General features: G+C 75.1%; 53 protein-coding genes and 1 pseudogene (2 of these 54 only partly in view). 22 read left to right on the top strand and 32 right to left on the bottom strand.

Going from position 1 to position 55114, the window contains the following annotated elements:
- Both AB0R04_RS24285 and AB0R04_RS24280 read right to left on the bottom strand, forming a co-directional pair.
- On the bottom strand, positions 1 to 353 hold the 5' portion of the coding sequence (locus tag AB0R04_RS24285; RefSeq protein WP_363374556.1) for a GNAT family N-acetyltransferase. It extends 199 nt beyond the left edge of the window; 353 of the gene's 552 nt are visible here — the first part of the coding sequence; the start codon lies at positions 351 to 353; its stop codon lies off the left edge, out of view.
- Between the two features lie 50 nt (positions 354 to 403).
- Positions 404 to 1441, bottom strand: coding sequence for an aldo/keto reductase (locus AB0R04_RS24280; protein ID WP_363374601.1), 1038 nt, complete (start codon positions 1439 to 1441; stop codon positions 404 to 406).
- A gap of 135 nt (positions 1442 to 1576) precedes the next feature.
- Here AB0R04_RS24280 and AB0R04_RS24275 point away from each other — a divergent pair, with 135 nt between their 5' ends.
- The gene (locus tag AB0R04_RS24275) at positions 1577 to 2257 is read left to right on the top strand and encodes a TetR/AcrR family transcriptional regulator (RefSeq protein WP_363374553.1); all 681 of its coding nucleotides are present in this window, start codon (positions 1577 to 1579) and stop codon (positions 2255 to 2257) included.
- 601 nt (positions 2258 to 2858) lie between these two features.
- Here the strand turns inward: AB0R04_RS24275 and AB0R04_RS24270 are convergent.
- Positions 2859 to 3410: pseudogene (locus AB0R04_RS24270) on the bottom strand (TerD family protein); the annotation flags it as partial.
- 208 nt (positions 3411 to 3618) lie between these two features.
- Between AB0R04_RS24270 and AB0R04_RS24265 the strand changes: the two are divergent.
- Positions 3619 to 4875: a pyroglutamyl peptidase gene (locus tag AB0R04_RS24265; protein WP_363374550.1), complete on the top strand. Its 1257-nt coding sequence runs from the start codon at positions 3619 to 3621 to the stop codon at positions 4873 to 4875.
- Between the two features lie 51 nt (positions 4876 to 4926).
- Here AB0R04_RS24265 and AB0R04_RS24260 read toward each other — a convergent pair whose 3' ends face one another.
- A complete protein-coding gene (locus AB0R04_RS24260) occupies positions 4927 to 5427 on the bottom strand; it encodes an inorganic diphosphatase (RefSeq protein WP_363374548.1) in 501 nt (166 codons plus the stop codon).
- A gap of 107 nt (positions 5428 to 5534) precedes the next feature.
- Between AB0R04_RS24260 and AB0R04_RS24255 the strand changes: the two genes are divergently transcribed.
- The 4 genes from AB0R04_RS24255 to AB0R04_RS24240 all read left to right on the top strand — a co-directional run bounded on the left by AB0R04_RS24255 (position 5535) and on the right by AB0R04_RS24240 (position 9366).
- On the top strand, positions 5535 to 6353 hold the full coding sequence (locus tag AB0R04_RS24255) for a hypothetical protein (protein ID WP_363374547.1): 819 nt from the start codon (positions 5535 to 5537) through the stop codon (positions 6351 to 6353).
- Positions 6354 to 6488: 135 nt separating this feature from the next.
- Positions 6489 to 6698 (top strand): ferredoxin, encoded by a 210-nt coding sequence (locus AB0R04_RS24250; protein WP_063350495.1) that lies wholly within the window; start codon positions 6489 to 6491, stop codon positions 6696 to 6698.
- Complete coding sequence (locus AB0R04_RS24245; RefSeq protein ID WP_363374544.1) at positions 6688 to 8055, top strand: FAD-dependent oxidoreductase; 1368 nt, start codon at positions 6688 to 6690, stop codon at positions 8053 to 8055. Before AB0R04_RS24250 ends, AB0R04_RS24245 begins: the two co-directional genes overlap by 11 nt.
- Positions 8056 to 8148: 93 nt before the next feature.
- Positions 8149 to 9366, top strand: a complete 1218-nt coding sequence (locus AB0R04_RS24240; protein ID WP_363374542.1) for a cytochrome P450 — start codon at positions 8149 to 8151, stop codon at positions 9364 to 9366.
- A gap of 57 nt (positions 9367 to 9423) precedes the next feature.
- Here AB0R04_RS24240 and AB0R04_RS24235 read toward each other — a convergent pair whose 3' ends face one another.
- From AB0R04_RS24235 to AB0R04_RS24220, 4 genes are all read right to left on the bottom strand, one after another.
- Complete coding sequence (locus tag AB0R04_RS24235; RefSeq protein WP_363374539.1) at positions 9424 to 11307, bottom strand: CocE/NonD family hydrolase; 1884 nt, start codon at positions 11305 to 11307, stop codon at positions 9424 to 9426.
- Positions 11304 to 11729: a cupin domain-containing protein gene (locus AB0R04_RS24230; protein WP_363374536.1), complete on the bottom strand. Its 426-nt coding sequence runs from the start codon at positions 11727 to 11729 to the stop codon at positions 11304 to 11306. Before AB0R04_RS24230 ends, AB0R04_RS24235 begins: the two co-directional genes overlap by 4 nt.
- A gap of 150 nt (positions 11730 to 11879) precedes the next feature.
- The gene (locus AB0R04_RS24225; RefSeq protein WP_363374534.1) at positions 11880 to 12614 is read right to left on the bottom strand and encodes a Mut7-C RNAse domain-containing protein; all 735 of its coding nucleotides are present in this window, start codon (positions 12612 to 12614) and stop codon (positions 11880 to 11882) included.
- 134 nt (positions 12615 to 12748) lie between these two features.
- Complete coding sequence (locus AB0R04_RS24220) at positions 12749 to 14014, bottom strand: MFS transporter (protein WP_363374533.1); 1266 nt, start codon at positions 14012 to 14014, stop codon at positions 12749 to 12751.
- 328 nt (positions 14015 to 14342) lie between these two features.
- Between AB0R04_RS24220 and AB0R04_RS24215 the strand changes: the two genes are divergently transcribed.
- Positions 14343 to 16706: a molybdopterin cofactor-binding domain-containing protein gene (locus tag AB0R04_RS24215; protein ID WP_363374530.1), complete on the top strand. Its 2364-nt coding sequence runs from the start codon at positions 14343 to 14345 to the stop codon at positions 16704 to 16706.
- Positions 16707 to 16735: 29 nt separating this feature from the next.
- Positions 16736 to 17200, top strand: a complete 465-nt coding sequence (locus AB0R04_RS24210; protein ID WP_063350491.1) for a (2Fe-2S)-binding protein — start codon at positions 16736 to 16738, stop codon at positions 17198 to 17200.
- Positions 17201 to 17253: 53 nt separating this feature from the next.
- Here AB0R04_RS24210 and AB0R04_RS24205 read toward each other — a convergent pair whose 3' ends face one another.
- Positions 17254 to 17646 carry a hypothetical protein gene (locus AB0R04_RS24205; protein ID WP_363374528.1) on the bottom strand — a complete coding sequence of 131 codons (393 nt, stop codon included), beginning with the start codon at positions 17644 to 17646 and terminating at the stop codon, positions 17254 to 17256.
- 264 nt (positions 17647 to 17910) lie between these two features.
- On the opposite strand from AB0R04_RS24205, the gene AB0R04_RS24200 reads away from it, so the two are divergent.
- Positions 17911 to 19185, top strand: coding sequence for a helix-turn-helix domain-containing protein (locus tag AB0R04_RS24200; protein ID WP_363374525.1), 1275 nt, complete (start codon positions 17911 to 17913; stop codon positions 19183 to 19185).
- A gap of 91 nt (positions 19186 to 19276) precedes the next feature.
- On the top strand, positions 19277 to 20425 hold the full coding sequence (locus AB0R04_RS24195; protein WP_363374523.1) for an alpha/beta hydrolase: 1149 nt from the start codon (positions 19277 to 19279) through the stop codon (positions 20423 to 20425).
- 28 nt (positions 20426 to 20453) lie between these two features.
- Here the strand turns inward: AB0R04_RS24195 and AB0R04_RS24190 are convergent, their stop codons facing one another.
- From AB0R04_RS24190 to AB0R04_RS24145, 10 genes are all read right to left on the bottom strand, one after another.
- Positions 20454 to 21500 (bottom strand): hypothetical protein, encoded by a 1047-nt coding sequence (locus AB0R04_RS24190; protein ID WP_363374520.1) that lies wholly within the window; start codon positions 21498 to 21500, stop codon positions 20454 to 20456.
- The gene (locus AB0R04_RS24185) at positions 21497 to 22435 is read right to left on the bottom strand and encodes an ABC transporter ATP-binding protein (RefSeq protein ID WP_363374518.1); all 939 of its coding nucleotides are present in this window, start codon (positions 22433 to 22435) and stop codon (positions 21497 to 21499) included. Before AB0R04_RS24185 ends, AB0R04_RS24190 begins: the two co-directional genes overlap by 4 nt.
- Before the next feature lie 31 nt (positions 22436 to 22466).
- On the bottom strand, positions 22467 to 22874 hold the full coding sequence (locus AB0R04_RS24180) for a GntR family transcriptional regulator (RefSeq protein WP_063350485.1): 408 nt from the start codon (positions 22872 to 22874) through the stop codon (positions 22467 to 22469).
- Between the two features lie 96 nt (positions 22875 to 22970).
- Complete coding sequence (locus tag AB0R04_RS24175; protein WP_363374515.1) at positions 22971 to 24353, bottom strand: DUF2079 domain-containing protein; 1383 nt, start codon at positions 24351 to 24353, stop codon at positions 22971 to 22973.
- Positions 24354 to 24532: 179 nt separating this feature from the next.
- Complete coding sequence (locus tag AB0R04_RS24170; RefSeq protein WP_363374513.1) at positions 24533 to 25135, bottom strand: TIGR03086 family metal-binding protein; 603 nt, start codon at positions 25133 to 25135, stop codon at positions 24533 to 24535.
- Positions 25136 to 25326: 191 nt separating this feature from the next.
- Entirely contained in the window at positions 25327 to 26076 is a 750-nt protein-coding gene (locus tag AB0R04_RS24165) for an SDR family oxidoreductase (RefSeq protein WP_363374599.1), read from the bottom strand.
- Positions 26077 to 26394: 318 nt separating this feature from the next.
- Positions 26395 to 27165, bottom strand: coding sequence for a transglycosylase family protein (locus tag AB0R04_RS24160; RefSeq protein ID WP_363374511.1), 771 nt, complete (start codon positions 27163 to 27165; stop codon positions 26395 to 26397).
- Between the two features lie 552 nt (positions 27166 to 27717).
- Positions 27718 to 28386 carry a response regulator transcription factor gene (locus AB0R04_RS24155; protein ID WP_363374509.1) on the bottom strand — a complete coding sequence of 223 codons (669 nt, stop codon included), beginning with the start codon at positions 28384 to 28386 and terminating at the stop codon, positions 27718 to 27720.
- Between the two features lie 149 nt (positions 28387 to 28535).
- Complete coding sequence (locus tag AB0R04_RS24150; RefSeq protein WP_363374596.1) at positions 28536 to 30185, bottom strand: histidine kinase; 1650 nt, start codon at positions 30183 to 30185, stop codon at positions 28536 to 28538.
- Between the two features lie 84 nt (positions 30186 to 30269).
- A complete protein-coding gene (locus tag AB0R04_RS24145) occupies positions 30270 to 32855 on the bottom strand; it encodes a SpoIIE family protein phosphatase (protein ID WP_363374507.1) in 2586 nt (861 codons plus the stop codon).
- A 93-nt stretch (positions 32856 to 32948) separates the two neighbouring features.
- Between AB0R04_RS24145 and AB0R04_RS24140 the strand changes: the two genes are divergently transcribed.
- Positions 32949 to 33278 carry a DUF4326 domain-containing protein gene (locus AB0R04_RS24140; protein WP_363374505.1) on the top strand — a complete coding sequence of 110 codons (330 nt, stop codon included), beginning with the start codon at positions 32949 to 32951 and terminating at the stop codon, positions 33276 to 33278.
- Between the two features lie 12 nt (positions 33279 to 33290).
- On the opposite strand, the gene AB0R04_RS24135 is transcribed toward AB0R04_RS24140, so the two are convergent.
- Positions 33291 to 33857, bottom strand: coding sequence for a Uma2 family endonuclease (locus AB0R04_RS24135; RefSeq protein ID WP_363374503.1), 567 nt, complete (start codon positions 33855 to 33857; stop codon positions 33291 to 33293).
- 150 nt (positions 33858 to 34007) lie between these two features.
- Here AB0R04_RS24135 and AB0R04_RS24130 point away from each other — a divergent pair, with 150 nt between their 5' ends.
- Positions 34008 to 35306: a PQQ-binding-like beta-propeller repeat protein gene (locus AB0R04_RS24130; protein WP_363374501.1), complete on the top strand. Its 1299-nt coding sequence runs from the start codon at positions 34008 to 34010 to the stop codon at positions 35304 to 35306.
- 42 nt (positions 35307 to 35348) lie between these two features.
- Positions 35349 to 35984 (top strand): uridine kinase, encoded by a 636-nt coding sequence (locus AB0R04_RS24125; RefSeq protein ID WP_363374498.1) that lies wholly within the window; start codon positions 35349 to 35351, stop codon positions 35982 to 35984.
- Here AB0R04_RS24125 and AB0R04_RS24120 read toward each other — a convergent pair.
- The 5 genes from AB0R04_RS24120 to AB0R04_RS24100 all read right to left on the bottom strand — a co-directional run bounded on the left by AB0R04_RS24120 (position 35932) and on the right by AB0R04_RS24100 (position 40275).
- Positions 35932 to 36789, bottom strand: a complete 858-nt coding sequence (locus tag AB0R04_RS24120) for a DNA-formamidopyrimidine glycosylase family protein (protein WP_363374496.1) — start codon at positions 36787 to 36789, stop codon at positions 35932 to 35934. The genes AB0R04_RS24125 and AB0R04_RS24120 overlap by 53 nt on opposite strands.
- 42 nt (positions 36790 to 36831) lie before the next feature.
- On the bottom strand, positions 36832 to 37287 hold the full coding sequence (locus tag AB0R04_RS24115) for a universal stress protein (RefSeq protein ID WP_063350474.1): 456 nt from the start codon (positions 37285 to 37287) through the stop codon (positions 36832 to 36834).
- A gap of 197 nt (positions 37288 to 37484) precedes the next feature.
- The gene (locus AB0R04_RS24110; protein WP_363374494.1) at positions 37485 to 38486 is read right to left on the bottom strand and encodes a zinc metalloprotease; all 1002 of its coding nucleotides are present in this window, start codon (positions 38484 to 38486) and stop codon (positions 37485 to 37487) included.
- Between the two features lie 77 nt (positions 38487 to 38563).
- Positions 38564 to 39229 (bottom strand): AAA family ATPase, encoded by a 666-nt coding sequence (locus AB0R04_RS24105; protein ID WP_363374492.1) that lies wholly within the window; start codon positions 39227 to 39229, stop codon positions 38564 to 38566.
- Positions 39230 to 39348: 119 nt separating this feature from the next.
- A complete protein-coding gene (locus AB0R04_RS24100) occupies positions 39349 to 40275 on the bottom strand; it encodes an LLM class F420-dependent oxidoreductase (RefSeq protein ID WP_063350471.1) in 927 nt (308 codons plus the stop codon).
- Between the two features lie 142 nt (positions 40276 to 40417).
- On the opposite strand from AB0R04_RS24100, the gene AB0R04_RS24095 reads away from it, so the two are divergent.
- Positions 40418 to 40771, top strand: coding sequence for a DUF6401 family natural product biosynthesis protein (locus AB0R04_RS24095; protein ID WP_363374491.1), 354 nt, complete (start codon positions 40418 to 40420; stop codon positions 40769 to 40771).
- A 38-nt stretch (positions 40772 to 40809) separates the two neighbouring features.
- Here AB0R04_RS24095 and AB0R04_RS24090 read toward each other — a convergent pair whose 3' ends face one another.
- Positions 40810 to 41631 (bottom strand): hypothetical protein, encoded by an 822-nt coding sequence (locus AB0R04_RS24090; RefSeq protein WP_063350469.1) that lies wholly within the window; start codon positions 41629 to 41631, stop codon positions 40810 to 40812.
- A gap of 200 nt (positions 41632 to 41831) precedes the next feature.
- On the opposite strand from AB0R04_RS24090, the gene AB0R04_RS24085 reads away from it, so the two are divergent.
- Complete coding sequence (locus AB0R04_RS24085) at positions 41832 to 42602, top strand: alpha/beta fold hydrolase (protein WP_363374488.1); 771 nt, start codon at positions 41832 to 41834, stop codon at positions 42600 to 42602.
- A 37-nt stretch (positions 42603 to 42639) separates the two neighbouring features.
- Here the strand turns inward: AB0R04_RS24085 and AB0R04_RS24080 are convergent, their stop codons facing one another.
- From AB0R04_RS24080 to AB0R04_RS24070, 3 genes are read right to left on the bottom strand one after another with little or no spacing between them, the layout of a single operon-like run.
- A complete protein-coding gene (locus AB0R04_RS24080; RefSeq protein WP_363374486.1) occupies positions 42640 to 43536 on the bottom strand; it encodes an ABC transporter permease in 897 nt (298 codons plus the stop codon).
- Positions 43496 to 44365: an ATP-binding cassette domain-containing protein gene (locus AB0R04_RS24075; RefSeq protein ID WP_363374483.1), complete on the bottom strand. Its 870-nt coding sequence runs from the start codon at positions 44363 to 44365 to the stop codon at positions 43496 to 43498. The genes AB0R04_RS24080 and AB0R04_RS24075 overlap by 41 nt, the downstream gene beginning before the upstream one ends.
- Positions 44362 to 44886 carry a MarR family transcriptional regulator gene (locus AB0R04_RS24070; RefSeq protein ID WP_079136105.1) on the bottom strand — a complete coding sequence of 175 codons (525 nt, stop codon included), beginning with the start codon at positions 44884 to 44886 and terminating at the stop codon, positions 44362 to 44364. The genes AB0R04_RS24075 and AB0R04_RS24070 overlap by 4 nt, the downstream gene beginning before the upstream one ends.
- A 145-nt stretch (positions 44887 to 45031) precedes the next feature.
- Here AB0R04_RS24070 and AB0R04_RS24065 point away from each other — a divergent pair, with 145 nt between their 5' ends.
- Positions 45032 to 46990 carry a cellulase family glycosylhydrolase gene (locus AB0R04_RS24065; RefSeq protein WP_363374480.1) on the top strand — a complete coding sequence of 653 codons (1959 nt, stop codon included), beginning with the start codon at positions 45032 to 45034 and terminating at the stop codon, positions 46988 to 46990.
- A 51-nt stretch (positions 46991 to 47041) separates the two neighbouring features.
- Here the strand turns inward: AB0R04_RS24065 and AB0R04_RS24060 are convergent, their stop codons facing one another.
- Positions 47042 to 47632, bottom strand: coding sequence for an isochorismatase family protein (locus AB0R04_RS24060; protein ID WP_363374478.1), 591 nt, complete (start codon positions 47630 to 47632; stop codon positions 47042 to 47044).
- Positions 47633 to 47798: 166 nt separating this feature from the next.
- Here AB0R04_RS24060 and AB0R04_RS24055 point away from each other — a divergent pair, with 166 nt between their 5' ends.
- Positions 47799 to 48821 (top strand): DJ-1/PfpI family protein, encoded by a 1023-nt coding sequence (locus AB0R04_RS24055; protein WP_363374475.1) that lies wholly within the window; start codon positions 47799 to 47801, stop codon positions 48819 to 48821.
- Here the strand turns inward: AB0R04_RS24055 and AB0R04_RS24050 are convergent.
- Both AB0R04_RS24050 and AB0R04_RS24045 read right to left on the bottom strand, forming a co-directional pair.
- Positions 48799 to 50271, bottom strand: a complete 1473-nt coding sequence (locus AB0R04_RS24050; RefSeq protein ID WP_363374595.1) for a HAMP domain-containing sensor histidine kinase — start codon at positions 50269 to 50271, stop codon at positions 48799 to 48801. The genes AB0R04_RS24055 and AB0R04_RS24050 overlap by 23 nt on opposite strands.
- 26 nt (positions 50272 to 50297) lie before the next feature.
- A complete protein-coding gene (locus AB0R04_RS24045; RefSeq protein ID WP_063350464.1) occupies positions 50298 to 51026 on the bottom strand; it encodes a response regulator transcription factor in 729 nt (242 codons plus the stop codon).
- Positions 51027 to 51256: 230 nt separating this feature from the next.
- Here AB0R04_RS24045 and AB0R04_RS24040 point away from each other — a divergent pair, with 230 nt between their 5' ends.
- From AB0R04_RS24040 to AB0R04_RS24020, 5 genes are all read left to right on the top strand, one after another.
- Positions 51257 to 52612: a ferredoxin reductase family protein gene (locus AB0R04_RS24040; protein ID WP_363374472.1), complete on the top strand. Its 1356-nt coding sequence runs from the start codon at positions 51257 to 51259 to the stop codon at positions 52610 to 52612.
- Between the two features lie 79 nt (positions 52613 to 52691).
- Complete coding sequence (locus AB0R04_RS24035; protein WP_363374470.1) at positions 52692 to 53231, top strand: FMN-binding protein; 540 nt, start codon at positions 52692 to 52694, stop codon at positions 53229 to 53231.
- Between the two features lie 30 nt (positions 53232 to 53261).
- A complete protein-coding gene (locus tag AB0R04_RS24030) occupies positions 53262 to 54020 on the top strand; it encodes an FAD:protein FMN transferase (protein WP_363374593.1) in 759 nt (252 codons plus the stop codon).
- Between the two features lie 195 nt (positions 54021 to 54215).
- Positions 54216 to 54749 carry an EF-hand domain-containing protein gene (locus AB0R04_RS24025; RefSeq protein ID WP_063350461.1) on the top strand — a complete coding sequence of 178 codons (534 nt, stop codon included), beginning with the start codon at positions 54216 to 54218 and terminating at the stop codon, positions 54747 to 54749.
- Between the two features lie 207 nt (positions 54750 to 54956).
- Positions 54957 to 55114: the start of an SAM-dependent methyltransferase gene (locus AB0R04_RS24020; protein ID WP_363374468.1), read on the top strand. 730 nt of this gene lie beyond the right edge of the window; 158 of the gene's 888 nt are visible here — the first part of the coding sequence; the start codon lies at positions 54957 to 54959; the stop codon falls past the right edge of the window.

Raw genomic sequence — 55114 nt, 5'->3', positions numbered from 1 at the left:
CCCCGGCCGCGCGCCGCCGGGCCGACCCACAGGGAGATCAGCTCGGCGGCCGCCCCGCCCTCGTCGGCCGGGACACCACTGGCCATCGCGACCGGGCGGCCGTCCAGCACCGCGACCAGGTCGAGGGCGCCGGGGATCTCCAGGCGGGAGCGCCAGCGGGCCTCGTGGTCGCCGGCGCCCTGCCAGTCCGCCAGGGTGGAGCCGAAGGCGTACGGCGCCTCGGTCAGCGCGGCCAGGCGCAGCTCGCGCCAGAGCGCCCAGTCGTCGGAGCCGAGCCGGCGCAGTTCGGGTTCGTGCGGTTCCGGTTCGTGCAGGTCGGGCTCGTGCGGTTCGGGTTCGTGCAGTTCGGACATGGTGCGGACCTTGCCGCAGGCCGGGCGGCACGGCAAGCGGATTACCCGGTTCAGCCCACGAGCGGCGGGTTGAGGCGGGCGAAGGCCTCCTGCCGGCGGTAGGGGAAGTACGGGTACGGCACGGTTCGGGCGCTGGCCGCGTCCAGCCGGGCGACCTGCTCGTCGGTCAGCGACCAGCCGACCGCGCCGAGGTTCTGCCGCAGCTGCTCCTCGTTGCGGGCGCCGATGATGACCGAGGAGACGGTCGGGCGGCGCAGCAGCCAGTTGATGGCGATCTGCGGGACGGTGCGGCCGGTCTCGGCGGCGATCCCGTCGAGCGCGTCGACCACCCGGTACAGCAGTTCGTCCTCGACCGGCGGGCCGTAGTCGGCGGTGTCGTGCAGCCGGCTGTCGGCCGGGAGCGGCCGGCCGCGCCGGATCCGGCCGGTGAGGCGGCCCCAGCCGAGCGGGCTCCACACCAGGGCGCCGACGCCCTCCTCCTGGGCGAGCGGCATCAGCTCCCACTCGTAGTCGCGGCCGACCAACGAGTAGTAGACCTGGTGGGCGGCGTAGCGGGGGCGGCCGTAGCGCTCGGCGACGGCGAGGGACTTCATCAGCTGCCAGCCGGAGAAGTTGGAGACGCCGGTGTAGCGGATCTTGCCGGCCCGGACGAGGTCGTCGAGGGTGGCCAGCACCTCCTCGATCGGGGTGCCGGCGTCGTAGGCGTGCAGCTGGAAGAGGTCGAGGTAGTCGGTGCCGAGGCGGCGCAGCGCGTCGTCCACGGCCCTGGTGAGGCGGGCCCGGGAGGTGCCGGCGTCCTGCGGGCCGTCGCCGGTCGGCAGGCCGGCCTTGGTGGAGACGAGCACCTGGTCGCGGCGGCCGCGGATGGCCTGGCCGAGGACCTCTTCGGAGGCGCCGTCGGAGTAGACGTCGGCGGTGTCGAAGAGGGTGACTCCGGCGTCGATGGCGATGTCGAGCAGGCGGCGGGCCTCCTGGACGTCGGTGGTGCCCCAGGCGCCGAACAGCGGTCCACGGCCGCCGAAGGTGCCGGTGCCGAGGCTGAGCGCGGGGACCTTGAGGCCGGACGAGCCGAGTCGGCGGTATTCCATGGCGGTTGTCGTGCTGGCTGCCGTGCTGGTTTCCATGACAGTTCTCCCCTCAGAGCCCTTAACGGGACTCCCATTCCGTTAGGATGGTTCGACCCTAGCAGGGCGCATCGACCTAATGGAACAGGAATCCCGTTAATGACTGCCGAGCCCTCCGCGCCGGACGCCCCGGACGTTCCAGAGACCCCGGACGCCCCGGACGCCCCGGAGAACCCCACGCCCGGAACGCGGCGCCCCGGCGGCCGCACCGCCCGGGTCCGCGCCGCCGTCCTGCGGGCCGCCGAGGACGCCCTGGTCGAGCACGGCTTCAGCGGGCTCGACCTCGGCGACGTCGCCCAGCGGGCCGAGGTCGGCCGGACCACCGTCTACCGGCGCTGGGGCACCACCAGCGCGCTGGTCGCCGACCTGCTCGCGGACATGGCCGAGCAGTCACTGCCGCGCACCCGCAGCGGCTCCCTCGCCGAGGACCTGCGGGCCAACGCCCGGCTGGTCCAGCACACGCTGGCCGACCCCCGGCAGGGGGCACTGTTCCGCGCGGTGATCGTGGCCGCCACCTGCGACCCGGGCGCCGCCGAGGCGCTGCGGCACTTCTACCTGCGCCGGGTCGAGGAGTGGGCGCCATGCGTCACCGAGGCCGTCGAACGCGGCGAACTCCCGCCGGACACCGACGCGTTCGAGGTGGTCCGGGCCGTCTCCGCGCCGCTCTACTACCGGATGCTCACCACCGCCGAGCCGCTCGACGAGGCCGGCGCCGACCGCGCCGCGGCCGCCGCCGAGGCGTCCGCCCGGGCGGGGGCGCACCGGCAGGAGGGCATCTGAGAACGTCCGAGAACGCCGCCGGCCGCGCAGTTCGACGAACTGCGCGGCCGACGGGAGGGCGGACGGTCCAGGGGGCGCCCCGGGGAACGGCCTAGAAGAAGCTGTCGTCGTCGCCCTCGTAGTAGTTGTTCACGACCACCTCGGGCGTGTCGTCGCTGAACGCCTCGTTGAGCAGCGCGCCGCCGACCAGGCCGGCCGCGCCCGCGCCGATCAGCGCGCCGGTGCCGAAGCGGCGTCCGCCCTGACCCTGCTGGCCCTGAGCGGGCTGGCCCTGGACCGGCTGCGGATAGCCCTGCTGAACCGGCTGCGGGTAGCCCTGCTGCGGGGTGTAGAACGGCGGCACGGTGGTCTGCACCCGCTGGGCGCAGGCGGCGCAGGTCTCGATCTGGCGCGGCACGCCCCACTGCGGCGACCACAGCACCGCCGTCGAGCCGAGGCCGTGCGAGGGGTCGAAGAAACACGTCACGGGGGAACTCCCTGGTCCAGGCTGGGTCATCGTGGCGGCGGGCGCCACGGCGGGTACGGCGGGCGCCATGGCCGGCGCGGCGGGCACGACCGGAGCCGGCGCGGCGGGCACGGGGGCGGCGGGCGCCGGTTGCAGGACGTCCACCCCGAAGTCGGCGGCGATACCCGCGAGCCCCGACGCGTACCCCTGCCCGACGGCCCGGAACTTCCAGTCCGCGCCGTGCCGGTAGAGCTCGCCGAACACCATCGCCGTCTCGCTGCCCGCCTCGGCCGCCACGTCGTAGCGGGCCGCCTCAGCGCCGCCGTCCGGGTCGGTGAGCCGGATGTACGCGCCGCGGACCTGGCCGAAGCTCTGGCGCCGCTGCGCCGCGTCGTAGACCGCGACCGCGAAGACGATCTTCTCCACCCCGGCCGGGACGTCCGCGAGCCGGACGTCGATCTGCTCCTGGTCGTCGCCGCCACCGGCGCCGCCCTGGTGGCGGACCGAACCGTCCGGGCTCTGCAGGTTGTTGAAGAAGACGAAGTGCTGGTCCGAGACGACCTTCCCGGAGGCGTCGCAGAGCAGGGCGCTGGCGTCCAGGTCGTACCCGGCGCCGGCCGTCCAGCCGAGGCCGACCCGTACGACCCGCAGCCCGGGGGCCTGCTTGCCCAGGGAGACGTTGCCGCCCTTCGTCAGGGCCACACTCATGACACTTCCTCCGCCACCGTTCGAATGACCGCTGTTTCCACTGTTCGACCACGACAACGCTGTAGAGCTCGCGCCGGTTCCCGACTTCCCGTCAGCACTGGACGGGACGTTCCAGCAGGCCACGGGCCCGCGGCGCGGTCTTGCCGACCGGGGCGCTCGGGCGGGGCGCCCTGGCGGGGTGTCGGCTCCCGACCTATTGTCAGGTGACATGACACGCCTTCGTCGCGCCGCCACCCTGGCCGCCCTCAGCGGCACGCTCGCCGCCCTGTTCACCCCGGCCGCCGCCCAGGCCGGCCCGGCGGCCTGCCCGGTCGTCGCCACCGCCCCGGTGGACACCGAACAGGCCCGGCTCCAGGACCAGCGGACGACCGCCTTCACCGAGCGCTCCGGCCTGCGCGACCTGCTCCGGGGCTTCCCCGCCGCCCTGTGCGCCGCCCGCAACGCCCGGCAGGCGGAGCGGGTGGCGGGCGCCTGGGGCCGGGCGCTCTGGCAGGCCGGGGTGGACCGGGCCCAGGGCCGGCGGCCCAGCGGCGAACTCCCCGCCCGCGACGACCGCCCGCTGTACTGGACCAGGCTCGCCATGACCGTCCAACTGGCCCGCTGGCAACCCGGGTTCGACGTCGACCCGGCCGACCTGCGGGCCCGCTTCGAGGACGCCTCCCGAGGCCTCGACGACGGCTTCACCGCCGCCCCCGGCGTCCGGCGGATCTTCGTCAGCGGCTTCGACCCGTACGGCCTCGACACCGAGCCGCGCCGCGCCAACCCCTCCGGCGCCGCCGTCCTGCAACTGCACGGGCGGCGGATCACCCTCGCCGACGGCAGCCCGGCCGAGGTCCGGGCCGTCCTGCTGCCGGTCCGCTACGGCGACTTCGACGACGGCGTCGTCGAGCGCGCCTTCGGCCCGCACCTCTCCCCCGGCCCGCAGGCCGCCGACCTGATCACCAGCATCAGCCAGGGCTACCCGGGCCTGTTCACCCTGGAGGCCTGGGCCGGGCGGGCCCGCTCCGCCGATCCCGCCACCGACAACACCGGCACCCTGTCCGGCGGCACCCGGCAGCACCCGGTCACCGCCCCGGGCCTGGACGACGGCCCGGAGTTCATCCGCACCACCCTGCCCACCGACGCCATGACGGCCGTCCAGCAGCCCTACCCCGTCCGCCTCAACACCACCGTCACCGAGATCCCCGAGGGCGGCGTCGACCCCGTCGACCGCGCGGACGGCCCCACCCCCGGCTCCCGAGCGGTCGCCGGTGGCGGCGGCGGGTACCTCTCCAACGAGGTCGCCTACCGCTCCAACCGCCTGCGCCTCGACCTCGCCCCCGACCTCCCCGGCGGCCACCTGCACACCCCCGTCCTCACCGGCCTGCCCGCCCAGCAGGACCGCCTCACCGCCCCGGAGTTCGAGCAGAACGAGGCCGCCATCGCCGACCAGGTCCACGAGATCCTGCGCCACGCCCGGTTCTGAGCCCCCGGCGCCACGCCCGGTTCCGAGTCCCGAGCGCGCGCGGCGGGCCGGCTACACCGGCCGGGCGAAGCGCGTCCCCGCCGCGCGCGCCCGGGACTCGGCGATCTGCGCGTACGCGGCCTCCCGGTCCGCCCAGTGCGAGCCCTCGACCGACTTGCCGCGCTCCAGGTCCTTGTAGACCTGGAAGAAATGGGTGATCTCCAGCAGGTCGAACTCGCGCAGGTCGCCGATGTCCCGCAGGTCGCCGTAGCGCGGATCGTGGGCGGGGACGCACAGCACCTTCTGGTCCGGCCCGCGTTCGTCCCGCATCACCCACATGCCGACCGCCCGGCAGGTGATCACGCACCCCGGCACGGCCGGTTCGCCGCCGAGCACCAGCGCGTCCAGCGGCTCCGCGTCGCCGCCGAGGGTGCCCTCGACGTAGCCGTAGTCCACGGGGTAGCGGGTGGCGGTGAACAGGGTGCGGTCGAGGCGGATCCGGCCCGCCGCGAAGTCCATCACGTACTTGTTCCGCGACCCCTGCGGGGTCTCGATCAACACCTCGAACTCCACCGCGGCCTCCTCCTCTGCGTCTGGGGAGATTGTCCGCCGTCCCGGCCGTCCGGGCACCCTCCGCAAACGCCCTCCGCGGCCCGGCGGGGTCCGTTAGCATCCGGATCATGGGGAGTTGGCGTGTCACCGTCCAGAACCACCACCGGCGCAGCGGCGGGCGGCCCCAGGGGCGCCCGGAGGGGCCGCTGGCCCGCCGCGGCGACCTGGCGCTGTACGGCCGGAACGGCGAGATCAGCTGTGTCGACGCCGAAGGCCTGGTCCGCTGGCGCCGCCCCTGCGCGGGGCGCCCGAACGCGGCCCACCTCTCCGGCGGCCGGGCGCTGGTCACCACCGACTCCTTCGAGTACACCGCCTGGGGCCACCTCGGCCCGGCCCTGCTGCTGGACCTCGACGACGGCGCCCTGGTCGCCGAACTGCGCGGCGAACGCGGCACGGCCCTGGGCGGCGGCCGCTTCGTGCTCGGCCTGGAGGGCTACGGCACCTTCGACACCTGGGCCTACGACCGGGACGCCACCCTGGTCGACTCCTGGCGCAGCTACGGCCACTACGTGGTCGGCGACGGCCTGCGCGTCGTCGAGACCGACCGCCGCCGCCCGACCGGGAGCCGGGTGGTGCGGCTGCTGCCCGGCGGGGGCATCGAGAGCGGCCCGCTGCTCGCCGACCCGCAGGCCCCCGCGCCGGTGGTGCTGGCCGACGGCACCGTCCTGGTGCTGGACGCGGGGGTGCTGCGCGCCGTCGGGCGCGACCTCGACGCCACCGTGCTCGCCGAGCTGCTCCCGCTGTCCGGCGACGACCTGCACCGGTTCACCGGCACGCTGCGCCGCACGGCCGACGGCCTGGCCGTGACGCTCGTGGAGCGCCACCCGACCCGGATGGGCGGCTACACCACGCACCGCTGGACCCTCGGGCTGGAGTCGCCGAACTAGCGCTCCGGGCTGCTCTCCTGGCCCCCGGCGTTCCTCGGCGGCCACTCTCCGCGACCGCTCCCACGGAGCAGCACCGGGCGCGCGGCCGCTCCGGCGGCGGTAGGACGGACACAGACGTGCCCGGGAGGAGAGACCGTGAAGATCGTCGTCGACCTCAACCGCTGCCAGGGCTACGCGCAGTGCGCGTTCCTCGCTCCCCGAGTGTTCGAGCTGCACGGGGAGGAGGCCCTGCTCTACACCCCGCAGGCCCCCGAGGACCAGCGTGACCGCGTCCGGCGGGCCGTCGCGGCCTGCCCGGTGCAGGCCATCCTGGTCGAGGAGGAGGACCGGTCCGATGTCCGATGACCTCAAGAACGGCCGGATCGTCATCGTCGGCGCCTCGCTGGCCGGTCTGCGCGCCGCCGAGACGCTACGGGACGAGGGCTTCACCGGAGAGCTGACCGTGGTCGGCGAGGAACGCCTTCCCCCGTACGACCGGCCGCCCCTGTCCAAGCAGGTGCTGCTCGGACGGGTGCGCGCCGAGGAAACCGCGCTGCCCCGGCGCCGCGACGTGGGCGCGCGGTGGAAGCTCGGCGTCCGCGCCACCGGTGTGGACGGGGACGGCAAGCAGGTCCTGCTCGCGAACGGCGAGCAGCTGCCCTACGACCGGCTGCTGATCGCCACCGGCACCCGGGCCAGGCCCTGGCCGAAGGCCGAGCAGGCCGCACTCGACGGGGTGTTCACCCTGCGCACCGCCGAGGACGCGGCCGGCCTGGCCGAGCGGCTGGACGCCGGCCCGAAGCGGGTGCTGGTGATCGGCGCCGGGTTCACCGGCTCCGAGATCGCCTCCGCCTGCCGGGAGCGCGGCCTGGCGGTGACCGTCGCCGAGCGCGGCCCCGCCCCGCTGGTCGGGGCCCTCGGCGGGGCCTTCGGCGCCCTCGCGGCCAAGGTCCAGCTCGCCCACGGCGTCGACCTGCGCTGCGGGGTGACCGTCTCGGCGCTGACCGGCCACGCCGGCCGGCTCACCGGCGCCGAGCTCTCCGACGGCACCCGGATCGAGGCGGACGTCGCCGTGGTCGCCCTGGGCGCCGTCCGCAACACCGAATGGCTGGCCGACTCGGGGCTCGCCGCCGGTCCGCGCGGGGTGGCCTGCGACGCGGGCTGCCGCGCCTTCAACATGTACGGGATCGTCACCGACGACGTCTTCGTCGCGGGCGACGTCGCCCGCTTCCCGCACCCCCTCTTCGAGTACCAGCTGCTCTCCCTCGAACACTGGGGCAACGCGGTCGCGCAGGCCGAGGTGGCGGCGCACAACATGGTCAGCCCGGGGCCGCAACGGCGGCCGCACCTGAGCGTGCCGTCCTTCTGGTCCAGCCAGTTCGGGCTCAACATCAAGTCCGTCGGCGTGCCCACCTTCTCCGACCACGTGGTCCTCGCCCAGGGCTCGGTCGAGGAGCGCCGGCTCGTCGCGGTCTACGGGTACCGAGGCCGGATCACGGCCGCCGTCAGCGTGAACCGGGCCAAGTGGCTGGAGCACTACCAGCGACTGATCGAGGCCGCCGCGCCGTTCCCGCCCGACTGGGACGGCGTGGAGCCGCCCGCCTCCCGCATCCCGGTCCCCTCCGACGTGCCCGACCCGAAGGTGCTCTCGCACGGCCCGACCGTCGCCCTCACCGGCCACCTGCCCGACCGGCGGCTGACCCTGCGGCGCTGGGGCGGCTGAGCCCACCCGCCACCGCTCGACGGGCGCACGCCCACCGGGCCCCGCCGCCCGTCGAGGACCACCACCGCCGCCACCCCCGAGGAGCCACCGCGCATGGCCGCCGCCGACACCCTGTTCCGCCGGATCACCGACTACGCCAACCGCGCCGACCCCTACCCCCTGTACGCCGAGCTCCGCGACCACGGCGTGGCCCGCCAGGACGACGGCAGCTACCTGGTCGGCACCTACCACGAGGTCGCCGCGCTGCTGCACGACCCGAGGATCAGCTCGGACCGCCGCAACCGCACCGTCCCGGACGAGCTGCAGGGCAGCGTCCCGGTCGCCTTCATCGGCCGGGACGACCCCGAGCACGAACGGCTGCGCACCATCGCCATGCGGCCCTTCGGCCCGCCCCACGCGCCCGACCGGGTCGACGCCATGCACGACGAGATCGCGCGGATCACCGGGGAACTGGTCGACGGCCTCCGGGGCCGCGACCGGATCGACCTGGTCGAGGACTTCGCCTACCCGCTGCCGGTCACCGTCATCTGCCGGCTGCTCGGCGTGCCGCGCGAGGACGAGCCGCGGTTCCACGCCTGGTCCGAGACGCTGATCGCGGGCTTCGACCCCACTCCCGACAGCGATCCGTCCGAGCGCCAGCAGGCGGCCACGCAGGCCCGGATGGAGATGGGGCTGTACCTCGGCGAGCTCGCCGAGAGCCGCCGGGGCAAGCCGTCCGACGACCTGCTCTCCGCCTTCGTCAACGACCCCGGCCCGTCGGGCGGCTTCACCCAGACGGAACTGATGGCCACCGCGGTCCTGCTGCTCATCGCCGGGCACGAGACGACCGTCAACCTGATCACCAACGGCGCGCTCACCCTGCTGCGCCAGCCCGAGAGCCTGGAACTACTGCGCGACAAGCCGGAGTTGATGCCGCGCGCGGTGGAGGAGCTGCTGCGCTACGAACCCCCGGTCCAGCTGTTGCCGCAGCGCACCGCGCTCACCGACATCGAGGTCGCCGGGGTCACCATCGCCAAGGGCGCGCCGCTGATCCTGGTGCTCGCCGCCGCCAACCGGGACCCTCTCCGGTTCCACGAGCCCGACCGCTTCGACCCGACCCGCCCGGACAACCAGCACCTCGGCTTCGGCAGCGGCGTGCACAGCTGCTTCGGCGCACCGCTCGCCAGGGTCGAGGCGCAGCTCGCGCTCACCGCGCTCATCCACCGCCTGGACGGCCCCCGGCTGCTCCAGGACCCGCCCGAGTACCGGCGCAGCCCCGTCCTGCGCGGGCCCCGGCACCTGCCGCTCGCGCTCTCCGGGGTCAGGGACTGAGCAGCCCGGGCCCGGGAGACGGCGTCGGCCTCCCGGGCCCGGGCGCGTTCTGCGACGCTACGGGGTGCTGCGCACCACCGGCAGCTCCAGGAAGGACGGGTCGGCTCCGCCGTGCCCGATCCGGTAGCTCGCCCGGCCGTCGGCCGGGAGCAGTTGGAAGGAGTCCGGGTTGGCGGCGGCGACGGTGAGCCGGATCCGCTCGCCGGCCCGGAAGAGCACCGCGACGGGTTGCAGGTCGATGGTGACCTGCCGGGCCCGGCCCTGCGGGAAGGGCGCCGCGTCGGTGGCCGCGTAGCTGCGGGGCGTGCGCAGCCGGCGCCAGTCGGGGTTGTCGTCCCGGTCGGCCACGGCCCGGTCGGCGAGGGCGAGTTGGCCCTCGGTCAAGTAGGTGACCCGGCCGTCGGGGGCGACGTCCTCCAGGTAGACGTGCAGGGCGCCCTGGGCGGTGCCGTCGAGGCCGGTGACGTCGAGCGTGACGCGGCCGTTGCCGGTCACCCGGGTGTCGCCGGTCAGCGGCGGGGTGGTGTAGCTGAGGAGTTTGGCGTCCACGGCGGCCCGGTCGGGGTAACTGACCTGGTTGCCGGTGAGGTTGGTGTTCCAGCGGTCCAGCGGGCCGGTGCCGGCGGTGGGGTCGAGGCGCAGCAGGTCGGTGCCGGGGCGGTCGTCCGGCTCGGGCCGCCGGCGGCTGAGCGTGGTGTCCTCGCCGAGGTAGAGCCGCTGCGGGCGGGTGCCGGGCAGCGGCCAGCGGGTGGTGGTGCGCCAGACGCCCTCGTTGAAGGTGTAGTAGTGCAGCTGCCGGGTGCCGTCGGGGCGGCCGTCGGCCCGCACGTAGCGGTCGAAGAAGTCGAACGTCCGCTGGGCGATCTGGGCGCGTTCCTGGTCGGTGAGGTGACGGGCGGGCTGGAAGGGGTCGGCGAGGTAGCCCTGGCCGTGGCTCCACGGGCCGATCCAGGCGTCCTGGGTGTTGGAGAGGCCGGTGAACTGGGAGAGCACGCCGTTGGCGGTGCCCGCGTCGAGCCAGCCGGCGTCGGTGAGCACGGGGACGCCGCCGTCCTCGACGGCGTCGGCCTTCTCGCCGACGCTGCCGACCGTCCAGCTCTTCGGGCCGTCCTGGTAGTCGCGGTAGACGCCGGCCTCGGCCATGTCGACCAGGTTGGCGTTGCCCGCGTGCTCGGCGCGCGCGGCGGCGAGCAGGGCCGGTCCGTCCGGGCCGTCGACCGGCCGGGGCACGGCGCCGGTCAGACCGGTGGCCGCGCAGACCTGCCGGGTCTGCTCGTCGGTGTCGCAGGTAGTGCCGCCGGCCTGGTCGAGGATGCGCAGCAGCAGCGCGTACGGGGCGATCCGGGGCTCGATGAGGAGGCCGCCGGGGCGCACCAGGTCCTCGTACGGGTCGAAGTCGTAGGAGATCGGGGCGGCGGCGGTGATGTGGTGGTTGCCGAGGGCGGTGGCGAGCATCGCGGTGTCGCCGCCGTAGGAGACGCCGGTGGTGCCGACCCGGCCGTTGGACCAGGGCTGGGCGGCGATCCAGTCGCTGAGCGGGCCGCTGTCGGCGACGGCGTCGGCGCCGAGTTCGGAGCTCAGGGTGCCGAAGGAGGCGCCGGTGCCGCGCAGGTCGGCGACCACGTAGGCGTAGCCGTGGGCGTTCCAGCCGTCGGCGTCGCTGCTGCGGCCGCCGTTGCCGGGTGCGCCGGGGTAGACCCGGGCCCGCCAGTAGCGCTGGGTGACCAGGACGGTGGGCAGGTTCGCGCCGGCCGTGGTGCCCTCGGGCAGCCAGACGTCGACGGCGAGGCGGACGCCGTCGGGCATCGTGACGTAGCGCGACTGGAGGTGCGGCTCGGCGGCCGGGGCGGCCGCGGCGGGCGCCACCGAGAGTCCGAGCACGGCCGCGGCCGCGACGAGCGCCGCCAGCGGGCGGCGCAGGATCCCCCCTGCCCGGCTCACCGGGAGGTCGCCTTCCAGGGGCCTTCCTCGGGCCTGGCCTCGGTGTCGGTGCCGGGCCAGGGCGGCATGGTGACGGCGGCGATCCGCAGCGGCCGGTCGGCGTCCTCGTCGGCCCGGAACTGGAACGCCGTGCCGAGCGGGATCGAGGCCGCCGTCCCGGGCACGAGCCGGACGGTCTCCTCCCGCCCGCCCTGGCGGCGCCACAGCTCCCCGGCGCCCTCGACGACCTGCCACAGCTCCTGCACGGTGGCGTGCGACACCGCGTGCGACACCTGTCCGGGGGCGAGCTCGAACACCGCGAGGCTCCCCTGTCCGTCCAGGACCAGCAGCGGGAACACCGCGGCCCCGTCCGGTGCGCGCACCACCTCGACGTCATCGACGTCCGTTGTCTGGAACGGTTGTTGCACTGGCTGACTGCTCATCCGACCCGGCCTCTCTCGCGTCACGGAGTACCTTGGTCTCGTCCCCCACCGCCGATGAGAACACGCCTCTGCGCCCGGCCGCCACCCTGAGATGTCCCGTAGTTCGCCGCGCCGGCCCCGCGCCGCTCTCGCACCGGCCTCGGGCCGGTCTCAGCCGCCGGCGGGCGTGCCGAACTCGCGGAGGGCGTCGGTGACGATCGCGTCCAGCCGGGCGTGGTGGGCGCCGCGCCAGTAGGCCTGGCCGCAGTCGACGCACTGGGCGAAGACGTCGTAGGAGCGCTCGGTGCCGTCCCGCAGCTGCTCGCGCACCGAGGTCTTGTCGGCCTCGCGCAGCGTGCCGTTGCAGGTGGTGCAGCGGCTCCACGGATCGAGCGGGGGCGCGAAGCGGGAGAGCACGTCGCGCAACTGCTCGTTGGGGCGGTGGCTGTAGACGTAGGCGCCGGCCCACAGTTCGCGGCGGCGCAGCAGTCCCCGGTCGCGCGAGAGCAGGACGCGCTGCTCGGCGGCGGAGCGGGCGGCGAGCGCGGCGTCGCCGATGTCCGGGTTCTCGTAGGCGGCGTCGACGCCGAGCAGGCGCAGCCGGCGGGTGAGGGTGCCGAGGTGGACGTCCAGCAGGAAGCGCGGCGGGGCGGACGAGGGCTGCGGCCGGTCCACGGCCCGGACGGTGACGTGCTCCTCGTCGAGCGGCACGTGCGACCCGGGCACCGGCCGGCCGTCCACCAGCAGGGTGCCGACCTCGGTGAGCGGGACGCCCAGGGACTCGACGACGTGGCCGAGCGTCGAGGTGCCGTCGGTGCGCAGCGCCGAGCGGCCGGCCCGCCGGGGCCCGGAGACGAAGAGGTGCAGCTCGGGGGCGAAGTCGAGCCAGATCTGGGGTCGGTCCACGCGGCCAGCATGCCAGCGGGCGGCGGCCCGGGCCACCGGTTTCCGGTCAGCCGTCGGAGCATTCTCGGGCGGGCTCGCGGCGGCGGCGGCCGGCGCGGGCCCCGACCGGCGCTGAGCAGCCAGGTCGGGGCCCGCTACGGGACCGCGACGGCGGAGGCGACCGGCGTCGGGCGGCCCCGGTCGCGGTCCCGCTCGGCCCAGCGGACGACCGGCCCCATCGCGTACCCGGCCGCCAGGAAGAGGCCGCCCAGGACGAGCCAGCCCGCGAGCCCGCCGTCCAGCAGCAGGGTGGTCAGCAGCAGCGGCCCGAGGGTGCGGGCGACGGCCACGCCGGTGCCGAAGAAGCCCTGGTACTGGCCGATCCGCTCGGGCGGGGCGAGGTCGAAGCTGATCTGCCAGGAGCCCGCCGACTGCCGCATCTCGCCGATCACCTGGAGGACGGAGGCCGCCACCAGCAGCGCGGCGACCGCCCACACCGGGACGTCCAGGGCCGACAGGCCGAACACCGCGCAGGAGGCGAGCAGCACCACCCCGGCCGAGCGGACGGCCCGCGCGGCCGAGCCCAGGCCGGTGACGCCGCGCGCCGCCCGGACCTGGAAGGCCAGCACGGCCAGGGTGTTGAGGACGAACAGGGCCGAGCCGAGCCAGCTGATCCCGGGCGCCCGGTCGGCGATCCAGAGCGGGATGACCAGGCTGAGCAGCGGCATCCGCAGCAGCAGCACGGTGTTGACCAGCGCGACGGCGGCGTACCGGCGGTCACGCAGGACGGCCAGCCGGGGCCCGGCGCCCGACCGGGCCGGGGCGGGCGGGGCTTCGGGCAGCCGCAGCAGGATCAGCGCACCGGCCAGGAAGCCGAGCGCCGTCACCACGAAGGCGCAGAGGAACGCGGCCCGGGTGCCGACGGTGAGCGCGATGCCGCCGATGGCGGCGCCGACGGCCAGCCCCCCGTTGAGGGTCGACTGGAGGTGGGCGAGCAGCCCGGTGCGCTGGGCGGGCGGCACCAGGGTGGCGACCAGCGCCTGCCGGGCGGCGGTGAGCCCGGACTGCGTCGTGGCGTAGAGGCAGACCGCGACCAGGAACGGCCCGTAGGAGCGGATCACCAGGAAGGCGGCGACCACCACCGCCGTGGCCAGGGCGAGCGCCACGGCCGTCCGGCGCGGGCCGCGGCGGTCGGCGAGGGCGCCGAGCGGGACGCCCGCCAGCGAGCCGAGCGCCCAGGCCACGGCGAGGCCGGCGCCGAGGGCGGTCGCCGACATGCCGACGATGTGGGTGAAGTAGAGCGCGGAGCAGGTGTAGTAGGCGCCGTCGCCGACGGCGCTGGCCAACTGGGCTGCGGCGAGGGTCCGTTGGGGCCCTGCGGGCGGGATGAGGGCGGGCGCCGGGGCGCTGCTGGTCGACACGGGTCTCCTGGCTGGGGGCGGCGCGCGCGCCGGGTGTTCGCAACGGTTCGCGGCCCAGCCTAGGCAGGAGGCGGACCGGCGGTAAGGTCCAGTGATCACGGAACTCCTTGGTCCACTTCCGGGCCCCACCGCACCGGCGGGCGAGCCCTGAACCCCCGTACGACGGCGGCGAATCGCTCCTCCCGCGGGCCCGGAACCGGCCCCGGCCGTACCGCCGCCGCGCCCTCCGTACCCGCTCCGAATCCGCCTCGCCCAGCGGCCTTCGGGCATCACCGACCCCGCCGAAGGGCCAAGTTTTGCCGTATTGACCGGTCAGTAACGCCCTCCTATGCTCAACGGCATTCGCGATCCGGCACCGGGCCCGGCGCCGCCGTGCCCGCCCGATCCGCCGCCGTCATCGGCTCGAAGGGCTCTTCCCATCAGCACCTCCATCGCCCGCTCGGACGACACCGGCCACCCGGGCACCGCACGGGACGGCGCCGGCACCCGCCGCCGCCGGTTCCTCACCTACCTGCTGGCCGCCCCGACCCTCACCGTCGGCGCCCGGCTCGGCCTCGACGCCGCCGCGCCCGCCACCGCGCGGGCCGCCGTCCGTGCCGCCGCGGCCGCCCAGGACGCTGCCGCCCCCTCGCAGTTGATCGGCCTGCCCGGCATCCCGGACATCCTCGACCTCGGCGACGCGCTGATCATCGCCGGCCTGCCGACCTCGCACCTGCTCGTCCTGGAACTCACCGCCGCCGGGCGCGCCGTGCTGCACCTGCCCCGGCTGGAGGTCGGCCAGGGCCTCACCACGGCCATCGCGATGCTCGTCGCCGAGGAACTCGACGCCCGGATCGGCGACGTGGACGTGCCGCTCTCCGACGGCCGCCCCGAACTGCTCTTCAACCAGCTGACCGGCGCCTCCAACTCGGTGCGCTCGCTGTACGACCCGGTGCGCGCCGCGGCCGCCGCCGCCCGCGCCCGGCTGGTGACCGCCGCAGCGCGGCGCTGGAACGTTCCGGCAGACACCCTGCGCACCGCCGACTCCGCCGTCCTCGCCCCCGACGGCCGCCGCGCCGGCTACGGCGACCTCGCCGCCGAGGCCGCTGCCGTCGCCCTCCCCGCCGTGTCCAGCTCCCCCAAGACCGCCGACCAGTTGCGCCTGGTCGGCCGGCCCACCGGCCGGATCGACGCCCGCGACATCGTCACCGGCCGCGCCAAGTACGCCGGGGACCTCGCGATCCCGGGCGCCGTCCCCACCGTGGTCGCCCGCCCGACCACCATCAACGGCACGCTCAGGACCCTGGACGCCTCCGCCGCCCGCGCCATGCCCGGCGTGCTCGGCGTGGTCCGGATCCCCAGCGGCGTCGCCGTCCTCGCCGAGACCTTCGACCAGGCGCTCAAGGCCCGCGACGCGCTGCGCACCTCCTGGAACCCGGGCCCGGTCGCCAACCTGTCCACCTCCGACATCCGCGGCCAACTGCGCGCCGCCCACGCGCCGTTCCTCATCCCCCCGCTGCTCACCCAGTACGTGGACGGCGAATTCGACTTCGCCTTCGTCAACCACGCGCCGATGGAGGTGCTGACCGCCGTCGCCGACGTGCGGCCGAACCGGGCCGACCTGTGGTTCGCCGCGCAGGCGCCGATCGTCGCCCAGCAGGCCATCGCCGCCGAACTCGGCCTCCCGCAGAACGCCGTGACCGTCCACGTGGTGCGCGGCGGCGGCTCGTTCGGCCGGCGCCTGTTCTTCGACGCCGCCCTGGAGGCCGCCCAGATCTCCAAGGCCGCGGGCCGACCGGTCAAACTCATGTGGACGCGCAACGACGACATGCGCCACGGCCGGATGCGCCCGGCCAGCCACCACCGGATCCGGGCCACCTACGCGCTCGGCCAGGTGCTCAGCTACGAGCACCGCGCCGCCACCGTCAAGACCGACTTCCGGCACGGCCTCGGCGAGATGCTCACCGCCGCCGGCTTCAACCTCTCGCTCGCCGGGCTCAGCCTCGCCCAGGTCTTCTTCCTGCTCAGCGAGAAGAACCCGTACAACGTCGGCATCCCCACCCAGCTGCTCGCCGAAGTGCCGCTGGACATGCACACCGGCAGCTGGCGGTCGGTCTACTCCGGCACCGTCCGGGTCGCCGACGAGATCATGATGGACGAACTCGCCCGCCGGATGGGCCAGGACGCCGTCGCGTTCCGCCGCGCCCGACTGCGCAGCGCCGCCGGCCGGGCCGTCCTCGACACCGTCGCCAAGGCCGGCGACTGGGGCCGCCCGATGCCCCCCGGCCACGCCCAGGGCATCGGCTACCACGACGAGAACAGCGGGTGCGCCGCCTACCTCGTCGAGCTGGACGCCACCGACCCGGCCGACCCCAGGGTCACCAAGGCCGTGATCGCCGCCGACGTCGGCCGGGTCATCAACCCCCGGGGCCTGGAGGCCCAACTGACCGGCGCCCTGATCGACGGCATCTCGGTCATCCTGCAAGCCGGCAACCACATCGACAACGGGGCCGTGCGCGAGGGCAGTTACGCCGACTTCCGGTACGCCCGGCAGCGGCACACCCCGCCGACCGTCGAGATCCACCTCATGCCGCCGAGCGGAGCGCCCGGCGGCGCCGGCGAGTTGGGCGTCCCGGCGGCCTCCGCCGCGGTCGCCAACGCCTACGCGCGCGCGACCGGCACCAGCCCGCGCTCCTTCCCGATCAACTTCTGACTCCCCCAGCCAAGGAACCCCACCACCCCATGCCCACCCACACCTTCGTCCTCAACGGGCACCCCGTCACCGTCGAGGCCCCGGACGACATGCCGCTGCTCTGGGTGCTGCGCGACAAGCTCGGCGTCACCGGCCCCAAGTACGGCTGCGGGGTGGGCGTCTGCCGCGCCTGCACCAGCCACCTGGACGGCGAGGAGTTCCAGCCCTGCACCCGCTCCGTCAAGGACTGCGAGGGCCACCGCGTCACCACCATCGAAGGCCTGGCCGACGGCGACACCCTGCACCCCGTCCAGGAGGCCTGGCTCGGCTGCGACGTCGCCCAGTGCGGCTTCTGCCAGCCGGGCCAGATCATGACCGCCGTCGCCCTGCTGCGCCGCACCCCGAACCCGACCGACGCGGACATCGACCAGATCCAGAACATCTGCCGCTGCGGCAGCTACCCGCGCATCCGCGAGGCCATCAAGCAGGCGGCGGCCCGGCAGTCCTCCGGCTGACGGCACGCCACCCCGCCCGGGGCACGGGCGGGGTGGACGGGATCAGCGGGTCGTCAGCACGCCCGCAGGCCGTTGTGGAAGTACCAGTTGCCGTCGGCGTACGCGCCGTAGACGTAGGACGTCGGGATGAAGTTGCCGTTCGTGCCACCCACCTGGTACCAGACGTTGCCCTGGCTGTTGATGTCCTCGCCCCGGGTCCAGCACTCGATGTAGATCTCGTCCGACGACCACGAGTACGACCCCAGGTCGCCGGCGGTCTTGGACGCCCAGGAGTACGGCTGCGAGTAGACGCCCACGCCGTGGCCGCTCGCGTGGTAGCGGAGCGCGTACCAGCCGTCGGCGAACGCGCTGCCCGCCGAGACGCCCACCGCGCCGGCAGCCACCGCCACCACGGCGGCAGCGGTCGCACCACGGCGGCCGATCTTCTTGAGGATGCCCTTGGTCATCTCAATTCCCCTTTTCGGTCGGACCGTTGCGCCGCCCCGATGGCCGCGGCGACTGGGACAGCTGACCCGACATCCCACGGTGTTCGGTACCGCCTGACGGAAACTGACAACAGCTGACACCGGCCGCTGCCCGCGCCGAACACCCCGTCCACCCAACCGGAGTCCGTCGATCACGCAACGCCGCGGTCACGCGTCACTATGATCCGTACGCGACAAACAACACCGGTCGCCGCTGGATCTGACATCTGACAACAGGGGGACGCCATGGCGGAGCAGGAGTCGCAACCCGCGGAGAGAGACCCGGCGCCGAGCGCGGCGGAGGCCCTCGCCGCCGAGCTGCGCCGGTTGCGCCTGGAGGCGGGCCAGCCCTCGTTCCGCACGATGGCGAAGACCGCCGGCTCCATCTCCCACACCACGCTCTACGAGGCGGCCTCCGGCTCGCGCCTCCCGTCCTGGACCACGACCAGGGCCTACGTCCGGGCCTGCGGCGGCGACGAGGCCGAGTGGCACCGCCGGTGGACCGCCGCCGCCGACGAGGGGTCGGCCCCACCAGCCCTACCGGCCCAACCTGCCCCGCCGGCCCCGCCGGCCTCACCGGTCGAACCCTCGGGACCGCCGGTCGCCGCGAACACCACGGCCGACAGCACGGCCGACAGCACGGCTGCCTCCGCCGCCGCCGAGCCCCCGGCCGGACCGGGCCGGGGCCGCCGCCCGATCTGGACCCACGCGTGCTGCCTGCTCCTCGGCGTGGCGCTCGGCGTCGGCAGCACGCTCGCCGTGGTCGGCTTCCGCACGCCGGACGCCCCACCCCCGTCCGCACACGGCTGCCCGTCCGGGGACACCGAGTCCGCACCCGCCGAGGCGGCCGCCCGCCCCGCGCCGGGCCCGCGGCCGGCGGCGGCGCGCACGGCCACCGACGACAGCGCACCGTCCTGGGCCTCCCGGGTCGCCTTCGACCAGCAGGCCGTCTCCAGTACCGAGGTCGTCCTTCCGGTGCTCTCCCCCGTCACCCCGGGTGACGCCCTGGTGGTCACGATGATGCTGACCAGCACCTGTCCCGGGGCGGTCACGGTCACCGACAGCCGGGGCGACCGCTTCCGGATCGTCGGGGACGTCACCGACTCGCTCCGGCACCGGGTGCTGCTCCTCGCGGCCTTCGGGGCGGCCGCGCTGACCGCGGAGGACTCGATCCGCGTCGCCCACCCGCGGGCGAGCAAGTACCACGTCGCCGTCGACGAGTTCCGCGGCGTCTCCGCCGTCCGGGCCGTCGGCCGCGCCTCCGGTGACGCCGGCGGGACGACCTTCTCCACCGCGGCCAACGCCGCCGCCTGCGCGCCGGGCGACCTCCTGGTGGGCGCGGTCGGCAGCAACAGCGGCAGCGCCCCCGAATTCGGCACCAGCTGGACCAGCCTGCCCGCTCTGCGGCTCTCCTCCTACCGCCTCACCACCGCCCACCGGATCGCGACGGATCCGGACCACTGCGCCGCCACCGGCCAGACCACCTCGCAGTGGGGCGCCGTCCTCGCCGTCCTGCGCTGAGCGTCCACACCGCTCCACCACCCCTGGCCCGACCGGTCCAGACCATTTAGGCTGACCGCACCTCAACCACCCCACCACCGAGGGATACTGGATGATCAGGCGCCGTTCACTGCTGGCACTCGCGGGCCTGGGCGGCGCCGCAGCCCTGCTGCCCGCCGGGCCCGCCCAGGCAGCTCAGGCCGCCCGGCCGCGCACCATCGACCTGCCCGCCCCCACCACCGGCCGCCCGGTCGGCACGACCACCCTGCACCTGGTCGACCACGACCGCCCGGACCCGTTCGTGCCCGCCGCCGGCCCGCGCGAGCTGATGGTGCAGCTCTGGTACCCGGCCCGCGCCGCCGCCGGCCGCCCCCGCGCGCCGTACACCACGCCCCGGGTCGCCGCCGCCATCGATCAGCGCCTGCCGCTGGATCCGGGCACCATCGCGGCCGTCCGCCCCACCGCCCGCACCGACGCACCCGCGCTCCCCGGCCCGCTCCCCCTGCTGCTGCTCGGCCACGGCCGCACCGGCTTGCGCAGCAACTGCACGGCGCTGGCCGAGGAGTTGGCCGCCCACGGCTACCTCGTCGCGTCGGTCGACCACACCTACGACGCCCTCGCCGTCGAGTTCCCGGACGGCCGGCTGGTGCGCACCGTGCTGGAGGACGAGCCGGCCGACTGGGAGGCCTCCGAGCGCCGCGAGATCGCGGCCCGGGTCGCCGACCTCCGCTTCGTCACCACCGAACTGACCGAGCGCCAGCGCCGTTTCCGCGTCGACGGGGGCCGGATCGGCGTACTCGGCCACTCGATGGGCGGCTCGGCGGCCGCCGAGGCGATGCGCCAGGACGAGCGGTTCCGGATCGGCCTCAACCTGGACGGCGGCCTGTTCGGCTCGCCCGTTCCGGACCTCGGCCTGGACCGGCCCCTCCTCCTGCTCACCTCGCTCGCCGACCACGAGACCTGGCAGCGCTGGCGCAGCCACCAGCACGCCTGGGGGCGGCAGTTGCGCACCCTCGGCGCCGGCCACCTCAGCTTCACCGACCTGCCGCACGCCGCCCTCCCCGGCAACCTGCCGGGCCACCTCCCCGCCGACACCTACGCCGCGCTGCTCGGCACCATCACCCCGGCCCGGGCGACCGCGCTCACCCGCGCCTACACCCGGGCGTTCGCCGACCACTTCCTCCGCGGCCGCCCCGCGCCCCTCCTCGACGGCCCGTCACCGCGCTTCCCGGAGGTCGAACTCCGCTGGAGCCGCGACTGACGCCCGACCGGGGCCGCGTCCTCGGGCGTCAGGCCCGCCGGGTCGCCCGCAGCGAGTTGCCGTCCCGCCGCACCCGGAGGAAGAGCACCGTCAGCGCCACGACGGTGAGCGCCACCAGGATCCCGGCCTCGACGAGCTGGATCGGCACGAAGTGCCCGACGGGGTGGTACTCGATCCAGTTGCTCGTGGCGCCTTCGCAGCCCCTCGTCCGGTCGCCGTCCCAGCAGAACTGGTCCGAGGCCCACCGGCCGTCCTGGAGCACGACCCCGCGGTCGATCAGCCACGCGTTGTCGGGCTGCCCGAAGTAGACGCCGCGCGGGACCATCTCCTTGACCGACGGGTAGAAGGAGGCGCGGCCCCACCGGAGCAGGCCGTGGACGACCGCCACCAGGACGCCGGTGACCAGGACCGAGGCCACCGTGCGCCGCAGCAGTTGCCCGACCAGCAGGCCCAGTGCCAGCGCGAACAGCGACCAGGCGACCGGCACCACCCCGAGGACGGGGTAGGTGAGGCCCTGGAACGGCGGATCGAAGGCGAACGGGCTGTGCGCGATGTCCGCGTTCCACACCCACGTCGCCAGGACGGCGAGCACCCCACCGGCGGCCAGCACCGCCAGCCCGGGCAGGGCGATCCGCGCGGTGAGCCAGCGCAGCGGGCTGACGGACTGGGTCCAGGCGAGGCGAACGGTTCCGCGCTCGTACTCCTGGGCGAGCATCGGGGCGCCGAGGAACATGCCGATCAGCAGGGGGACGGCGACCAGGGCCGGCTGGAGCCACGTGGTGTACAGGTAGACGCGGCGGGTGATGGGCGAGACCATGCCATGGCAGCCGCCGTTGGACCAGCTGGCCCCGTCGGAGCACCCGGCCCGGCGCAGATCCGCCATCAGCGGCTGGACGGAGAAGTGCAGCCAGAGCAGGGTGGCCGACGCGGTGACGACCAGGGCGGCGATCGCCCACAGCGCGGTGCGGCTCTGGCGCCAGCTCAGCCAGAGCAGGCCGCCCGGGCGGGGCGCGGTCCGCGGCTCGCGCGGTGGCACCGCGGTGGTGGCGCGGTCGGCCAGGACGTTGGTGCTCATGCGGCGATCCCGTTCTCGGTCGTCTGGGCCTGCGGGCCCGGTCCGGTGGCGGCCCGGGCGGTGCCGGCCGGGGTCCGGAGGTAGCCGAGCAGCAGCTCCTCCAGGCTCGGCCGGCCGCTCTCCCACGGGCCGTCCACCGGATCGCCGGTGCGGACCAGCGCGTCGATCCGGCGGCCGGTGGAGCGCTGCTCGACCAGGACGTCCTCGGGGAGCGCGCTGCCGGCCGGGCCGGTGAGCAGTTGGTGTCCGTCCAGTACGTCCTCCACGTCGCCGCAGAGCCGGATCCGCCCGGACTGCACCAGCAGCAGGTAGTCGATGACGCCGTCCAGCTCGGGGATGATGTGCGAGGAGACCACGATGGTGGTGCCGCGCTCGGCGGCCTCGACCATCAGGGTGCCCATCAGCTGGTGCCGGGCGAGCGGGTCGAGGTCGGACATCGGCTCGTCGAGCAGCAGCAGGTCGGGGCGCTTGCCGAGGGCGAGCGCCAGGGCGACCCGGGTGCGCTGGCCGCCGGAGAGCGAGCCGATCTTCGCCCTCGTCCTCAACTCGCCCTGATCGATCACCTGTTGGGCGAGGTCCTGGTCCCAGGTCGGGTTCAGCTCCCGGCCGAGCCGCAGGGTCTCGGCCACCGTGAAGCCGGGGTAGAGCGGCTTGTCCTGGGCCACGTACGCGACCCGGGCGCGCAGGTCCTCGGTGGTGGCGGGCTCACCGAACACCCGCAGCTCACCCTCGGTGGGGGTGAGCAGCCGGGCGGCGATGCCCAGCAGGGTGCTCTTGCCCGCACCGTTGGGGCCGGCCACCCCGCAGATCCGCCCGGCCGGAACGGCGAACGTGCAGTCGCGCAGCGCCCACTCACCCCGGTAGCGCTTGCCCAGGCCCTCGGCCGCGAGCGCCGCCGGGGCCCCCGGCGCCGCCGATGCCGGCGGTGTGTTCATCGGGTCGTTCACCCGGTCCCCCCACTGTCCTCTAACTCGGTGTTTCCGGGGAGACCCCGGTGTCGAATCGCTGCTCCAGGACGGAGGCCATCAGCGCGGCGATGTCCTCACGCTCCAGTCCGACCTCGCGGGCCCGGTCCACCCAGCCGACCAGGTCCGCGCGCAGCGGCCCGTCGGCGGCGGCCTCCGGCCGGGCGAGCGAGCGCCGGACGAAGGTGCCGAGCCCCGGCCGGGGCTCGACCAGGCCCTCGCGTTCCAGTTCGCGGTAGGCCTTCAGCACGGTGTTGGGGTTGATCGCGGTCAGCTCGACGACCTCCCGCGCGGTCGGCAGCTTGTCCCCGGGCTGGAGCAGCCCGAGCCGCAAGGCCTGCTTGGTCTGCTGAACGATCTGCTGGTAGGTGGAGACGCCGCTGCGCCGCTCGATGCGGTACTCGATCACACGCGATTCGACCTTTCACTAGTCCAATAGTGGAATAGTGACCCACTGCGGCGCCCTGGTCAAGCCAGGCCGGGGGGTGCCGGGCGCTACGGACGATCAGGGCCGCTGCAGCAACAGGAGGGAGTCCTGGTCGGCGACCCGCCGGTAGCCGCGCCGCTCGTACTCGACCAGCATCCGGGCGGTGTCGGCGGTCGCGCACGGGGCCTGCACGCTCGGGTCCGTCCGGTCCACGACCACCCACTCGGGCCCCGGCCCGGCCGGCGCCTGGCAGACCAGGGTGACGGCGGCCCGGCCGGTCAGCTGCGCGGCGAGGCGGTTGGAGGCGGCGACGGTCGCGCCGTCGGGTATCGAGCCGAGCAGCGCCCGGGTGTACACGAGCCGGGGCGAGGTGCGCCACGCCTCGGGCATCACCACCTCGTGCAGCGGATAGACCGGCACCGTCACGGCCGCCACCAGGGCGCTGACGGCGAGCGCGCGCCGCGCCCGGCGCGGGTCGGTGCGGGTGAGGGCGTCCACCAGGGCGGCGAGCACCAGCGGCATCAGCACCGCGCTGTAGTGGTAACTGACGCCCCAGTAGTGCGGGTTGGCCGAGAGCAGCCGCCAGCCCAGGGTGGGCACGCAGAGCAGGACCAGCGGCGAGCGCAGCCCGAGGAAGCCCGCGGTCGCGGCGAGCAGGAAGAGCAGCAGCCACTTGATCGGGGGCCAGCCGATCCGGGCCGCCAGCGACCAGGGCGAGGGCTGCCCGCCGCCGTCCAGCTGCTGCCAGTAGTCGAACCCGCCGTGCGGGTTGAACGAGGGCAGCACCACCGTCACGGTGAGCACGGTGGCCGCGATCCCGACGCCCGCGAGCACGAGCCCCGGCAGCGGGCCGCGCCGGCCCCGGCGGGCCTGCCAGGCGATCAGCAGGCCGAAGGCGGCCACGGTCAGGCCGAGGTCCTCCTTGACCAGCAGCAGCGGCAGCGACCACAGCGCCGCGGCCAGGTGGCGGCGCCGGCCGAGCGCGGTGGCCGCGAAGGCCAACAGCGGTACGGCGAAGGCGATTTCGTGGAAGTCGTCACTGACGGCCCGGACGATCCCCCAGGACGCCCCGGTCACGCATCCGATCACCAGCGCGACCCGCGGCCCGCCCGCCTCGTACGCCCACCGGGTGAGCGGCACGACCGCCAGCGCCATCAGCAGCGCCTGGGCGACCAGCAGGGTGACGGCCCCCGGGAACAGCCGGTAGACCGGGGCGAGCACGGCGATCAGCGGGTGGAAGTGGTCCCCGAGCAGGTGGTAGCCGGGCCCCTTGAGCGGCACGATCGGCGCCTGCCCGTGCGCGTACGCGCGGATGGCCTGCTCGAAGATGCCCAGGTCGTAGGCCTTGCTCAGGCCGCGCCGGTAGCGGTTGACGGCGACGCAGGTGTAGAGCGCGGCGAACCCCGCGGCCAGGCCCCAGGCCAGGACGGCGGGTCGACGCGGCGGGCGGAACAGGCGCATCGGCAAAGTACCCTTTCACTATTCGATTAGTGGAAGGGTGGTGGAAGGGCACGCCGTCGTCAACCCCGGTCCGGCCGCGCCGACCGGGCCTCTGACCTGCCCGGATGCGGTCCGCTAGGCGGGTGAGGTGGAGCCAGTGGAGCCCGTGCAGCCTGTGGAGCCCGCCGGCTCAGTGGAACTCAGGGCCGCGCGGCCTCCGGGTCACGGCCGAAGAAGCCGGCGAGCCGGTCGTACGGCGGGGCGTCCTCCGGCACGGCGACCTCGGGGCCGAAGGCGTGCTGATCCTCCTCGGCGCCGCGGTACCCGGGCGTGAGGGCACCCCGGGCCCAGGCCAGGGCGGCGAGGGCCACCTCATGGTCCAGCCCCTCGGTGGACTGGTCGGTGGCATGGGCCAAGTCCCAGTCGTGGACGGCGAATTCGGCGATCTGCTGGTCCACCGGGAAGCGGGCCGGCAGAGCACCCACGCCGGGGACCTCCAGCGTGCCGGTGAGGTCGCCCGCCGCCCGCCAGGCGTCGACCAGCTCCTCGGCGCCGGCCTCGAAGGCGTGCAGCCAGTCCTCCTCCACCCGCTCGAAGGGCTGCGACCAGTCCGGCTGCCCGCCCCCGGCCCGGACGGTGAACTGCCGCAGGTCGAACAGCAGATGGCTGACCAGGTCGCCGACGTCCCAGGAGCGGCAGGCCGTCGGGTGCCCGGCCAGCTCGACGCCGACGCCGTCGATCAGCCCGGCGGTCTGCGCGAGGGCCCGGGCGAGCAGGTCGATCGGGTCTTCCGCTGCGGTCATGGCACACCTCTCGGTCGGGAGCGCGTCGCCGGCGTGGCCGGGTCCGGTCGGGGGCACCGCTCGGACCGGGCGATCGTAAACGCGTCCGTCGACGACCGCCCGCCACGACACCGGCCCGGTGGTCGCACCACCGGGCCGGTCTCCGCACAACGACGTGCTGCGACGTGCTGCGAGCCGTCAGGCTCGAACCGTCAGGCTGCGAACCCTCCGTCCACCGCGAGCTCCGCGCCCGTGACGTACCGCCCCTCCTCGCCCGCCAGGTAGGCGACGGCGGCGGCGATGTCCGCGCCCGCGCCGAAGCGGCCGAGTGCGGTCAGGCTGCTCTGGAACTCGGCGGCCTCACCGTCCGCCGGGTTCATGTCGGTGTCGATCGGGCCGGGGTGGACCACGTTGGCGGTGATCCCGCGCGGGCCGAGCTCCCTGGCCAGCGCCTTGGTCAGGCCGATCATCGCCGCCTTGCTGAGCGAGTAGATGGTGGCGCCGGGGAAGGCGACCCGCTTGGCGATGCAGCTGCCGATGGTGACGATCCGCCCGCCGTCGGCCAGGTGCGCGGAGGCGGCCTGGGCGAACAGGAACGGCGCCCGGACGTTCACCTCCAGGACCCGGTCCACGTCGTCGAGCGCCAGGTCACCGATCGGGCCGAGGACACCGACGCCCGCGTTGTTCACCAGGACGTCCAGCCGCCCGAACCGCTCCGCGACCGCCGCGACCACCGCCTGCACCGCCTGCGGGTCGGCACTGTCCGCGCGGACCGCCCAGCCGCGGCGCCCCATCGCGGTGATCTTCGCCGCGACCTCCTCGGCCCGCTCGGCCCCGCCCTGGTAGGTCAGGGCGACGTCGGCACCGTCCTCGGCCAGCCGCAGCGCGACCGCCGCCCCGATCCCCCGGCTGCCGCCGGTCACCAGGGCCACCTTGCCGTCGAGCTTCGCCGCACCGTTCATCGTCATATCTCCAGAACTCCTCATTCGGATGTGATCCGACTCGTTCCGATCAGAACCCCCGGTTCCGATCTCGGACATGACTCGATCCTGGGCCTCGGCGCCGGAAAGCTCCGGCGGTATTCCGACGTCGCGTTCAACCTTCAACTATCTCCCGAAGCGCCTGCGTGCACGCCCTCACGCCCGCTCGCACGCTCCCTCCCTCGCACCCGATCCCGGAAACACGCCCGATCCCGGAAACGCGCCCAGCCCCGGAAACGCGCCGGGCCGAGCGGCCGACCCCGGGGAAGGGCGGCCGCTCGGCGCGGGTGCGAGGAGGTGTCAGACGGTCAGGGTCTGGCCCGGGAAGATCAGATCCGGGTCGCCGCCGATGGTGCGGGCGTTCTTGTCGTACAGGTTGCCGGTGTCGGTGCCGAACTTGGCCGCGATCCCGCTCAGCGTGTCACCGCTCCTGACGGTGTAGCCGCCACTGGAGGTGTTCTTCTCCGAGGACGGCGCCGACTGCGCCGGCTTGGCCGACTGCTGCGGCTTCGGCGCCTCCTGCTGCTTCGGCGCCGGCTTGCTCTTCGGCGCCTGCGGGGCCTGCGGCGCCTGGGTCTTGGGCGTCTGAGCCTTGGGCGTCTTGGCCTTGGGCGCCGGCTTGGCGGCCGGCTTCGAGGGTGCGGTGTCGGTGGTGTCGACGGCGGCCGGGGCGCCGCCCTTGCTCAGGCCCGCCTTGGCCGAGCAGACCGGCCACGCGCCGGGCCCCTGCGAGGCGAGGACCTTCTCGGCGACCGTGATCTGCTGCGCCTTGCTCGCCTGGTGGGCCTGGGGGGCGTAGGCGGTGCCGCCGTACGCCCTCCAGGTGCTGGGGGTGAACTGCAGTCCGCCGGAGAACCCGTTGCCGTTGCTGATGCTCCAGTTGCCGCCGCTCTCGCACTGGGCGACGGAGTCCCAGCTGGAGGTGGGCGCGGCGGAGGCCGAGGTGGCCGTGACGAGGCCGGCCACCGGCAGGGCCGCGACAGCGGCGCCCGCGACGACCGCCATCCGCACGCGGTTGCGCTTGGTGGCGGTGGTGTCGGTGGCAGCGGCGGTCTCGTGACGGGAAGTCATATAAGTCCTCTCGGCAAGCCCCGGGCGGGCAGGCGGAACCAGACCCATGACGGGCCGACAGTCACGCTCACCTCGCTCGACGGGCGGCCGGACACGTCTGGGACGTGCCGTGCCGCCCCGGCCACCTCCACTCGCCGACGACCTGTTCGAGCTGGTCGCGTCGGCGGGCACGGCCCTCGCGCCGGGGGTCAGGTCGGCGGGCCGTGCGTCGGGGTGAACCCGGGTGGTGCTCGTTGCACCGCCAATGAAGCTACGGGCCACCTCGGGGTGCAGCAAGCAATTCTTGGTCTCCGCAGGTCAGTTGACTGTTACCGGCGGTATTGATCAAGGTGCCGCGCCCAGTTCGACCGGGTTTGACCGCATTTTCAAGATCAACTGATCAACTTTCACGCCCCCCTTCACCTCTGTCCACCTGTGAGCCCGAGCACACCATCCACCCACCGCGACGACGAGTTGACGCACCGTCACCAGCGAAGCCGGAGTTCCCCGTTCCGACGGGCCATCAGGTGGCATCCGCCACACCCGACACGCTCCGCGACCGGTCGGGCGCGCTCAGTCCCGGGCGCCGAGCTCCGCGTCCCGCGCCAACAGCGCCGCCTGCACCCGGTTCTCACAGCCCAACTTGGCCAGGATCCGGCTGACGTACGTCTTCACCGTCGCCTCGCTCATGTGGATCCGCGCCCCCGCGTCCGCGTTGGACAGCCCCTCGCCGAGCAGCGCCAGCACCTCCAGCTCGCGCGGCGTCAGCACCTCCAGCCGGCGCCGGGCCTCCGCGCCGCGGGCGGCCGCCGAACCGCTGCGCCCGGAGGCCAGCGAGTCGACGATGTGCCGGGTGGCGGCCGGGGACAGGAAGGCGTAGCCGCCGGCCGCCGCGCGCACCGCCTGGATCAGCTCGTGCGGCGCCGTGTCCTTGAGCAGGAATCCGGCGCCGCCCTCGGTCACGGCGCGCAGGACGTTCTCGCGCTCCCCGAAGGTGGTGAGGATCAGCGCCCGCGCGCCGGGCGCGACCCTCGGCAGCTCCGCGAGCGCCGTCAGCCCGTCCATCACCGGCATCTGGATGTCCAGCAGCACCACGTCCACCCGGTGCGCCCGGGCCAGCTCCAGCGCCTCCCGCCCGTCGGCGGCCTCGGCGACCACCTCGATGTCGGCGGCAGAGCCCAGGATCATCCTGATCCCGGCGCGGATGAGCGGCTCGTCGTCGGCGACGAGGACTCGGATCACGGCTGGTCATTCCCCTCGAACGGTGCTGCGGCAGGAACACCATCCTCACATCCGGCCGAACACCGCGTCCCACCCGGCCAGGACGGTCAGAACGGTCAGGGCAATCAGAGCGGTCAGAGCGGTCAGGGCGGTCAGAGCGGTCAGGGCGGTCAGGACTTCGTGAGGTAGTGCTCCTTCTCCAGCAGCACCCCGTCCTTGAAGCAGAACCGCATCACGTTGTCCTGGCCCCAGGCGTCGCTGAGGTCACCGGACAGGTACCAGCGGCAGTGCGCGCCCTCCGGGGTCTTGGGCCCGCTGCCCTGGTAGTCGTCGGTGAAGAAGGTGTTCCCCGGCGGCAGCCGGTGCAGCACGTCGGCCTCCGGCGTGCCGACCTCCAGCCCGTCGTACACCGACTTCGGCACCGTCGCGTCGTCAGTGCCCTGGACGAAGGCCACCACGCCCCAGACCAGAAGCCCCAGCACGGTCAGGCCGACCGCCCCCACCCCGACCGCGCAGCCGATCGCCGGACTGCGCCGCCCGTCCTCGGCCCCGACGACCGGCGGCAGGCCGTCCAGCACCCAGTCGTCGACCCCGGCGATCGCCGCGGCCCCGTCGCCCGTGCCCTCCGCCCCCTCGTACGGCAGCACGCCGGCCAGCCGGAACCCCTGGTCCGGCGTCGGCCCGGCGTGCACCATGCCGCCGACCAGCCGGGCCCGCTCGCGCAGGCCGGTCAGCCCCTGGCCGCCGCTGACCGCCGGGCCCGCGCCGGCGCGCACGCCCACGGGCTCCGGCGCGCACGGGTTGACCACCTCCACCACCAGCGCGTCCGGCTCGTACCGGAGCGCGACGGTGATCGGCGCGCCGGGGGCGTGCTTGTGCGCGTTGGTGAGCGCCTCCTGCACCATCCGGTACGCCGCGTGGTCCACCGCGGCGGCCAGCGGGCGCGGCTCGCCCTCCCGGGAGAAGGAGACCAGCGCCCCGGCCGCCCGCGAGGAGTCGACCAGCCCCTCGATCCCGTCCACCCCGCCCCGGGCCGGTGCCGCGGCCGTCGCCGGCCGCACCACCGTCGACTCGTCGTGCAGGACGCCGACCACCTCGCGCAGTTCGCGCATCGCCGCGACCGCCGCCTGCCGCAGCACCCCGACCGCCTCGCGCTGCCGGTCGTTGAGCGTGCGGTCCACCTCCAGCGCGCCGGAGTGCACGGAGATCAGCGCGAGCTGGTGGCCCAGGCTGTCGTGCATGTCCTGGGCGATCCGGTGCCGCTCGCGCAGCCGGGCCTGGTGCACCACCATGACCCGCCCGCGCACCAGCTGGTCGTTGCGCTCGCGCAGCGCGTCCAGCAGGGCGCGGCGCTGCGCCCGGTAGCGGCCCCACAGCGCGGGCAGCACGGCGACCAGCAGGAAGCCGCCGAGCGAGAGCCCGACGATCAGCTTGGGCGAGGCCGAGCCGGCGTCCTTCAGCACCCCGGTCACCATGAACAGCACCCAGCTCAGCACGAAGGTGCCGACCAGCGCGGTGACCCGGCGCAGCCTCGCCCCGGCCGACCAGCCCGCGCAGACCAGCAGCGGCATCGGGCCGACGGCCCAGCCGGCCGCGGCCGAGGTGAGCACCAGCACGGTCGCCGGGAAGGCCGGCCGCAGCACCCACAGCAGCGCGACCCCCAGCCCCACCAGGACCGGGTGGCCGACACCGGAGGCCACCTCCAGCAGGACCGCGACCCCGCCCATCAGCAGGGCGAGCGCGCCCTGGCCCACCACCCGCCGGGGCGGCCAGGGCCCGGGAAACGCCGTCCGTACCGCCTTCTTCCAGGCCCGCGCCATCGCATCCACCCGTCGAGGCTATCGGGCCGCGCCACCCGTCCGCCGCCACCGTTCGTCGCCCCCGCCCCCGACGAAAGTCGCCGCTCACGGCGTTCGGGGCACCTCCCTGGGCACCCCCGTGGGCACCTCCGTGGACACGCCCGTGGACACGTCCTCGTCGAAGGCCGTGAGCAGCAGCGCCACGTCGTCCACCCGGTGCGAGGAGCCGACCTCGCGCAGGATCCGTTCCGCCAGCAGCTCCAGGCCGTCCGGCCCCTGCTCCTCGCCGCGCCCGAGCGCGGCCCGCAGCAGGTCCACCCCCTGGTCGATCGCCACCGCCGGATCCTCCACCAGCCCGTCCGTGTACAGCGCGACCACCGTGCCGGGCGCCAGGCGCAGCTCGCTGACCGGGTACTCGGCCAGCTCCTCCACCCCCAGCAGCGGCCCGCCCGGCACGTACAGCGCCTCGGCCCACCCGTCCGGGAAGCGCAGCACCGGCGGCAGGTGCCCGGCCCGGGCGATCCGGGCGCGGCCGTCGGCGGGGGTGAGGCGGACGAGGCAGCAACTGGCGAGCAGTCCGGGGTCGAGGTCGAGGAGGAGCCGGTTGGTGCGGGCGAGCACCTGGTCGGGCGGGTCGCCACCGGTGGCGAAGGCGCGGACGGCGCTGCGCAGCTGGCCCATGGTGGCGGCCGCGCCGACGCTGTGGCCCTCGACGTCGCCGATCACCAGGGTGACGTCCCCGCCGGTGACGATCGCGTCGTACCAGTCGCCGCCGATCTCCATGCCCTGGGTGCCGGGCAGGTAGCGGGCGGCGATCCGGATGCCGGGCACGTCCGGGAGGCGGTGCGGCAGCAGCGCCTGCTGGAGGCCGCGGGCCAGGGTGAACTCGGCGTCGTACAGCCGGGCCCGTTCCAGGGCCTGGGCGATGAAGCCGCCGAGGGCGGTGAGCAGGCCGCGGTCCTCGGCGGTGAAGGGGCGCGGCCGGTCGAAGCCGAGGATGCAGCTGCCGACGGGGTGGCCGGAGGCGATCAGCGGCAGGAAGGCCCAGGCGCCCATCTCGTCGAGCGCGATGCCGGGGTAGGCGGCGGCGAGTTCGCGGACCGATTCGAAGAAGATCGGGGTGCCGGTGCTGAGCGTCTCCGCGCCGGGGATGCGGGCGGCGACGGGGGTGCCCTCGAAGCCGTCCAGGAAGCCGTCCGGGTAGCCGGTCTGCGAGATCAGGTGCAGGTTCTTGTCGCGCACCCCGTAGATGGCGAGCTCCTGGCCGCCGAAGGCCGGCAGGATCTCCTCGGCCACGGCCCGGCAGACCTCGCGCACGCTGACGGCCTCGGTGAGCGCGCTGGCGAGCTGGAGCAGGTGGTAGGTGCCGCCGATGTCGGCGGGGGCGTCGGTCCGGGCGGCGCCGCGGGCTGCGGGCGGCGGGGGCGCGGCCCGCGGTTCGACGGCGCCCGGCGGGGCTTCGGCGGCCACCACCCGGCCGGTGACGCCGTGCGTGTCGGGGTAGAGCGAGAAGGCGAGCCAGCCGTCCGGCGGGCGGGCGGCCAGGAAGGCGGTGGGCTGCTGGGAGAGCAGGGCGGCCCGGTAGCGGTTCTCGAAGAAGGGGTCGGCGAGCCAGGGCAGCACGTCCCACAGGTGGTGGCCGACCAGGTCCTCGCGGCGCGCCTGGAGCAGTGGCTCGGTGGCGCGGTTGGCGTAGCCGACCCGGCCGTCCGGGTCGAGTGAGAAGACGCCCTCGCGCAGTCGCTCGACGGCGGCCGCGGCCGCGGCGAGGGTGCGGGCGTCCAGCACGGCGCCGACCAGATGGGTGCGGCCGTCCGCCGAGATCGCCGAGGGCACCCGCGCCCAGAGCTCCACCGGGTACGGGTGCCCGTCCGGCCCGAGCACCCGGACCCTGGCCGCCAGCACCTCGCCCCGGGCCAGGGCGGTCCGGGCGGCGGCCCGGAACTCGGGCAGGTCGCCGGGGGCGATCCGGCTGCCGAGGGCGGCCGCCGTGCCGTCGAACTCGTCGGGTGCGAGGCCGAAGATCGCGAGGAACTGCTCGTCGGCGGCCAGCGCCCCGGTGGCGACGTTCCAGTCGAACATCCCGACCCGGCAGGTCGGCGCGGACGGCGGCGGCAGCTCGACCACGGCCGCGTCGCCGCCCGGCTCCACGGGGTGCCCGGCCGCCGTCAGGCGCGCCAGCCCGGCGGCCAGCCGCCCGGCCACCTCCGCCAGCCGCGCCGGGGCGCCCTCCGGGACGCCGTCGTCGGAGGCCGGCCAGAACACGCTGAGCACCCCGAACCGCTCCCCGCCGCCCGCCACCGGCACGCAGGCGGAGGCGTAGTCGTACGGCATGCCGACGGCGAGCTGCGGGAAGCGCCGCATGGTGTCCTCGGTGTCGGCGAGGGTGACGGTCCGCCCGGTGCGGAAGCTGACGGCGACGGGCAGCGGGCCGGCGGCGGCGATCCGCCGGAACGGGCTCATGATCGACAGCGGTACGCCCGCGATCGTGCAGAGCACCAGCGAGCGGCCGTCCCGCGAGCGCAGGTACACCATCGCCCCGTACGCCCCGGTGCCGCCGAGCGCCCGGCGGACGGCGCCCGCCAGCAGGTCGTCCCGCTCGGCCGCCGCCGGGGCGGCGTCGAGCTCCTGCGGCCGGTGCGGGCCGGGCGGCGCCGCCCGGTCACGGCCGCCCGGGTGCGGATGGCGCATGCTCTTTTGCTACGCCGGGCCCCGGGGCGTGTCAAGGCGAGCCCCCCGGGGCCCCGGATGCCCGTCGGCCCCGGTTGCGCCAGCATGGACGGCATGCCGACCACCTCCGGCCGCACCACCGTGGTCAACCTCAAGGGCCACCGCGACGACCCCTCCCGCGCCGACGTCGTCTACGTCGGCCGCGCCATGCACCGCGGCGGCTGGCACCTGTCCGAGTCCCCGCTGCACTGCCCCTACCGCCCCGGCCCCGACCTCACCCGCGAGCAGATGGTCGCCGACTACCGCGCCTACCTCCTCGCCCGTCCCGACCTGCTCGCCCTCGTCCCGCCCCTGCGCGGCCACCGCCTCGGCTGCTGGTGCGCCCCGCTCCCCTGCCACGCCGACGTCCTCGCCGACCTCGCCGACCACCCCCCGCAGCACTGACGGGCGGGCGCCTCACAGCCCGGAGAGGTCGGCCTCCACCGCGTACGGCACCACGGCCTTGACCCGGCCGGTGAACAACTCGCCCGCCCGGTACGAACGGCTCGCCGCGTCCAGCACGTAGGTGTGGACGATCGGGACGCCGTCGGCGACCTGCTCGACCCGCCAGTAGAACGGGATGCCCGCCTTGGCGTACTGGTCCAGCTTGACCACCCGGTCGGTGGTCTCCGAACCCGGTGAGACGACCTCGACGAGCAGCAGCACGTCCGCGGGTCTGGTGGGCGACTCGTCGATCGTGTCCGCCCGGTAGACCACCACGTCCGGGCGGCGGTTGTTCAGCGGCACGTCCTGGAGCCTGACGTCGAAGTCCGTGTCGGCGTTCCACTCGGCGCCGCCGGCCGCGTCCAGGGCGTTCGCCAGGAACCGTGCGAGCCGGTTGTGCCGTTTGGAGGCGCTCGGGCTCACGGCCACCATCCCGTCGACGATCTCGATGCCCGCGCACTGCTCCACGGTCCAGGAGTCGTACTGCTCGCTGCTGATCTGCCGGTGCATCCACTCGGGTGCGATCATCTCGGCCGTCACGCCGTACCTCCCCCGGGGTTGCTGGGCGGGCCTGTGCTGTGCCTCAGCCTAGTACGCCGCCGGTCGGGGTTTCGGGTGGTTCGGGGGCTGTTCGATATCCTCCGGGCGAGTGGTGGCGCGTGGGGCGCCGCGGGGGAGGTGGGAGCCGGTATGCAGTCGCCGTCGTCCGAGGGGCCCGTGCGCGAGACGTCGTGGCAGTGGGACGGGGAGGCGGACGGCGCCGCGCGGGAGCCCGCGGACGTGGTCGGCGGGGGCGGGGACGGGCCGCGGCTGAGCCGGCGCGGGCTGCTGGCGGGGGCCGGGGTGCTGGCGGCGGGCGCGGCGGTGTGGGCGTTCGGCCGTTCGGGTGCGGACCAGCCGACTCCGCCGCCGCAGCCGAAGCCGACCGCACTGTCCGGGCCGACCCCGCTGTGGACGTACCGGGGGCCGGAGGCGATGACCCCGGAGCGGCTGACCGGCCCGCCGACCCGGCCGGTGTTCCTGTCCCGGGCCGGGCTCCAGGTCCTGGACCCGGCCACCGGCGAGGCGGCGCGGCTGCTCACCTTCGACCCGCCGCGCGGGAACTGGCCGAGCGACCTGGAGGTGCTGGGCAAGGTGGTGCTCGGGCCGGACCGGCTCTTCACCACCTCCCCTGGCCACCTGGACGCCCGCCACCTCGGCGACCCCGCCGCCGACTGGAGCCTGCCGCTGCCCGACGACCTGCAAGGCTCCGTCCAGCTGTCCGGCTTCGACGACGGCACCCTGTACGGCTACGTCTGGGACTGGTCGCGGGAGAGCTCGACGCCGAACGGCCGGCTCTTCGCCGTCCGGGTCGCGGACCGCTCGATGCTGTGGCACCTCCCCACCGACCGGAACGAGCAGCCGTTCACCCCGGTCACCGCGCCCGGCGGCCGCCTCCCGTGCCTGCGCAACCTGGGCAACGGCAGCGAGCTGGTGGTCCGGGACACCGCCGACGGCCGGGAGCTGTGGACGGCCCCCGGCGCCGGGGACCTGGGCTGGTGCGTCGGCGGCCCGGTGCACGTCTACGTCCCCGACGGGGCCGGCGGTGTCCGCGCGCTGCGCCCCGGCGGCGAGCCGGCCTGGACGGTCTCCCCCGGCCGGGGCGAGTCGTGGCGGGCGATGCCCGCGGTCTCCGACGGCCCGCGAATCTACCTGGCCCGCGACAACGGCCTGGTCACCGGGCACGACGCGGTCACCGGCGCACGGCAGTGGGCCTACCGGCTGCCGTTCCTGCTGGACCGCCGCAGCCATCCGCTGGTGGCCGGCGGCACGCTGTTCGTCCCCGGCCCGGCGGCCGCCGGGGTGTGCGCGATCGACACCGCGAGCGGCACGCCGCGCTGGACGTTCCTCGACTCGGGCCCCGGCAAGGACGTCTGGTCGCTCGCCGTCGACGCGAACCACCTCTACGCCGGCCACGACGACGTCCTGCACGCCCTCCCGCTCACCTGACCGCCCGGCACCACAGCCACGACGGCACGACAGGATGGCCTGATGCAGGTACACCCGATCTCCCCCGACCGGCTGGCCGAAATGCTCGCCGACCGCATCGCCGCGCTGTCCGACCCCGGCGGCCGGTGGCTGCGGGTCGCGGTGGACGGCGCGCCCGCCGCCCACCCCGACGTGCTCGCCGACGCCCTGGTGGAGCCGCTGCGGCTGCGCGGCCGCCCCGCGCTGCGGGTGTCGGCGGCGGGCTTCCTGCGCCCGGCCTCGATCCGGCTGGAGTACGGCCACCAGGACGCGGACGCCTTCCACGACCTCTGGCTGGACGACGGCGCCCTGCTGCGCGAGGTGCTGGACCCGCTGGAGCCCGGTGCCAGCGGCCGTGTCCTGCCCTCGCTGCGCGACCCGGCGACGGACCGCTCGACCCGCGCCCCGTACGCCGAACTGCCGCCCGGCGGCGTGCTGTTGCTGGACGGCGCACTGCTGCTCGGCCGCTGGCTGCCGCTGGAGCTGGCCGTCCACCTCGCGCTCACCCCGACCGCCCTGGCCCGCCGCACGCCCGCCGACCAGCAGTGGACGCTGCCCGCCTTCGCCCGCTACGAGGCGGAGACCGGCCCGACCGAGGCCGCCGACGTCACCGTCCGGGTGGACGACCCTCGTCACCCGGCCCTGGTCGAGCGGAGCTGACGCCCGTACCGGCCGGGGCCGGGCCACGCTGGCAGTAGGGGCACCAGTACGCCACCCGGTCCTGCGGGGGCGTGCCCTGGCGGGCGGTCCGGACGAGGGTGCCGCAGCGCGGGCAGGGGCGGCCGGCCCGACCGTAGACCCAGTGCTGGTGGCCGCGCCGGGTGTCGCCGGTGGTGACGTGGCCGGGGCGCAGCCGGTTGGCGTCGAGGAGCTCCCGGGCCCGCTCCACCAGCCGGTCGGGGAGCGGGAGTTGGCCGACCTCGGCCCACGGGGTGACACCGGCCAGGTAGCAGAGTTCGGCGGCGTAGACGTTGCCGATGCCAGCGAGGTTGCGCTGGTCGAGCAGTGCCTCGGCGAGCGGGCGGCCGGGGTGGGCGAGCAGTCGGTGGACGGCCTCCACCGGGTCCCAGTCGGGGCCGAGCAGGTCGGGGCCGAGGTGGCCGACGGCGCGCTGCTCGTCGGCGGTGCGCAGCAGGTCGACGACGGGCAGCCGGTAGCCGACGGCGGTGCCCCGCTCGGTGCCGAGGACGGCGCGGATCTGCCAGGCGGGGCCGCCGGACCAGCGCTCGCCGGGCCGGTAGACCTCCCAGCGGCCGTCCATCCGCAAATGGGTGTGCAGGGTGAGGCCGCCTTCGAGGCGGGTGAGCAGGTGCTTGCCGCGCGGGGCGACCTCCAGCACCCGGCGGCCGGCGAGTACGGCGGTGGCGTGCGCGGGCACCCGCAGGTCGGCGCTGGTCAGCACCTGCCCGGCGAGGGCCTCGTGCAGCCGGGCCGCCGCGCGGTAGACGGAGTCACCTTCTGGCATGTCTCCATCCTCCACCGCGCGGCGGCCCGGCGGCGCGGCGCGCTACTCGCCCTCGGCCACCTGGCCCTCTCGGACGACGACGACCGGGCAGGGCGCGTGCTCGGTGAGGTGGCGGCTGACCGAACCGAGCAGCACGCCGGAGAAGCCGCCGAGGCCGCGGCTGCCGACGACGAGCAGCGCGGCGCCCTTGGCGGCCTCCAGCAGGGCCTGGGCGGCGTTGCCGGGCATCACGCTCTCGCTGATCCGCACGCCCGGGTCGTCGCCGACGACCCTGACGACGGTGTCGGAGAGGGTCTTGCCGGCCAGTTCCTCGGGGTTGAAGACCTCGGCGGACGGCACGCTCGGCGCGGCCCAGCCGTAGAACGCCGGGTACTCCCAGGCGGCGATCGCGGTGATGGTCCCGCCGACGGCTCGCGCGTAGTCGACCGCCCAGCGCAGCGCCTGCTCCGAGGCGGGCGAGCCGTCCACGCCGACGACGATCCGGGGGTTGGCACTCATGGCGTTACTCCTTGGCGCTCAGTTCCTGCTCGGTCCCGACACCCCGAACATAGATCAAATCGGGCGTGTGGTCGGTATTTGCCACGCCGTGATCGGCGTTTTGCATTCAGATCGATGGCACATGGCCTGGCCGATCTGCGGTTGTGCGGCTCTGTCGCTGTGCGGTTGTGCCCGGGTATCGGACCAGCCCCGACGACTCAACTCCGGTAAGCGGCCCAGGAGTCGGCCATCCGCTGGACCTGGCCGGGGGTGAACTGGCTCATGCAGGAGTCGTAGCTGTAGTCCATGAAGTTGTGGATCGGGTCCAGGCCGGGCCCGGTGCAGGTGCGGCGGCCCTCGGGGCAGCCGTAGGCGGGGGTGCGCTCGGGCGGGGTGTCGTCCACGTAGTCGCCCGGGGGCAGGCAGCCGCCCTGGAAGGTGTGGAAGAGGCCGAGCCAGTGGCCGATCTCGTGGGTGGCGCTGCTGCCCTCGTTGTAGTGGGCGGCGGCGCCGCCCGGCAGGGAGGCGTCGAGGACGACCACGCCGTCGTCGGCGGGGTTCGAGCGGTAGGCGCCCGGGAAGGTCGACCAGCCGAGCAGGGACTGGCCGAGCTTGGCGGTGTAGAGGTTGAGGGTGCCCGCGTCGCCCTTGCGCAGCGCGTTCTTCATCCCCGTCTCGGTCCCGGAGCCGGGGGTCATGCCGTCGTACCAGGAGGCGTTGTCGGTGTAGTCGGTGCCGGCCAGCTCGAAGTGGAACGGGCTGGGGGTGTTGCCGTCGCCCTGGCCGCCGTAGGTCGCGTTGAGGTGGTCGATCTGGGCGGCGACGACGCCCCCGTCGAGCCGGCCGGCGTCACCGGCGTGGATCACGTGGACGAAGACCGGCACCGTCGTCGGGGCGCCGACCCGGGCGTGCGCGGAGGAGAGCTGGGCGAGCCGGTCGTCGAGGTCCGCCTGCATCGCCCGGGCCTCGGCGGCGGTGACGGCGTTCGGGTCCTGCCCGGCCTGACTGCCGGCCGGCTTGCGGGCGGCTGCGTCGACGGCGGCGGCGTCTGAGTCGGCGTCGGACCCCGCACAGGCCGCGGTCACGGCGGCCGCAGCGGTCACGGCGGCGGAGTGCGGGGCCGGGGCGGCGAGCTGGCTGAGACCGGCGGCCGCGACCAGCACGGCGGCCCAGGGGAACAGACGGGGGGTACGCGAGCGCACCCGGGCAGTACGGCGCATCTGCGCTCCTGACAAGGGAGTTGGCGGATTGTCGGCCGCGCCCCGGGCCCGCCCGGCTCGGCGCGGACCCGCCGAGACTACGACGCGGCGAAGACGATCTCCCGCAGGGCGCGCGCGGCGGCCCGGTCGAGTACCACGGCCGACGCACAGCCCTCCGGCGCCCGTCCGGCCCCGGTGAGCCGGCGCCGCAGCCTGTCGACGGCGGCCCGGTGCCGGAGGAAGGCGTAGCGGGAGACGCTCTGCCCCCGGCTCTGCTGGCCCTCCCGCGCCTCGGCCGGTTCGGCGTCCAGCAGCAGCAGGTGCACCCGGCGGCCCTGCCGGGCGGCGGTGCGGGTCAGCCAGAGCCGCACCCAGGACAGCGATCCGCAGTCGTGGACGGCGAGCGGCCCGCCGGCCAGCACCGCGCGCCGCAGCCGCCGGTAGTGCGCGATCCGCGCCAGCGGGCGGTAGAGGGCGTACGGGAGGCGGCCGGGCAGCCTGGCCGCGTACTCCTCGCGGACCAGCTGGGAGTCGACCAGCGGGGCGCGCACGCAGCGGCGCATCAGGGTGCTCTTGCCGCTGCCGGGCAGCCCGGAGACGACCAGCAGGTCGCCGGCGGGGTAGTGCAGCGCCACCGGGGCGGGGCCGGTCCGCAGGTCGTGCAGGCCGGGCTGCACCCGTAAGGCCTGCGGGGCGGCGGGGCCCTGTCCAGGAGGCGACGGCACCCGGGGTGCCGCCGCCTCCGCCGTTCTCGTCCTGGTCACCGGTCCTCCCCGCGCCGTTCCCTCCCTTGGAGCATTACGCATTCCCAAGAGTGAGTAAAGAGCGGTGATCGCCGGGCCCGGCCGGCCGGTGCCGGATCAGGGCGTGCCGTGCGGGCGGGTCAGCCGAGCTGGGGGGCGACCCGGGAGGCGATGAGCTCCAGGTGGTCGAGGTCGTCCAGGTCCAGGATCTGCAGGTAGACCCGCTCGCTGCCGACGGCCGCGTACCGGCCGATCCTCTCGGCGACCTCGTCCGGGGTGCCGGCCAGGCCGTTGGCCTTCAGCTCGTCCACGTCCCGGCCGATCACGGCCGCCCGGCGGGCCACCTCGGCGTCGTCGCGGCCGACGCAGGCCACCAGGGCGTTGGAGTACACCAGGTCGCCGACCGAGCGCCCGGCCTGCTCGACGGCGGCCTTGACCCGGCCGAACTGGGCGGCGCTGTCCTCCACCGAGGCGAACGGCAGGTTGAACTCGTCGGCGAAGCGGGCGGCCAGCGCCGGGGTCCGCTTCGGGCCGAGGCCGCCGACCAGCACCGGGATCCGGTCCTGGGCCGGCTTGGGCAGCGCCGGCGAGCCGGTCAGCGTGTAGTACTCGCCGGCGAAGTCGAAGGTGTCGCCGAGCTTGGTGTTCCACAGGCCGGTGATGATCGCCAGCTGCTCCTCCAGCCGCCCGAACTTCTCCTTCGGGAAGGGGATGCCGTAGGCGGCGTGCTCGGCCTCGTACCAGCCGGCACCGAGGCCGAACTCGACCCGGCCGCCGCTCATCGCGTCCACCTGGGCGACCTGGATCGCGGTGACGCCGGGCAGGCGGAAGGTCGCGGCGGTCATCAGGGTGCCGAGGCGGATGGTGCGGGTGTCGCGGGCGAGGCCGGCCAGGGTGATCCAGGCGTCGGTCGGCCCGGGCAGGCCGTCGACGTCGCCCATCTTCAGGTAGTGGTCGGAGCGGAAGAAGGCACTGAAGACGCCCAGGTCCTCGGCGGCCCGGGCGACCGTCAGGAGGGTGTCGTAGCTCGCGCCCTGCTGCGGTTCGGTGAAGATGCGGAGATCCATGCGGACCATTCTGGTACAGACCACCCGTGGATCGGTGCAGAGAACCGGCCAAGCCGCCGAAGCTCCCGAAGGTGGCCAAGGTCTCAGCACGGAACCGTCACGAGCCGCCGGTCCGGCCGACCCGCTCGCCTACGGTGGACGGATGTTCGCCACCCCCGACGAGTCCTTCCGGCGCTCCCCCGACGATCCGGCCGGCTGCCCGCTGCCCGGCATCGTCGCCGCGTTCACGCCCCGGCTGGCCGAGTTCGCCTTCGAGCCCGGCTTCGTCGCGATGGTCGACCAGCACGTCGCGATGCTGCGCGAGCTGCTGTACGCGCAGGGGCCGGAGCTGGCGCCCCGGCCCCTGGACCGTGAGGAACTGTCGGACTACGCGCTCGGCTTCCTGGACGCGCTCACCGAGATCGGCTGGCGGGAACCGGTGGGGTACGACTACGCGGTGCACCGGCTGACCGCGATCTGCTGGCTGGTGCGCGAGCAGGGCCTGCTGCGGGCCTGAACCCGCTGCGGGTCGCTACGACCCAGGACACGCCCGCCCTAGCTCGGCTGGTCGCCCGGGCGGCCCGGGTCGATGCCGGGCGGCGGCGGGGTGGTGCCCGGGGCGGCCTGGGTGGTCGGCCGGGCCGGCTGGTTGGCCAGCACGTCCGCCCGGCCCGCCTGGTAGGCGCTGCCGCGCAGTTTGGCGCTCTCCTGCTCGGCGTGGTCCAGCCAGCGCTCCCAGCGCTGGCGCATCGGCAGGATCAGGCCGCCGCCGACACCCACCACCAGCACACCGGCGATCGTGGCGAGCACCGCGATCAGCACCGGTCCGGTGATCGCGGTGGCGATCCCGGCCTGGCCGAGCGCCGCGATCACGCCCAGCGCGACGATGAACGCCCAGGCGATCGTGGCGACCGTCCGGCCGTACGAGGCGCCGGCGAGCGCGTTGCGCACGATGTCGCGGACGCCGTTGGCGATGGCCATCGCGACCACCACGATCGCGACCGCCACGATGCCCCGGGGCAGCCACGCGACGATGCTGTGGATCATCACGCTGATCGGGTTCGGGCCGAAGACGCCGAACGCCAGCTGCAGCACCATCAGCAGGATCGCGTAGTAGACGATCTTGCAGATGATGCCGGTCATGTCGTAGTTCGACCCGCTCAGGTGGCGGGCCATCCCGGCCCGCTCGGCGACCCGCTCCGAGCCGACCTTGCGCAGCACGCGGTCCAGGACCTTGGCGATCGCCTTCGCCACGATCCAGCCGATGACCAGGATCGCCAGGAAGGCGATGAACTGCGGGACGAATTTCGCGATCTTGGACCAGGCGTCGGTGAAACCCGATCCGAAGTCCACGGAGAGTGCGAGCTGCTGAGCCACGGAGTCCTCCACTCGGTGACACGGCGCCACGAGCGGCGCGTGCGGCCCCCCACCCTTCGTGGATAGCAGCACCCCGCCCGGCCCGCGCGCGCCTGGTCCCCGGGCTGCTCCCCCCGGGTGAAACGGGCCCGTAGACGCCCCGCGTAAAGTGATGTTCAAGGGCACGGGACGGGGGCGGGACGGGACAGGACGGTGCGGGTGTGAGCAGCGACACGGTGGACGGCGGCACGACGACCGGCAGCACGGCCGGCAGCACCGCCGGGCACCCGGCACTGCGCTGGCGGGTACGGCCCGAGGCGGCGCGCGCCGCCGTCCTGGTGCTGCACGGCGGCGAGGAGCACAACCTCTCCCGGCCCGGTCCGGTCAACCTGCCGCTGCTGCGGATGCACGGCTTCCTGCGCTCCCTCGCCAAGGACACCGCCGGCGCCGACGTGGCCGTCGGCACCGTCCGCTACCGCCACCGGGGCTGGAACGGGCAGCGCGCCGACGCCGCGCTGGACGCCCTCGCCGCCCTCGACGAGCTGGCCCGGGAGCTGGGCGAGGTGCCGACCGTCCTGATCGGGCACTCGATGGGCGGGCGCGCGGCCCTGCGGGCCGGCGGCCACCCGGCCGTCACCGGCCTGGTCGCGCTCGCCCCCTGGTGCCCGGCCGAGGACCCGTGCGAGCAACTGGCCGGACGGGACGTGCTGCTGCTGCACGGCGACCGCGACAAGGTCACCCCGCCCGCCGAGACCCGGGCCTTCGCCGCCCGCAGCCGGGCCGCCGGCGCCCGCGTCTGCGGCTACACCGTCACCGGCAGCGGCCACGCCATGCTCCAGCGCATCCCCGACTGGCACCGGGCCACCACCCGCCTGGCCACCGCCCTGCTCGGCCTGCGCCCGCTCCCCGCCGAGACCGCCTCCGCCCTCGCCCTCCCGCCCGCCTCCCCCGAGGCCCTCACCCTCGCCCTGCCCCGCCAACCGCGCGGCTGACCTCGCGCGGACCGGCGGCCGCGCAGCGGCGCGGGCGTCAGCGGGCCAGGCGGCCGAGGAGCGCGGAGGCCGCGGTGATGCCGAGCACGGTGGCCACGGTCAGGACGGCGAAGTCGAGCGGCAGGTGGGCGCGGGTGCCGATCAGCAGGCCGCGCAGGGCGTCGACCTGGTAGCTCAGCGGGTTGGCCCGGCTGACCGCCTGGAGCCAGCCCGGCATCAGGTCCACCGGGTAGAGGGCGTTGGAGCCGAAGAAGAGCGGCATGGTGATCGCCTGACCGATGCCCATCAGGCGGTCACGGGTGAGCACGATGCCGGCGATGGTCATCGAGAGGCAGGAGAAGAACGCCGAGCCGAGCAGCACGGCGACCACGACCCCGAGCAGCCGCAGCGGGTTCCAGGTCATCGCGACTCCGAGCAGGGCGGCGATCACCACCACGACGACGGCCTGGATCACCGCCTTCACCCCGGCGGCGAAGGCCTTGCCGGTCACCAGCGCGGCGCGCGGGGTGGGGGTGACCAGCAGTTTGGTGAGCACCCCGGAGTCCCGCTCCCAGATGATCATGATGCCGTAGAAGATCGCGATGAACATGGCGGACTGGGCGATGATCCCGGGGGCCAGGAAGTCCAGGTAGGGGATGCCGCCGGTGGGGATGGCCTTCAGCCGGGTGAAGGTCTCCCCGAAGATCAGCAGCCACAGCGCGGGCTGCACGGCCCGGGTGTAGAGCTCGGTGCGGTCGTGGCGCAGCTTCTGCAGCTCGACGGTGCACATCGCCAGCGTCCGGGCGGGCACCAGCCGCCAGCCGGTGCGGGCCCGCGGGGGGACCAGCAGCAGGCCGAGGTCGGGGCGGGCGGCAGTCGCGGTCACGGCGGCAGTGGCGGCGGGGCCCGGGGGCTCAGCCGACGCGGGAGGCGGTGCGGCGGGTACGGCGGACATCGCTGAACTCTCCTTCCGGGGCCTCGCCGGGGGCCAGCTCGCGGCCCGCGAAGTGGCGGAACACGTCGTCCAGACTGGGGTCGGCGAGCTGCGGATCCTGCGCGCGGACCACGGTCTTCAGCTCCTCGGTGGTGCCGAGCGCGCGGATCCGGCCGCGGTCCATCAGGGCGATCCGGTCGCAGTAGCGGTCGGCCTCGTCCATGTAGTGGGTGGTGACCAGCACCGTCATCCCGGTGGCCTGCCGGACCGCCTCGACGCACTCCCAGACGCCGGTGCGGGCGATCGGGTCCAGGCCGATGGTGGGCTCGTCCATCACCAGCAGGCGCGGGGCGCTGACCAGGGCCTGGGCGAGTTCCAGCCGGCGGACCATGCCGCCGGAGTAGGTGCCGGCCATCCGGTCGGCCGCCTCGGCGAGGCCGACGGCGGCCAGCGCCTGGGCGACCCGCTCGCGGCGCTCGCCGTGCGGCACGTCGAAGACGCGGGCGAACAGCGCGACGTTCTCCCGACCGGTCAGCCCGCCGTCCGCGGAGAGCTGCTGCGGCACGTAGCCGAGCAGTCGGCGGACCTCCATCCGCTGCCGGGCGGGGTCGTGGCCGAAGACCCGCACCATGCCGGCGCGGACCGGCAGCAGGGTGGTGATCGCCCGGATCGTGGTGGTCTTGCCCGCGCCGTTGGGGCCGAGCAGGCCGAACACCTCGCCGGTGCGCACGGTCAGGTCGACACCGTCGACGGCCTTGGTGCTGCTGCCCTTCCCGCGCCCGTGGTGGAAGGTGTACTCCAGGCCGCGGCAGACCACCGCCTCGTCACCGCCGTTCTCCGGGAACGTCATCGCTCCTCCTCCCCCGGCTCGCCCGGTCGGGTGCGCAGGCCCGTCGCCACCTCGCGCAGCGCGGGCACCGCGGCGGCCAGGGCCGCCCGGGAGTCGGCGGGCAGCCCGGCCACCACCTCCCCCACCAGCGCGGCGCGCCGGGCCCGCCAGACCGCGAGGCGTTCGACGGCCTCGTCGGTGGCGTACAGCAGGGCCGCCCGGCGGTCGGCCGGGTCCACCTCGCGGCGCAGCAGCCGTAGCGCGACCAGTTGGTTGACCAGGGTGGAGACCGAGTTGCCGGCGAGGCACAGCTCCTCGGCCGCGTCGGACACCCGCAGCCCGGGGGTGTCCATCACCAGGCGGAGCAGTTCGATCTGCGCCCCGCGCAGCCTCGGTTCGGTGAGTCCCTGCCGCAGCCGGCGGCGGACCAGGCGCTGGATGCCGACCAGCAGGGCGGAGAGTTCGTCGGCCACGTCGGGATCGGGGGTCGTCGGAAGGTCGACGGCCGGTGCGGGGGTGAGCGTTTCCGGTGTCGCACTCATACCTCCGATTTTAGCTCTCAGTGAGAGGTATTCGTCCAGAGGGCGGACGGGGTGGACCGGAGGACTGCCGGGCGGGGCGCGGCTGTGCCAGGATCCCGGGTGACCGTGTACGGACACCCACCCACCCTCACCGCTGGGAACCCTCATGAGAAGACTCGCGCTCCGCGTGCTGTCCGCGGCAACGGCGCTGTCCGCGTTGCTCGTTGTGCCGGCGGCCACTGCCGCTACCGCCGCCCCGGTCATCGCCACCGAAAGCGCCACCGCCGCCGCCCCGGTGCCGCTCAGCGGCGCGCAGTTGGCGGCCTCCTGGGCGGGACCGCTCAGCACCCGGGGGCGGTACGTCGTCGACGCGTCGGGCGACCGGTTCAAGCTGAAGTCCGGCAACTGGTCCGGCGCGCAGGGCACGTGGCAGGGCAGCGGCTCGACCACCGATCCGGCGAACAACCAGGCCGGCCAGGTCTCGTACAACCTGCCGCTCGGCCTCGACCGGGCGCCGCTGTCCGAGATCATGGCGGGCTTTCACAGCCTCGGGCTCAACAGCGTCCGACTGCCGTTCGCGGACGCGATGATCCGGGACACCGCCGCCGTCCCGGACGCCGCCGTCGCCGCCAACCCCGGGCTGCGCGGCAGCACCCCGCTGCAGGTGTACGACGCAGTGGTGGCGGCGCTCACCGCCGACGGGTTCGCGGTGATCCTCAACAACCACACCACCGGGTACCGGTTCTGCTGCGGCCTGGACGGCAACGAGCGGTGGAACAGCGGCCAGTCCACCGAGACGTGGGAGCAGGACTGGCTGTTCATGGTGGACCGGTACCGGGCCAACAAGCGCGTGGTCGGCGCCGACCTGCGCAACGAGGTCCGCCGCGACACCTGGGACGACCCCAACTGGGGCCTGGGCGACGGCCACGACGCGTACGCCGCCTTCGAGGAGGCGGGCAACCGGATCCTCCAGGCCGACCCCGACCTGCTGATCATCATGGAGGGCATCAACTGGCAGGGCGTCCCGCTGGCGGGCCTGCCGCACGGCCGTCCGATGCTCAAGCCGGTGGCCACGCTCTCCCACACCCTGATCGACTCGGGCAAACTGGTCTACTCGGCGCACTTCTACGGGTACACCGGCTCGGCCAACACCGGCGCGGGCAGCGGTCCGGGCGCCACCGGCGATCCCCGCTACCAGGACTTGACGCCCAGTCAACTCGCTGCCGTGGTCGACGAGGAGGCGCTCTTCGTCACCCGCGCCGGGCAGCACTTCACCGCCCCGGTCTGGATCAGCGAGTTCGGTGCGGGCGGGCGGGGCCCGACCGACGCCAAGGAGCAGGCCTGGTTCGACCGCTTCACCGCGATCCTGGCCGAACACGACACCGACTTCGCCGTCTGGCCGCTGGTCGGGTGGCACAACGACGGCGTACCGCAGGACAGTTGGGCGCTCCTCCACTACGACCGGGCCGGCCGGCGGCTGAGCGTCGAGGACCCGGGCGACTGGCGCGCCGCGTACTGGAACCGGCTGGTCGCCGCCCCCGGGTACACCGGCCCGGTGCCGGCCGCCGCCCGCTGGAACCTGCTCGACCTCGACCACACCGACCAGAACGCCTCCCGGCGGATGCTGGCCCTGCCCGACTGGAGCAGCGGCAACCGCAAGGGGAACTGCCCGGACGGCCAGCGCCTGATCGGCCTCGGCCGCGGTGACGGCCGTGGTCTGTGCACCGACGCCGGACAGCCCGCCACCGGGCCGGACGCCTGGACGACCGTCACGGACGAGCGCTACGTCACCGGCGGCGACTGGGCTCCCGGCTACAACAAACTCCAGTGTCCGGACGGCCGGTTCGCGGTCGGCTACAGCGTCCGCGCCGACGCGATGGCCGCCCTGCTCTGCGCCCCGGCCGCGGCCGCGCCGCCCGCCGCGGCCGACCGGGTGCTCTGGTTCGACCACGGCGACAACCGGCCCCCGGCCGCCACCGGCGCCGACTCGGCGGCGAGCGACTGGGCGCCCGGGGCCTACAAGGGGCAGTGCGCCTCGAACGAGTACGTGGCGGGGGTCGCCTTCACCTGGCGCTGGCTGCACGCCGGTGTCCCGGACGCGCTGCTCTGCCGTCCACTGGCCTGACACCGCCGCTGCCGGGGCCCGGCCGACGGGCCGGGCCCCGGCGGGAACGGTTCAGCTCAGCGCGGCCTGGGACTCCACGACCACGCCGTACAGGTCGCCGATCGTCGCCAGGGCGCTGCGGTGCAGCTGGGCGGCGGTCACCCGGGTGCCAGCCGAGGCGAGCGGGCGGGTCGCGCAGGCGTCGGCGACGACGGTCGGCCGGTTGCCGCGCAGGAAGGCGCCCGCGGTGGTGAAGGCCACGCACATGTGGGTCATGAAGCCGGCGACCACCACGTCCTGGTGGCCGGCCTCGTCGAGGAGGGTGCCCAGGCCGGTGCCGACGAAGGCGTCCGGGGCCTGCTTGACGACCACGGCCTCGCCCTCGGCCGGTGCCACGGCGGGGTGGATCTGCCCGATCTCGGCACGGACGTCGTACGGGGTGCCCGCGCCGCCGTCGTTGATCACGTGGATGACCGTGGCGCCCGCCGCGCGCGCCCGGGCGAGCAGGGCAGCGGCCGCGTCGAGCGCCTCCCGCCAGCCCTCCAGCTCCATCACGCCGCGCACGTAGGTGTTCTGGTAGTCGATCAGGATCAGCGTGGACGCGGCGAGCGTGGCGGGCGTCTCGTCGAGGCCGTTCAGGGCGCGCAGGGTCGTCGTGGGCATGGGGGGACCACCTTCGGTTCGGTGCACGGGTAAGGGCGGGCGGCGGCTGCGACGGCCGCGGCGGCCCGGCCCCTGGAACGCTACGACCGGCCACCGGATGTCGGCAATGCCGTCTAACCTGCAGATTCCGACATCGAGAGAGCACGAAGAGAGCGCAGGTGGGGCCGTGGGCGCCGTACAACGACTGATCGTCATCGTCCTGTTCGAGGGCGTCGACCTGCTCGACGTCACCGGACCGCCCGAGGTGTTCTCCCTCGTCCGGCGGGAGACCGGCGACGCGACCGGCTACCGCGTCGTCCTCGCCGCCGCGACCACGGACCCGGTCACCACCGCCGCCGGCGTGCGGATCCTGCCCGACCTCACCTTCGACGAGGCCGCCGCGAGCGCCATCGACACCCTGCTGGTGCCCGGCGCCGTCGAGGTGGACGGCCCGCGCCTGGTCCGCCCGCGCACCGACCCGGCCGTGGTCGACTGGGTGCGCACCCTCGCCGGGCGCTCGCGCCGCATCGCCTCGGTCTGCGTCGGCGCGCACCTGCTCGCCGCCGCCGGGCTCCTCGACGGCAAGCGCGCCACCACCCACTGGTCGACCGCCGCGCAACTGGCCGCCGAGTACCCGGAGATCGAGGTGGACGCCGACCCGATCTTCATCCGCGAGGGCGACGTCTGGACCGGCGCGGGCATCAGCGCCTGCCTCGACCTCTCCCTCGCCCTGGTCGCCGAGGACTTCGGCGAGGAGCTCGCGCTGAGGGTCGCCCGCCAGCTCGTGATGTACCTCAAACGCCCCAGCGGCCAGAGCCAGTTCAGCGTCCCGCTGGAACCCGTCTCCACCACCCGGCGGGTCGAGGAGCTGCGCCACCACGTCCTGCGCAACCTCACCGGCCGGCTCACCGTCCCCGACCTCGCCGCCCACGCCCACGTCAGCGAACGGCAGTTGACCCGGATCTTCAAGACCGAACTGGGCACCACGCCCAGCGCCTACATCGAGTCGGCCCGGGTCGAACTCGCCCGCCACCAGCTCGAATCCACCGATGCCACGCTCGAACGCGTCGCCGCCGACTGCGGGTTCGGCACCACCGACACCCTGGTCCGGGCCTTCCGCCGCCGGCTCGACACCACCCCGACCGAGTACCGCCACCGCTTCCGCACCACCAGTCCCGCGCCCCCGGTCAGAGCGGCAGCCGGACCGTGAACACGGTGCGCCCCGGCTGGCTCGCCGCGTCCACCGTGCCGCCGTGCGCCCGGACCACCGCCCGCACGATCGACAGGCCGAGCCCCGTCGACCCGGTCGAGCGCGAGCGGGCGCGGTCCCCCCGGACGAACCGCTCGAACATCCGGTCCGCCAGCTCCGGCGTGATCCCCGGGCCGTCGTCGGCGACGGCCAGCCGCACCCCCGCCCCGGCCGGCTCCAGGCTCAGCTCGACCTCGGTGCCGGGCGGGGTGTGGGTCCGGGCGTTCGCCAGCAGGTTGACCACCACCTGGCTGAGCCGGTCCGCGTCCCCGCGCACCAGCACCGGCTCCTCGGGCAGCGCCAGGCGCCAGCGGTGCCCGGGCCCGGCCGCCCGGGCGTCGGCCACCGCGTTCAGCGCGATCCGGGTCAGGTCGACCTCGGCGTCGGCCAGCGGCCGGCCGGCGTCCAGCCGGGCGAGCAGCAGCAGGTCCTCGACGATCGCGCCCATCCGCACCGCCTCCGCGTCGATCCGCTCCAGCGAGTGCCGGACCGGCCCGGGCACCGCGCCCGGGTGGCGCAGCGCGAGTTCGGCGTGGCCGCGGACCGCCGCCACGGGGGTGCGCAGCTCGTGGCTGGCGTCGGCCGCGAACGCCCGCAGCCGCTCCTCCACCGCGTGCCGGCGGGCCAGCGCGTCGCCCACGTGCCCGAGCATCCGGTTGAGCGCCGCGCCGACCCGGCCGACCTCCGTCCGCGGATCGTCGTCCGGGACGCGTTCGGCCAGCGTGACGGCGCCGCTGGCGAGCGGCAGCGCGGCCACCCGCTCGGCCGTGCCCACCACCCGCCGCAGCGGACGCAGCGACCAGCCGACCCAGACCGCCCCGGCCGCCCCCGCCCCGGCGACGGCGATCGCGAAGACGGTCAGCTCCAGCGTCGCCAGCCGGTCCACGGTGTCCTCGGCCGGGCGCAGCGGCAGTCCGCTGACCAGCACGTCGCCGTCCCGGCCGGCCACCGCGCGCACCCGGTAGTGGCCCTGCGTGCGGCCCAGGTCGACGGTGCGGGCCGGCCCGCCGACCGGCAGGGCGGCGAGGGCCCGCTGCTCGGCCTGCGAGAACACCAGCCGGTCGTCGGCGCTGGGGCCGTTGGCGTCGTCGGCGTCCCCGTCGACCACGCCCGCCGCGGTGACCCGGCCGTCCAGCAGCCGGGCGCCCAGGGTGCCGGGGGTCTGCGCCCGGGTATCGGTGCCGCCGCCCTGGCCGGCGTGCTCCAGGCTGGCGGCGTAGCGCCCGCCGGCGTCGGCGAGCTGCTGGTCCAGGCGGTCCACCAGGAAGTGGCGCAGCGCCGCCGTGGTGGCGAGGCCGACCGCGGCGCAGGTCACCACCAGCAGCACCAGCAGGCCGGCGATCAGCCGGGCCCGCAGCGTCCGCGGCACCAGCCGGGCGGCCCGGCGGCGAGCCCTGGCGGCGCCCGTGATGAGGCTGCCCGTCGTGGGGCCGCCGGTCACGGGGCCGCCTTGATCAGGTAGCCGGCGCCGCGCACCGTGTGGATCATCGGCGTCCGGCCCGCGTCCAGCTTCTTGCGCAGATAGCTGATGTACAGCTCGACGACGTGCGCCTGCCCGCCGAAGTCGTACGACCAGACGGCGTCCAGGATCTGCGCCTTGCTGAGCACCTGCCGCGGGTGGTGCATCAGGTGGGCGAGCAGCGCGTACTCGGTCGGGCTGAGGTCGACCACCTCGCCGGCCCGGGTGACCTCGCGGGCCCGCTCGTCGAGGACGAGGTCGCCGAGTACCAGGGCGTGTGCGGGCGGTTGCCCCGCGGCCCCCGGCGGGGCGGCCCGGCGCAGCAGCCCGCGCAGCCGGACCACCACCTCGGCCAGGCTGAACGGCTTGGTCACGTAGTCGTCGCCGCCCGCCGCGATGCCCGCGATCCGGTCCTCGACGGCGTCCCGGGCGGTGAGGAAGAGCACCCGCACCTCGGGCCGCTCGGCGTGGATGCGGCGCAGCACCTCCATGCCGTCGAGGTCGGGCAGCATCATGTCGAGCACCACGGCGTCCGGGCGCCAGTGCGCCGCCGCCCGGACGGCGGCCAGACCGGTGGTCTCGCCCCGCGCCTGCCAGCCCTCGTAGCGGACCGCGCCGCAGACCACCTCCACCAGGTCCGGTTCGTCGTCGACGACGAGGACCCGCCAGTCCTGCCGGTCGGCGCCCCGCTCGGCGGTGTCGTCCATGGTGCTCCCTGGGTGCAGGCGGTCGGCCGCCTTCATCCTGGCCCACCGCGATGAGAAAGCCCTGAGACCGGCAGTCGCCCGGGGAGCCCGCTCCACCCGCCCTGACCTGCGGCGACACCGCCGGGGGCGACGGGGGCGGCGGCACCGGTTCAGAGCCGGCTCAGAGGTTCCGGTGCGATCGTGGTGCGCCCCGGCGGTGCTCGCCCGCCGGGCCCGAAGGAGGATCCCCGATGGCCACCGCCGCCCCGCCGAGACCCGCCGCCCGCACCCGCCGGGCGGCCCCGCGCCGCCCGGCCGCCGCCCGGCCGGCCGCGGTGCTGGGCCTGATCGCCGCCGGGGCGCTCGGCGTCCTCGCGCTGTGGTGGTCCGACACCCCGGCGGTCGCCGGCGCGGCCGGCTGGCTGACCGGGGCGGGCCGGATCACCGGACTGCTCGCCGGGTACGCGGCGCCGGTGCTGCTCCTGCTGATGGCCCGGCTGCCGCAGGTGGAGCGCGGGGTCGGCGCCGACCGGCTGGCCCGCTGGCACGCGTTCGGCGGGCGCTGGCTGGTCGCCGTGGTGACGGTGCACGTGCTGTCGGTCGTCTGGGGGTACGCGCTGACGGACGGGCGCGGCCTGGTCGGCGAGGGCGTGGAGATCGTCTTCCACTACCCCGAGATACTCAAGGCCGCGCTGGGCACCCTGCTGATGCTGGGCACCGGCGCCGTCTCCGCCCGGGCCGCCCGGCGCCGCCTCCCGTACGAGGCCTGGTACTACCTGCACCTGGCCACCTACCTCGCGGTGGCGCTCGCCTTCGGCCACCAGCTGGCCACCGGCGCCGACCTCGGCGACGGCCCGACCCGCGCCGCCTGGTACGCGCTCTACCTCGGCACCGCCGCCCTGCTGGGCTGGTACCGGCTGGCCCGGCCCTGGCTGCTCGACCGCCGGCACCGGCTGCGGGTGGCGGAGGTCCGCCGGGAGGGGCCGGGTGTGGTGTCGCTGTTCCTGACCGGTCGGCGGCTGGACGAACTCCGGGCCGAGCCGGGCCAGTTCTTCCGTCTCCAGTTCCAGGCGCCCGGCCTGCGGTGGGCCGCCAACCCGTACTCGCTGTCCGCGCCGCCGCGCCCGGACTTCCTGCGCTTCACCGTCAAGGACCTCGGCGGGCACAGCGCCGCGGTGGCCGCGCTGCGCCCGGGCACCCCGGTGCGCGCCGAGGGCCCGTACGGGGCGTTCACCGGGCGGCTGCAACGGCGGCGCCGGGTGCTGCTGCTCGGGGCGGGGGTGGGGATCACCCCGCTGCGGGCGCTGTTCGAGACGCTGCCGGGCGAACTGACCCTGGTCCAGCGGGCCGGGCGCCCGGAGGACGTGCTGTTCCGGGCCGAGCTGGCGGAGGTGGCCCGGCGGCGGGGCGCCGCGGTGCACGAACTGGTCGGCCCGCGGGCGCGGATCGGCGACCTCGGCCGCGCGCTCGCCCGGCTCGTCCCCGACCTCGCCGAGCACGAGATCTACCTGTGCGGGCCGGACGCGCTGGCCGAGGAGGCCGTCCGTTCGCTGCGGGCCGCCGGGGTGCGGGCGGGGCGCATCCACCGGGAGTCCTTCGACTTCTGAGCCCGCTCGCCGAGCCCGCCGGACCTGCTCAGCCCGTCCCACCACGCCACCTCCGCCACACCCCCGAGGAGCCCCGCCCATGCGCCGAGCCGTCGTCACCAGTGCCGCCACCGCGGCCGGAGTCGTCCTGCTGCTCTCCCTCAAACCGCACGGGGCCACCGGGCCCGCGCCGGTGATCAGCTCCGGCGGCGCGGGCTCGTCCGGCACCGGTTCGTCCGGGGCCACAGGTTCGTCCGGCACCACGGGTTCGTCCGGCACCGCCGCCGGGGCCTCCGACGCCACCGCCGGGCCGTCGGGCTCTCCCAGCGCACCGGCCGCCGGTGCCGCGGCCGGCAACGGCGGCACCCGGAAGGTCACCGGCGACGCCGTGAACACCCGCTACGGCCCCGTCCAGGTCGAGGTCACCCTCGCCGGCAGCCGGATCACCGCCGTCGACGTCGTCAAGTACCCCACCGAGGACCGCCGGGACCGCGAGATCAACAGCTCCGCGCTGCCCCTGCTCAACCAGGAGGCGATCGCCGCCCAGAGCGCCGGGATCGACGTGGTCAGCGGCGCGACCTTCACCAGCGACGGCTACGTCCGCTCCCTGCAGAGCGCGCTCGACCGCGCCGGGCGGTGAGGCGCGGTGCTCCGCCACGCCGAACCCGTCATGGGCACCGTCTTCTCGATCGCCGTCCGCGATCCCGGCCCGGACACGCCCGCCGCGCTCCGCCGGATCGCCGACCGGCTGCACCGGATCGACGCGGTGTTCTCGCCCTACCGGCCGGACAGCGACATCAGCCGCCTCGACCGGGGCGAACTCGCCCTCGCCGACTGCGATCCGCAGGTCCGCGTCGTCCTGGCGGCCTGCCGCGAGGTCGCCGCGCAGACCGACGGCTTCTTCACCGAGCGGCCCGGCGGCCGGCTCGACCCGAGCGGCTGGGTCAAGGGGTGGGCGGTCGAGGAGGCGGCCGGGCTGCTGGCCGCCGCCGGGGCCCGGCAGTACTGCGTCAGCGGCGGCGGGGACGTGCAGACCGCCGGCGGGCCGTGGCGGATCGGGGTCGCCCACCCGCTGCGGCCGGGCGCGCTGGCCGCCGTGCTGGGCGGCGACGGCCTCGCGGTGGCCACCTCCGGCACCGCCGAGCGCGGCGCGCACATCCTCGATCCGCACACCGGCCAGCCGGCGTCCCGCCTCGCCTCGCTGACCCTGGTCGGCGCCCCCGGCACCGGGATCGCCCGCACCGACGCCTGGGCCACCGCCGCCTTCGCGATGGGCCCCGACCGCGCGCTCGCCTGGGCCGCCCGGCAGCCCGGCGTCGAGGCCCTCGCCGTCCTGCCCGACGGGACCAAGCGCTGGACGCCCGGCCTGCCCCGGCACCTCCCGCCCACCGGCCCCGCCGACTGGCGGCCGGCCGCCCCGGCGGCCTGAGCAGGGCCGTTTGCGCGCCAACTGGCTTTCGAACGCTGATAGTTCACTCCATCAGGTGAAGAACTCGATCATGACTCATCCGCTCCGACCCGGGTGGCCGATAGTGGGGAGACCGATCGGACGCACACCATCCGGTCCCACCGGAACGCGTGGACCCACGGACACGCGTGAACCCACGGAAAGAGGTAGCGGCACATGCCCACCGAGGCCACCCGGCGGATCGACCTCGTCTTCTCCCTGTTCGACGCCAACCGCAACGGCGTCGTCGAGGTCGACGACTTCAACCTGATGACGGCCCGCGTGGTCGCGGCCGCCGCCGATTCGGACGAGGCCGCGAAGGCCGCGATCCGCGCCGCCTTCCGGCGCTACTGGACCACCCTGGCCGACGAGTTGGACACCAACGGCGACGGCGTGATCAGCCGCGAGGAGTTCGGCGGCTTCGTCCTCTCGCCCGAGCGCTTCGGCCCCGCCGCCGGCGAGTTCGCCGACGCCCTGTCCGCGCTCGGCGACCCGGACGGCGACGGCCTGATCGAGCGCCCGCTGTTCGTGGCGCTGATGACCGCGATCGGCTTCGAGCACGCCAACATCCACGCCCTCTTCGACGCCTTCGGCCCCACCCCCGAGGACCGCATCACGGTGGCCGTCTGGGCCGCCGGGATCCGCGACTACTACGCCCCGGACAAGGCCGGCATCCCCGGCGACCTGCTGGTGGGCCAACCGGCCGCCTGATCTCCCCGGGGCGCGCCCGCCCCGGATCGGCTGAGCGACGGCGCCGCCGCCCCGCGCCTGCCCGGCGGCGCCGTCCCGCGCTTCACGCACCGGGCCCACGGCGCCCGCGCCACCACCCACGACCGGTCCGCCGTCCAGCCTGTCCGGCCGATCCTGCCGGACAGGACCTGGTCGCGGCTTCCCGAAGTCCGAACACCAGGAGGGACCATGGCCACCGCCGCCCGCCCCCGTGCCGGCGTCGACGAGGGCGTCGGACCGACCGCCCTGATGGTCGCCGCCGCCCGCGCGATCGAGACCCACCGCCCCGACGCCCTCGCCCGGGACGCCCACGCCGAGCACTTCGTCCTCGCCGCCCGGTCTTCCGC

The sequence above is a fragment of the Kitasatospora sp. NPDC056731 genome (genome assembly GCF_040687675.1).
Classification (GTDB): Bacteria; Actinomycetota; Actinomycetes; order Streptomycetales; family Streptomycetaceae; genus Kitasatospora.
This window is presented reverse-complemented; position numbering and strand designations above follow the sequence as displayed.

What these genes read in the sequence shown, in the direction of transcription:
- AB0R04_RS24280 (WP_363374601.1), bottom strand. Translation starts at nt 1,441, where the DNA reads ATGGAATACCGCCGACTCGGCTCGTCCGGCCTCAAGGTCCCCGCGCTC.
- AB0R04_RS24275 (WP_363374553.1), top strand. Translation starts at nt 1,577, where the DNA reads ATGACTGCCGAGCCCTCCGCGCCGGACGCCCCGGACGTTCCAGAGACC.
- AB0R04_RS24265 (WP_363374550.1), top strand. Translation starts at nt 3,619, where the DNA reads ATGACACGCCTTCGTCGCGCCGCCACCCTGGCCGCCCTCAGCGGCACG.
- AB0R04_RS24255 (WP_363374547.1), top strand. Translation starts at nt 5,535, where the DNA reads ATGGGGAGTTGGCGTGTCACCGTCCAGAACCACCACCGGCGCAGCGGC.
- AB0R04_RS24245 (WP_363374544.1), top strand. Translation starts at nt 6,688, where the DNA reads ATGTCCGATGACCTCAAGAACGGCCGGATCGTCATCGTCGGCGCCTCG.
- AB0R04_RS24240 (WP_363374542.1), top strand. Translation starts at nt 8,149, where the DNA reads ATGGCCGCCGCCGACACCCTGTTCCGCCGGATCACCGACTACGCCAAC.
- AB0R04_RS24230 (WP_363374536.1), bottom strand. Translation starts at nt 11,729, where the DNA reads ATGAGCAGTCAGCCAGTGCAACAACCGTTCCAGACAACGGACGTCGAT.
- AB0R04_RS24215 (WP_363374530.1), top strand. Translation starts at nt 14,343, where the DNA reads ATGCTCAACGGCATTCGCGATCCGGCACCGGGCCCGGCGCCGCCGTGC.
- AB0R04_RS24210 (WP_063350491.1), top strand. Translation starts at nt 16,736, where the DNA reads ATGCCCACCCACACCTTCGTCCTCAACGGGCACCCCGTCACCGTCGAG.
- AB0R04_RS24205 (WP_363374528.1), bottom strand. Translation starts at nt 17,646, where the DNA reads ATGACCAAGGGCATCCTCAAGAAGATCGGCCGCCGTGGTGCGACCGCT.
- AB0R04_RS24200 (WP_363374525.1), top strand. Translation starts at nt 17,911, where the DNA reads ATGGCGGAGCAGGAGTCGCAACCCGCGGAGAGAGACCCGGCGCCGAGC.
- AB0R04_RS24195 (WP_363374523.1), top strand. Translation starts at nt 19,277, where the DNA reads ATGATCAGGCGCCGTTCACTGCTGGCACTCGCGGGCCTGGGCGGCGCC.
- AB0R04_RS24190 (WP_363374520.1), bottom strand. Translation starts at nt 21,500, where the DNA reads ATGAGCACCAACGTCCTGGCCGACCGCGCCACCACCGCGGTGCCACCG.
- AB0R04_RS24185 (WP_363374518.1), bottom strand. Translation starts at nt 22,435, where the DNA reads ATGAACACACCGCCGGCATCGGCGGCGCCGGGGGCCCCGGCGGCGCTC.
- AB0R04_RS24175 (WP_363374515.1), bottom strand. Translation starts at nt 24,353, where the DNA reads ATGCGCCTGTTCCGCCCGCCGCGTCGACCCGCCGTCCTGGCCTGGGGC.
- AB0R04_RS24170 (WP_363374513.1), bottom strand. Translation starts at nt 25,135, where the DNA reads ATGACCGCAGCGGAAGACCCGATCGACCTGCTCGCCCGGGCCCTCGCG.
- AB0R04_RS24165 (WP_363374599.1), bottom strand. Translation starts at nt 26,076, where the DNA reads ATGAACGGTGCGGCGAAGCTCGACGGCAAGGTGGCCCTGGTGACCGGC.
- AB0R04_RS24160 (WP_363374511.1), bottom strand. Translation starts at nt 27,165, where the DNA reads ATGACTTCCCGTCACGAGACCGCCGCTGCCACCGACACCACCGCCACC.
- AB0R04_RS24150 (WP_363374596.1), bottom strand. Translation starts at nt 30,185, where the DNA reads ATGGCGCGGGCCTGGAAGAAGGCGGTACGGACGGCGTTTCCCGGGCCC.
- AB0R04_RS24145 (WP_363374507.1), bottom strand. Translation starts at nt 32,855, where the DNA reads ATGCGCCATCCGCACCCGGGCGGCCGTGACCGGGCGGCGCCGCCCGGC.
- AB0R04_RS24140 (WP_363374505.1), top strand. Translation starts at nt 32,949, where the DNA reads ATGCCGACCACCTCCGGCCGCACCACCGTGGTCAACCTCAAGGGCCAC.
- AB0R04_RS24130 (WP_363374501.1), top strand. Translation starts at nt 34,008, where the DNA reads ATGCAGTCGCCGTCGTCCGAGGGGCCCGTGCGCGAGACGTCGTGGCAG.
- AB0R04_RS24125 (WP_363374498.1), top strand. Translation starts at nt 35,349, where the DNA reads ATGCAGGTACACCCGATCTCCCCCGACCGGCTGGCCGAAATGCTCGCC.
- AB0R04_RS24120 (WP_363374496.1), bottom strand. Translation starts at nt 36,789, where the DNA reads ATGCCAGAAGGTGACTCCGTCTACCGCGCGGCGGCCCGGCTGCACGAG.
- AB0R04_RS24115 (WP_063350474.1), bottom strand. Translation starts at nt 37,287, where the DNA reads ATGAGTGCCAACCCCCGGATCGTCGTCGGCGTGGACGGCTCGCCCGCC.
- AB0R04_RS24110 (WP_363374494.1), bottom strand. Translation starts at nt 38,486, where the DNA reads ATGCGCCGTACTGCCCGGGTGCGCTCGCGTACCCCCCGTCTGTTCCCC.
- AB0R04_RS24100 (WP_063350471.1), bottom strand. Translation starts at nt 40,275, where the DNA reads ATGGATCTCCGCATCTTCACCGAACCGCAGCAGGGCGCGAGCTACGAC.
- AB0R04_RS24095 (WP_363374491.1), top strand. Translation starts at nt 40,418, where the DNA reads ATGTTCGCCACCCCCGACGAGTCCTTCCGGCGCTCCCCCGACGATCCG.
- AB0R04_RS24080 (WP_363374486.1), bottom strand. Translation starts at nt 43,536, where the DNA reads ATGTCCGCCGTACCCGCCGCACCGCCTCCCGCGTCGGCTGAGCCCCCG.
- AB0R04_RS24075 (WP_363374483.1), bottom strand. Translation starts at nt 44,365, where the DNA reads ATGACGTTCCCGGAGAACGGCGGTGACGAGGCGGTGGTCTGCCGCGGC.
- AB0R04_RS24070 (WP_079136105.1), bottom strand. Translation starts at nt 44,886, where the DNA reads ATGAGTGCGACACCGGAAACGCTCACCCCCGCACCGGCCGTCGACCTT.
- AB0R04_RS24065 (WP_363374480.1), top strand. Translation starts at nt 45,032, where the DNA reads ATGAGAAGACTCGCGCTCCGCGTGCTGTCCGCGGCAACGGCGCTGTCC.
- AB0R04_RS24060 (WP_363374478.1), bottom strand. Translation starts at nt 47,632, where the DNA reads ATGCCCACGACGACCCTGCGCGCCCTGAACGGCCTCGACGAGACGCCC.
- AB0R04_RS24045 (WP_063350464.1), bottom strand. Translation starts at nt 51,026, where the DNA reads ATGGACGACACCGCCGAGCGGGGCGCCGACCGGCAGGACTGGCGGGTC.
- AB0R04_RS24040 (WP_363374472.1), top strand. Translation starts at nt 51,257, where the DNA reads ATGGCCACCGCCGCCCCGCCGAGACCCGCCGCCCGCACCCGCCGGGCG.
- AB0R04_RS24035 (WP_363374470.1), top strand. Translation starts at nt 52,692, where the DNA reads ATGCGCCGAGCCGTCGTCACCAGTGCCGCCACCGCGGCCGGAGTCGTC.
- AB0R04_RS24030 (WP_363374593.1), top strand. Translation starts at nt 53,262, where the DNA reads ATGGGCACCGTCTTCTCGATCGCCGTCCGCGATCCCGGCCCGGACACG.
- AB0R04_RS24025 (WP_063350461.1), top strand. Translation starts at nt 54,216, where the DNA reads ATGCCCACCGAGGCCACCCGGCGGATCGACCTCGTCTTCTCCCTGTTC.